The organism is Frankia sp. AgB1.9 (assembly GCF_016786355.1).
Taxonomy (GTDB): domain Bacteria; phylum Actinomycetota; class Actinomycetes; order Frankiales; family Frankiaceae; genus Pseudofrankia.
Window position 1 is genome coordinate 1 of sequence record NZ_JADWYX010000006.1, and the last position, 57,671, is coordinate 57,671.

At 70.2% G+C, this 57,671-nt stretch carries 43 protein-coding genes (1 of these 43 running past the window's edge); 17 read left to right on the forward strand and 26 right to left on the reverse strand.

Annotated features, from left to right (window positions below):
• Positions 1 to 233 precede the first annotated feature (233 nt).
• The 9 genes from I6A60_RS03425 to rfbF all read right to left on the reverse strand — a co-directional run bounded on the left by I6A60_RS03425 (position 234) and on the right by rfbF (position 9,024).
• Entirely contained in the window at positions 234 to 1,145 is a 912-nt protein-coding gene (locus tag I6A60_RS03425; protein ID WP_203025012.1) for a phosphoribosylaminoimidazolesuccinocarboxamide synthase, read from the reverse strand.
• Positions 1,146 to 1,352: 207 nt separating this feature from the next.
• Positions 1,353 to 2,300, reverse strand: a complete 948-nt coding sequence (locus tag I6A60_RS03430; protein ID WP_203025011.1) for a hypothetical protein — start codon at positions 2,298 to 2,300, stop codon at positions 1,353 to 1,355.
• Between the two features lie 676 nt (positions 2,301 to 2,976).
• A complete protein-coding gene (locus tag I6A60_RS03435; protein WP_203025010.1) occupies positions 2,977 to 3,321 on the reverse strand; it encodes a hypothetical protein in 345 nt (114 codons plus the stop codon).
• Between the two features lie 122 nt (positions 3,322 to 3,443).
• Positions 3,444 to 4,151 carry a YdcF family protein gene (locus I6A60_RS03440; RefSeq protein ID WP_203025009.1) on the reverse strand — a complete coding sequence of 236 codons (708 nt, stop codon included), beginning with the start codon at positions 4,149 to 4,151 and terminating at the stop codon, positions 3,444 to 3,446.
• A complete protein-coding gene (locus tag I6A60_RS03445; protein WP_203025008.1) occupies positions 4,148 to 4,642 on the reverse strand; it encodes an NUDIX domain-containing protein in 495 nt (164 codons plus the stop codon). The genes I6A60_RS03440 and I6A60_RS03445 overlap by 4 nt, the downstream gene beginning before the upstream one ends.
• A gap of 55 nt (positions 4,643 to 4,697) precedes the next feature.
• Positions 4,698 to 5,882, reverse strand: coding sequence for a class I SAM-dependent methyltransferase (locus I6A60_RS03450; RefSeq protein WP_203025007.1), 1,185 nt, complete (start codon positions 5,880 to 5,882; stop codon positions 4,698 to 4,700).
• A 94-nt stretch (positions 5,883 to 5,976) separates the two neighbouring features.
• The gene (locus I6A60_RS03455; protein ID WP_203025005.1) at positions 5,977 to 7,206 is read right to left on the reverse strand and encodes a class I SAM-dependent methyltransferase; all 1,230 of its coding nucleotides are present in this window, start codon (positions 7,204 to 7,206) and stop codon (positions 5,977 to 5,979) included.
• Entirely contained in the window at positions 7,203 to 8,240 is a 1,038-nt protein-coding gene (locus I6A60_RS03460) for an NAD(P)-dependent oxidoreductase (protein WP_203025003.1), read from the reverse strand. Before I6A60_RS03460 ends, I6A60_RS03455 begins: the two co-directional genes overlap by 4 nt.
• 4 nt (positions 8,241 to 8,244) lie before the next feature.
• Entirely contained in the window at positions 8,245 to 9,024 is a 780-nt protein-coding gene (gene rfbF / locus I6A60_RS03465; RefSeq protein WP_203025001.1) for a glucose-1-phosphate cytidylyltransferase, read from the reverse strand.
• A gap of 902 nt (positions 9,025 to 9,926) precedes the next feature.
• Between rfbF and I6A60_RS03470 the strand changes: the two genes are divergently transcribed.
• Both I6A60_RS03470 and I6A60_RS03475 read left to right on the forward strand, forming a co-directional pair.
• Positions 9,927 to 11,258 (forward strand): GNAT family N-acetyltransferase, encoded by a 1,332-nt coding sequence (locus tag I6A60_RS03470; RefSeq protein WP_203024999.1) that lies wholly within the window; start codon positions 9,927 to 9,929, stop codon positions 11,256 to 11,258.
• Positions 11,259 to 11,334: 76 nt separating this feature from the next.
• The gene (locus tag I6A60_RS03475; RefSeq protein WP_203024997.1) at positions 11,335 to 13,023 is read left to right on the forward strand and encodes a right-handed parallel beta-helix repeat-containing protein; all 1,689 of its coding nucleotides are present in this window, start codon (positions 11,335 to 11,337) and stop codon (positions 13,021 to 13,023) included.
• Between the two features lie 51 nt (positions 13,024 to 13,074).
• Here I6A60_RS03475 and I6A60_RS43305 read toward each other — a convergent pair whose 3' ends face one another.
• The 6 genes from I6A60_RS43305 to I6A60_RS43090 form a co-directional block, all read right to left on the reverse strand.
• Entirely contained in the window at positions 13,075 to 14,262 is a 1,188-nt protein-coding gene (locus tag I6A60_RS43305) for a glycosyltransferase family 4 protein (RefSeq protein WP_203024995.1), read from the reverse strand.
• 6 nt (positions 14,263 to 14,268) lie between these two features.
• A complete protein-coding gene (locus I6A60_RS03485) occupies positions 14,269 to 15,966 on the reverse strand; it encodes an O-antigen ligase (RefSeq protein WP_203042368.1) in 1,698 nt (565 codons plus the stop codon).
• Positions 15,963 to 17,540, reverse strand: coding sequence for a polysaccharide biosynthesis tyrosine autokinase (locus I6A60_RS03490; protein WP_203011950.1), 1,578 nt, complete (start codon positions 17,538 to 17,540; stop codon positions 15,963 to 15,965). The genes I6A60_RS03485 and I6A60_RS03490 overlap by 4 nt, the downstream gene beginning before the upstream one ends.
• A gap of 440 nt (positions 17,541 to 17,980) precedes the next feature.
• Entirely contained in the window at positions 17,981 to 19,249 is a 1,269-nt protein-coding gene (locus tag I6A60_RS43310; RefSeq protein WP_203011951.1) for a glycosyltransferase, read from the reverse strand.
• A gap of 118 nt (positions 19,250 to 19,367) precedes the next feature.
• Positions 19,368 to 20,345, reverse strand: coding sequence for a glycosyltransferase family 2 protein (locus I6A60_RS03500; protein ID WP_203011953.1), 978 nt, complete (start codon positions 20,343 to 20,345; stop codon positions 19,368 to 19,370).
• Between the two features lie 283 nt (positions 20,346 to 20,628).
• Complete coding sequence (locus tag I6A60_RS43090; protein ID WP_203042367.1) at positions 20,629 to 22,860, reverse strand: hypothetical protein; 2,232 nt, start codon at positions 22,858 to 22,860, stop codon at positions 20,629 to 20,631.
• 889 nt (positions 22,861 to 23,749) lie between these two features.
• Between I6A60_RS43090 and I6A60_RS03510 the strand changes: the two genes are divergently transcribed.
• The 9 genes from I6A60_RS03510 to I6A60_RS41220 all read left to right on the forward strand — a co-directional run bounded on the left by I6A60_RS03510 (position 23,750) and on the right by I6A60_RS41220 (position 37,585).
• Entirely contained in the window at positions 23,750 to 26,299 is a 2,550-nt protein-coding gene (locus tag I6A60_RS03510; RefSeq protein WP_203022452.1) for an MMPL family transporter, read from the forward strand.
• A 206-nt stretch (positions 26,300 to 26,505) separates the two neighbouring features.
• Positions 26,506 to 27,408, forward strand: a complete 903-nt coding sequence (panC, locus tag I6A60_RS03515) for a pantoate--beta-alanine ligase (protein WP_203022453.1) — start codon at positions 26,506 to 26,508, stop codon at positions 27,406 to 27,408.
• A 47-nt stretch (positions 27,409 to 27,455) separates the two neighbouring features.
• Positions 27,456 to 29,159 carry an L-aspartate oxidase gene (locus I6A60_RS03520; RefSeq protein ID WP_203022476.1) on the forward strand — a complete coding sequence of 568 codons (1,704 nt, stop codon included), beginning with the start codon at positions 27,456 to 27,458 and terminating at the stop codon, positions 29,157 to 29,159.
• Between the two features lie 8 nt (positions 29,160 to 29,167).
• On the forward strand, positions 29,168 to 30,160 hold the full coding sequence (gene nadC / locus I6A60_RS03525) for a carboxylating nicotinate-nucleotide diphosphorylase (RefSeq protein WP_203022477.1): 993 nt from the start codon (positions 29,168 to 29,170) through the stop codon (positions 30,158 to 30,160).
• Between the two features lie 21 nt (positions 30,161 to 30,181).
• Entirely contained in the window at positions 30,182 to 30,934 is a 753-nt protein-coding gene (locus tag I6A60_RS03530) for a type III pantothenate kinase (protein WP_013421380.1), read from the forward strand.
• A gap of 691 nt (positions 30,935 to 31,625) precedes the next feature.
• The gene (locus I6A60_RS03535) at positions 31,626 to 33,704 is read left to right on the forward strand and encodes a sugar transferase (protein WP_238439880.1); all 2,079 of its coding nucleotides are present in this window, start codon (positions 31,626 to 31,628) and stop codon (positions 33,702 to 33,704) included.
• 255 nt (positions 33,705 to 33,959) lie between these two features.
• Positions 33,960 to 35,642 (forward strand): sugar transferase, encoded by a 1,683-nt coding sequence (locus tag I6A60_RS03540; protein ID WP_203022454.1) that lies wholly within the window; start codon positions 33,960 to 33,962, stop codon positions 35,640 to 35,642.
• 222 nt (positions 35,643 to 35,864) lie between these two features.
• Positions 35,865 to 36,788: an SGNH/GDSL hydrolase family protein gene (locus I6A60_RS03545; RefSeq protein ID WP_203022455.1), complete on the forward strand. Its 924-nt coding sequence runs from the start codon at positions 35,865 to 35,867 to the stop codon at positions 36,786 to 36,788.
• A gap of 308 nt (positions 36,789 to 37,096) precedes the next feature.
• Positions 37,097 to 37,585, forward strand: coding sequence for a YdcF family protein (locus I6A60_RS41220; protein WP_307873505.1), 489 nt, complete (start codon positions 37,097 to 37,099; stop codon positions 37,583 to 37,585).
• A gap of 266 nt (positions 37,586 to 37,851) precedes the next feature.
• On the opposite strand, the gene I6A60_RS03555 is transcribed toward I6A60_RS41220, so the two are convergent.
• On the reverse strand, positions 37,852 to 39,237 hold the full coding sequence (locus I6A60_RS03555; RefSeq protein WP_203022457.1) for a hypothetical protein: 1,386 nt from the start codon (positions 39,235 to 39,237) through the stop codon (positions 37,852 to 37,854).
• A gap of 606 nt (positions 39,238 to 39,843) precedes the next feature.
• On the opposite strand from I6A60_RS03555, the gene I6A60_RS03560 reads away from it, so the two are divergent.
• Positions 39,844 to 40,269 (forward strand): excisionase family DNA-binding protein, encoded by a 426-nt coding sequence (locus I6A60_RS03560; protein WP_203022458.1) that lies wholly within the window; start codon positions 39,844 to 39,846, stop codon positions 40,267 to 40,269.
• A 49-nt stretch (positions 40,270 to 40,318) separates the two neighbouring features.
• On the forward strand, positions 40,319 to 40,945 hold the full coding sequence (locus I6A60_RS03565; protein ID WP_203022459.1) for a PIN domain-containing protein: 627 nt from the start codon (positions 40,319 to 40,321) through the stop codon (positions 40,943 to 40,945).
• A gap of 43 nt (positions 40,946 to 40,988) precedes the next feature.
• Here I6A60_RS03565 and I6A60_RS43315 read toward each other — a convergent pair whose 3' ends face one another.
• The 3 genes from I6A60_RS43315 to I6A60_RS03580 all read right to left on the reverse strand — a co-directional run bounded on the left by I6A60_RS43315 (position 40,989) and on the right by I6A60_RS03580 (position 44,134).
• On the reverse strand, positions 40,989 to 41,429 hold the full coding sequence (locus I6A60_RS43315; protein WP_203022460.1) for an effector-associated domain EAD1-containing protein: 441 nt from the start codon (positions 41,427 to 41,429) through the stop codon (positions 40,989 to 40,991).
• Positions 41,430 to 41,432: 3 nt separating this feature from the next.
• A complete protein-coding gene (locus I6A60_RS03575) occupies positions 41,433 to 43,265 on the reverse strand; it encodes a hypothetical protein (protein WP_203022461.1) in 1,833 nt (610 codons plus the stop codon).
• A gap of 329 nt (positions 43,266 to 43,594) precedes the next feature.
• The gene (locus I6A60_RS03580) at positions 43,595 to 44,134 is read right to left on the reverse strand and encodes a hypothetical protein (RefSeq protein ID WP_203022462.1); all 540 of its coding nucleotides are present in this window, start codon (positions 44,132 to 44,134) and stop codon (positions 43,595 to 43,597) included.
• Between the two features lie 833 nt (positions 44,135 to 44,967).
• On the opposite strand from I6A60_RS03580, the gene I6A60_RS03585 reads away from it, so the two are divergent.
• The 3 genes from I6A60_RS03585 (at position 44,968) to I6A60_RS03595 (ending at position 46,847) form a co-directional block, all read left to right on the forward strand.
• Positions 44,968 to 45,891 carry a helix-turn-helix transcriptional regulator gene (locus I6A60_RS03585; protein WP_203022463.1) on the forward strand — a complete coding sequence of 308 codons (924 nt, stop codon included), beginning with the start codon at positions 44,968 to 44,970 and terminating at the stop codon, positions 45,889 to 45,891.
• Positions 45,892 to 45,920: 29 nt separating this feature from the next.
• Positions 45,921 to 46,139 carry a DUF397 domain-containing protein gene (locus I6A60_RS03590; RefSeq protein ID WP_203022464.1) on the forward strand — a complete coding sequence of 73 codons (219 nt, stop codon included), beginning with the start codon at positions 45,921 to 45,923 and terminating at the stop codon, positions 46,137 to 46,139.
• A gap of 495 nt (positions 46,140 to 46,634) precedes the next feature.
• Positions 46,635 to 46,847: a DUF397 domain-containing protein gene (locus I6A60_RS03595; RefSeq protein WP_203022465.1), complete on the forward strand. Its 213-nt coding sequence runs from the start codon at positions 46,635 to 46,637 to the stop codon at positions 46,845 to 46,847.
• A 182-nt stretch (positions 46,848 to 47,029) separates the two neighbouring features.
• Here the strand turns inward: I6A60_RS03595 and I6A60_RS03600 are convergent, their stop codons facing one another.
• From I6A60_RS03600 to I6A60_RS03620, 5 genes are all read right to left on the reverse strand, one after another.
• Positions 47,030 to 47,992 (reverse strand): polysaccharide lyase, encoded by a 963-nt coding sequence (locus I6A60_RS03600; RefSeq protein WP_307873506.1) that lies wholly within the window; start codon positions 47,990 to 47,992, stop codon positions 47,030 to 47,032.
• 77 nt (positions 47,993 to 48,069) lie between these two features.
• Complete coding sequence (locus I6A60_RS03605; RefSeq protein ID WP_203022467.1) at positions 48,070 to 50,409, reverse strand: acyltransferase family protein; 2,340 nt, start codon at positions 50,407 to 50,409, stop codon at positions 48,070 to 48,072.
• Positions 50,402 to 51,940, reverse strand: a complete 1,539-nt coding sequence (locus I6A60_RS43320) for a right-handed parallel beta-helix repeat-containing protein (RefSeq protein ID WP_307873507.1) — start codon at positions 51,938 to 51,940, stop codon at positions 50,402 to 50,404. Before I6A60_RS43320 ends, I6A60_RS03605 begins: the two co-directional genes overlap by 8 nt.
• Complete coding sequence (locus I6A60_RS03615) at positions 51,937 to 53,202, reverse strand: glycosyltransferase family 2 protein (RefSeq protein WP_203022468.1); 1,266 nt, start codon at positions 53,200 to 53,202, stop codon at positions 51,937 to 51,939. Before I6A60_RS03615 ends, I6A60_RS43320 begins: the two co-directional genes overlap by 4 nt.
• A 64-nt stretch (positions 53,203 to 53,266) precedes the next feature.
• Positions 53,267 to 54,247, reverse strand: coding sequence for an NAD(P)-binding domain-containing protein (locus I6A60_RS03620; RefSeq protein WP_203022469.1), 981 nt, complete (start codon positions 54,245 to 54,247; stop codon positions 53,267 to 53,269).
• Positions 54,248 to 54,821: 574 nt separating this feature from the next.
• On the opposite strand from I6A60_RS03620, the gene I6A60_RS03625 reads away from it, so the two are divergent.
• Positions 54,822 to 55,724, forward strand: a complete 903-nt coding sequence (locus I6A60_RS03625) for a polysaccharide lyase family 7 protein (protein ID WP_203022470.1) — start codon at positions 54,822 to 54,824, stop codon at positions 55,722 to 55,724.
• Positions 55,725 to 55,905: 181 nt separating this feature from the next.
• Here the strand turns inward: I6A60_RS03625 and I6A60_RS42660 are convergent, their stop codons facing one another.
• Together I6A60_RS42660 and I6A60_RS03635 are read right to left on the reverse strand one after the other, a co-directional pair.
• Entirely contained in the window at positions 55,906 to 57,378 is a 1,473-nt protein-coding gene (locus I6A60_RS42660; protein WP_203022471.1) for a right-handed parallel beta-helix repeat-containing protein, read from the reverse strand.
• 94 nt (positions 57,379 to 57,472) lie between these two features.
• Positions 57,473 to 57,671, reverse strand: the 3' end of a protein-coding gene (locus tag I6A60_RS03635) for a right-handed parallel beta-helix repeat-containing protein (protein ID WP_203055555.1). Its footprint extends 1,607 nt past the window's final position; the window shows 199 of its 1,806 coding nt (coding positions 1,608-1,806); its start codon lies off the right edge, out of view — the gene reads right to left on this strand; the stop codon is at positions 57,473 to 57,475.

Here is a 57,671-nt window from a genome sequence, read left to right on the forward strand (position 1 = left end):
CCGGGCGGGGCCTGGGGTGCGCCCCCCCGGGGGGCGGATCCCCCCGGCGGGGTGCTCAACCGGCTTGGGCGCTGAGCGCCCTCGCCAACGTGGGACGGGGTAGCCGGAAAATGCGAGGCGGGCGCTTATCCAGGGCTGGCAGCTTGGTTGCGCCTCGCTGGTGGACTGGCCGTTGGACGATCACCGCGCTCCGCGGAACGCGGTGATCGTCTGCTTCGTCGCTGGTCCGCAGCCTAAGAGGTGGCCAGGTAGTCGGCGAAGGAGATGCCGGTGAGGCGTTCGTAGGCCTCGACGTAGCGGTCCCGGGTCGAGGTGACGATGTCGTCCGGCAGCTCGGGCGCCGGGGAGACCTTGTCCCAGCCCGTGTTGACCAGGTAGTCGCGGATGAACTGCTTGTCGTACGAGGGCTGCGCACCGCCAGGCGCCCAGGAGTCCGCCGGCCAGAAGCGGGACGAGTCAGGGGTGAGGACCTCGTCGCCGAGCCGCAGCAGGCCGGCCGGGTCGTGGCCGAACTCGAACTTCGTGTCGGCGAGCAGGATGCCGCGCTCGGCCGCCAGGTCGCTGGCCCGGCCGAAGATCTGAAGGGTGAGCTTCTCCAGCTCGGCGGCGAGGTCGTCGCCGATCCGGGTCGCGGCGTCGGCGCGGCTGATGTTCTCGTCGTGCTCGCCGATCGGAGCCTTCGTCGACGGGGTGTAGATCGGGTGCGGCAGCTTCGAGCCGTCGACCAGGCCCTCCGGCAGCGTGTGACCGCTGACGGCGCCGGTACGCACGTAGTCCTTGAGGCCGCTTCCGGTCAGGTAGCCGCGGGCGACGCACTCGACGAGAGCCATGTCGAGGCGGTGGCACAGCATCGAGCGGCCACGCAGCTGCTCGGTATACGGCTGGAGCTCGTCGGGGTACTCGTCGACGTTCGAGCTGATGACATGGGACGGCACGAGATCGGCGAGCTGGTCGAACCACCACAGCGACAGGCCGGTGAGCACCGCGCCCTTGTCGGGGATTTCGGTCGGAAGGATCACGTCGAACGCCGAGATCCGGTCGCTGGCGACCAGGAGCACGGCGTCGTCGCCGACCGCGAACAGCTCGCGGACCTTGCCCGAGCCAAGGTGGGTGAGTCCGGCGAACTCCACATGGGTGAGCGGCATGGTCCCGACCGTACCGGCTCGCGCGCCCCCTGAGCACGTCACAGAGACCAACGCCGCGTGGCCGACCTGGGCCCACCACGCGGAGATCGTCCGCTCCGCGGAACGCGGAGATCGCCCTTGATCGGCGGTTCGGCCCTGGGGTGGCTGCGATCTCGGTCCGACCACAACCACCAGAGGGCCAAAACCGCGATCACCCGCGGCCGAGGGTCAGGCCATCGAGTCGGCGGGGGCCTTGGCTGCGTTCGGGTCGAAGACCAGAACGGCGCCTTCGGGGATCTCGCCGCTGTCGTACTGGGCGACGACCTCCGCGGGCATCGCCGCGTGGTCACTGCCGCGCCGGAAGTCGCGCAGGCTGGTGCCCTCGCACTGGGTGTCGACGTTCGGCGCCGAGCGGCCGGCCCGCAGGTCGGCGACGTTCACCGTGCGGAAGTCGATGCTGAACCGGGTCCGGCCGGAGGTGTTCGGCACGGTCGAGTGCATCTGCGCGGCCGAGAAGCCGATGACGCTGCCGACCGGGCACACGACCCGGATCTGCGGGTCGACCTCGACTGGCTCGCGCGGGCCGGGCTGCTTGCGGGTGTCCTTGGCGACGTGCTGCGCGGCCTGGGCCCGGCCGGTCGCGTTGTAGACGTAGTAGTTGAACTCCTCGGACCCGTTGCTGATCCCGGAAGTCCAGTAGTGCGGGTGGAACGCCATCGACGACTCGGACTCGAAGTCGTAGATCGGCAGCCACCAGTTGATCTGCGCCAGCGGCGCGGACCACCAGACGTCCCGGTGCAGCGGGAACGCGTAGCCGACCCCGGCCGTCAGGTAACTGTCCGAGGTCGCCCCACGCAGCCGGGGAACGTCGATGTAGGTCTCGTCCAGGTCCGAGCCGAGCCCGCGGACCACGTCGGCGATCAGGCCCTTGGTCTTCGGGTGGTGGATGAACTTCGGCTTCAGCGGGCCGAAGATCTCCACGAACTTCTCGACGGGCAGCTCGTGCTGGGCCACCACCGGGTCGTACGGCGCGAACGCGTCCTCGATGAGCTCGCGGGCGAAGTCGACCAGCGCCTGAACAGCCGGAGACGGGGACGTCACGAACAGGTCGCCGCCGTACAGCCGCTGCCGCCGGCGCTCGTCGGGCATCTTCGAATCGGTGAAGACGGTCGTCATCGTTGTCCTTGGTAGTCGCGGTCCTTGGTAGTCGGGCGGTCGGCCGCCACCGGGACGGCACAGCCGACAAGGTTTTCGATCAAGTTCGCGTCGCCGATGAACGGTGAGGAAGCACGGCGGCGTGGAACAGCCAGAGTCAGGGACGTCCCTCGGCACCATCGCCACGAGTGACGGTGAGAATGCATTCAAGAATGTTGGAGCGCATCGGGCCCTTCTACACGCCCGTCCAGGCGCTCACCGCGTCGGCGCGGTGAGACCTGACCGGCCCGCCGCCCGGCCACAGATCATGGCCTGTCAGGCAGGTCGCGACGATGCTCCCATGCGTGCTCTGACCAAGGATGCCCCAGGGCGGGCGGTGGCGCAATAGGTATTGCCTTGACGGTTTGTCTACAAGTGTGTCATAGAGCCGACTGCCTCGATCGGGCGGGTCGTTCGGCATGAGCGCATCGTGCGACCCGGCGCAACGGACCTGTGACCAGCGGATCTTCCGGCCCCGGCCGGCCGGGGAAAGCAGGATTGACGATCAGCTAACCGGCACTGAAGGGCCGTGTGGAATCCGCGTCGTTGATGTTGCGGTCGACCTTGGTCAAGGCCTGGACAATGCGTCCGGCGTCACTCGAAAGGCTCTCGCTACGAGAGGGTTCGGGAGCCGGTAACGCCGAGAAAACGCTTGCCGCTAACGAACTCGTTCGCGGCTGAGAAGGATGCCAATCCGCTGCCGGGTCACCCCGAAGAACTGCCCGATGCGCTCGTGGGTCCAGCCCTCGGCGGCCAGCGCGGTGGCCTCCGCCCGGCGGAAGCGCCCGGCCGCCGACGACAGCCGGTCCAGGACGTCGCTGAGGCTCTCGACGATCAGCGGCCGTTCCTCGGCCTCGACGATGTCCCGGTAGAGGTCGCCGCCGACCCGGCGGTGCTCGATCTCGTCGGCCCGCCGACGGACCCGCTCCAGCTGGGCGATCGTGTCATCGATGACGGCGACCAGATGGCGCAGCTCGGCGATCGTCTCGTCGTTGGCGTCCACGATCCCCATTCTGGGGTACCGGTCGAGCCACGGGCGCGATTCGCCGATCACGCCGGCCTGCGGCGGGATCACGGGGCGGGTGGGGCCTTCCGCGCCCGTCGGATCGCTGGTCAGGTCGGTGGTCAGCAGGACCGCTGGAAGACGAGCGCCTTGATCAGCGCACCCCATTCGTACACGATCGTCTTCGCCCAGTTGTCCCGGCCGGGCGAGACGCCCTTGATCTCCAGCTGCCCCTGGTAGCAGCGCTCAACCCGGACCCGGGCCCGGGTCTCCTGGGGCCGGCCGGTGACCACGATCACCTTTTTCCAGCCGTGCTCGGTGGCCAGCCTCTCGGTCGCCTCGGCCTCGCCGCGGGTGGTCGCCGGGGTCGGCACGAAACAGAACACCTGGACGCCGGAGATCGTCGGGAGCGACTTCTCGCAGAACGTCAGGTCCTGCGTGGAGACGGCGACGACCGGCGCGTAGCCGTGGCTGGCCAGCCAGAAGGTCGTGTACTTCCGGCCGCCGATCCCGTCGAACATGACGATCGCGTCGGCCTTCGTCAGCGAGTCCGACTTCGGGAAGACGAACAGCCGCAGCGTCGCGGCCAGGAGGCCGACGACCAGGACGAGAACGAGCCCGACCACCGCGAGCCAACGGCGCCGTAGCGGGCGGCGGATCCGGCCGAAACCCCGGGGCCGCTCCACCACGGCCGGCGGCGTCGACTCCGCCGGGCCGTCCTCCCCCGCGGGGTTCGGCGGCCCGTCAGGTGCGCTGGGCTCGACCGGCTCGGTCGGCTCGACCGGCTCGGTCGGCTCCGAGCCGACGGCGGCTGTCGCCCGCTCCGTCACCGCAGCACCGGCGGGCCACCGGCCAGGTAGTCGGTGATGCGCTGCCGGCCGCTCTCGTGAATCTCGATGTCGTCGAGGGCGTCGAGGGCGACGAACGCCACATCGAGCGACTCCTCGCTGGCCCGCAGCTCGCCGCCGACGATCGTGCAGGCGCAGCAGATGGTGAACTCCTGGCGGCGCTCGCCGTCCGCATAGACCATCACGTGGCTCGGGTTCGAGTAGACGCCGACGATCCGGTCGACCGCGACGTCGAGACCGGTCTCTTCACGGATCTCGCGGACTACACAGTCCTCGAACCACTCGCCGATCTGCATCCCGCCGCCGGGGATTCCCCACTTGCCGTTGTCACGGCGGCGTTCGAGCAGGAACCGTCCCTGGTCGTCGACGACGATCGCGCTGCCGCCGACGACCAGGGAGTTCGCTAGCTTCGCCTCAGGCGCTCCGGAGGCCACCGCGTCCCGATGTTGCTGGGAGTACTCCCTCCACACCACCGGGATCGCGGCCTTTCCGTCTGAATGGACGACTCGACCCTCACGTTACAGGAGGTCAGACTTCCTTCAGCTCGGTGGTGACGCCGAGCTTCTTCAGCTCGTCCCCGATCTCGGTCAGATAGATCGGGTTCATGACGATCACGAGCTCGGGCTTGTCCTCGACGAGCCGCTCGGGCCCGACGATCAGGTGCCCGCTGCCGGCCATGTACTTCCCGTGCTTGTACGGGTTGATATCCACGGCGTAGTCGACCAGCTTGCTCGCCTCGCCGAGACCGGCGAAGAACGAGACGCCCTTGGAGCCGGAGCCCCAGATCGCGACGCGTCCGCCCCGGGCCCGGACCGCGCGGATCTCGTCCGCCCAGTTGTCCAGGCTCGAGGTGACCTTCTGCTCGAAGGGCGCCAGCGCCGCGGCGAGCCGGGCGATGTCGTCCTCGATCTCCAGCGGCTCGCCCGGGGCCGGCACGGTCGACGGCTTGGCCTCGATCACCAGGTACTGGTCGTCGTACTCCCGCGTGACCTCGAGCACCTCGAAGCCCGTCGCCCGGAACAGCCGGGCCAGCGAGCCGGCCGAGAAGTACGTGCAGTGCTCGTAGTAGACGTCCCAGTACGCCGCGTCCTCAAGGATCCGGAGCACGTCCGGAAGCTCGAAGAGCACGATCGTGTCGGGCTGGTCGCCGATGGCCTCGCGGATGTTGCGCATGAAGTCGCCGACCGGCGAGATGTGCTCGAGCGTGTGCCGGCAGACGACCGCGTCGGCCTTCAGGTAGTTGTAGCTCGGGCTGTAGTAGTCGGCGATCCAGGTGAGCTTGCCCTCAAGCTCGGGGGCGATCCGCTCGGGGTGCACGCCCGGGTCGATGCCGATCCCGGTGCCCGCGCCCTGCTCGATCATGTTGACCAGGAACTCGCCCTTGCCACAGCCGATCTCCAGGACCGACTTTCCGTGCAGGTCGTACTTGTCGACCCATCGCTTCGCCAGGTCACGGGCGAACTCACGGAAGAACGGCGAGAAGGCCTGGGTCTCCTCGTACTTCTCCGAGTAGGCGGCCAGGTGGCCGTCGTACTCGGTGTTGAAGACGAAAGCGCAGTCGTCGCAGAACGAGATCCGCAGATCGCCCTTGGGGAAGGCGAGGGCCTCGTCCTCGGAGTCCATCAGCAGGCAGCTGTGCGACGCGACCCGGTCCTTGGCGTAGAACGGAGTCAGGTTCGCCCCGCCGCACGCCGGGCAGGAGACAATACTCATTTGTTCCCGCCTTCCGGGCACGGACCTACGGCCCCGGCCTCCGCTGCGCTCCGGCCGAGACCTCCGGTCCGTGTCCTCAGCCGTGAACTGATACTCATGGCACGATCCTCGGGCTCGGGACGGGGAGGACGAACTTGCCGCCCCGCCGCAGGTACTCGTCCTGTTGCTTCAAGATCTCGTCGGCGAAGTTCCAGGCGAGCAGCAGCACGTAGTCCGGCTGCTCGTCGAGCAGCGCCGCCGGGTCCTTGATCGGCAGGTGCACGCCAGGCATGTAGCGGCCCTGCTTGTGGACGTTGCGGTCGACCACGAAGTCAACGAGGTCGGTGCCGATCCCGACGTAGTTGACCAGCGTGCTGCCCTTGGCCGCGGCACCGTAGGCGGCGATCTTCTTCCCGTCCGCCTTCAGCGAGCCGAGCAGGCCGAGCAGCTCGGTCCGGATTCCCTCGACCGCGACGCCGAAGTCGGCGTAGTAGTCGAAGGTCGTCATGCCCTTGGCCTGCTCGTCCGCCAGGTACTGCCTGACGGTGTCGCTGACGTTCTCCTTCGGACCGAGGTGCCAGCGCAGCGTGCCGCCGTGCAGGTCGGCGAAGTACTCGACGTCGTTGAGGAACAGCCCGTTGCGGCGGGCGAGCGCGTCCACCGCGGTGCACGAGTAGTAGCAGAAGTGCTCGTGGTAGATCGTGTCGAACTCGCGGTGCTCGATCAGGTCGCGCACGTACGGGTTCTCGACGGTGATCAGGCCGTCCTCGGCGACGAGCAGCGCCATGCCGGCGACGAAGTCGTTGAGCTCGGGCACGTGCGCCATCACGTTGTTCGCGATGATGACGTCCGCGTGGCCCTTCTCCTCGACGATCCGGCGGGCCAGCTCGGTCCCGAAGAACTCCGCCCAGGTCGGCACGCCGACCTCGGTGGCCGCGGCGGCCTGGTCGGGCGCCGGGTCGACGCCGAGCACCGGGACGCCGGCCTCGACGAAGTTGCGCAGCAGGTAGCCGTCGTTGCTCGCGATCTCGACGACCAGGCTCTCGGAACCCAGCCCGCGCTTGGCGATCAGGCCGAGCGCGTGGTCCCGGGAGTGCTGGAGCAGGTACGGCGAGAACGACGAGAAGTACAGGTAGTTGTCGACGAAGAGCGCCTCGGGCGGCACTTCCTCGGTGATCTGCACCAGCGAGCAGCTAGGGCAGAACGCGACGGGCAGGGGGAAGTGCCCCTCCGGCCCGGCGAGGTTCTCCTCGGTGACGAGAGCGTCCGCGAGCGGTGTCGCACCGAGGTCGAGGAACGGCTTCAGCCCGGCGGCCCCACAGGACCGACAGCCAAGATCACTCATGCGGAGGCCGCCGGAGTGAACTGCAGCGACGTGTCGATCGTGCCCGCGTCGATCAGCTCCTGGATGCGCCGGATCCGCTGGAAGCGGGCGCCCTCCAGGTCGGCCTTGGTGAGGGCCTCGGCGACGAACGTCGAATACAGCTCCTCGACGCCCTTGCGGACCGTCCAGACCGGCTGGAACGACGGGAACGTGTCGGCGAAGCGGTCACAGTTGACCCGGTAGTTGCGCAGGTCGGGGCCGGCGGAGTCGGCGAACGAGATCTTGCTGTTCGGCACGATCTCCTCGACGATCTCGGCGACCTCGCGGATGCGGTAGTTCTCGGCGGTGCGACCGACGTTGTAGGCCTCGAGGTGGATCTTCTCCACCGGGGCCTCGCAGACGGCGAGCATGGCGCGGGCGATGTCCTCGATGTGCACGAGCGGCCGCCACGGGGTGCCGTCGCTCTTCATCCGCACTTCGCCGGTGGTCAGCGCGTACCCGGTGAGGTTGTTGACGACCAGGTCGCCGCGCAGCCGGGGCGAGACGCCGTAGGCCGTCGCGTTGCGCAGGAACACCGGGTGGAAGTCGTCGCTGGCCAGCTCGGCGAGGCCCTGCTCGGCCATCACCTTCGACTCGCCGTACGGCGTCACCGGCAGGAACTCGGCCGACTCGTCGATCGGGGCGTCGCCGTGCGCGCCGTAGAGGCTGCAGGACGAGGAGAAGACGAACCGGCCGACGCCGGCCTGCTTCGCCGCCCGGCCGACGGCGACGGTGCCGTGCGCGTTGATGTCGTACGTCGTCTGGGGGTTCAGGTCGCCCAACGGGTCGTTGGACAGGGCCGCCAGGTGGACGACCGCGTCGAAGCCCTCGAAGTGCTCCGGCTTCGCGTCCCGGATGTCGGCCCGGACCGCGGGCACGGCCTCCGGCTCGGTCCCGAGCGTGCAGTCGGCGAACAGGCCGCTGTCCAGGCCGGCGACCTCGTGGCCGGCGGCGCGGAACAGGGGAATCAGCCGCGTGCCGATGTAACCGTCATGACCGGTGACGAGAATGCGCATCTCGTTACTCCCAGACCTTCCATGGAGCGCTGCCGGAGTCCCAGAGCGTCTGCAGCAGCTTTCGATCACGAATGGTGTCCATGCACTGCCAGAAGCCGCTGTGCTTGTACGCCATGAGCTGGCCGTCCTTGGCCAGCTCCTCCAACGGCTCCTTCTCGAACTGGGTCGAGTCGCCCTCGATGTAGTCGAAGATCTCGGGCTCGAGCACGAAGAAGGCGCCGTTGATCCAGCCCTCGCCGGTCTGCGGCTTCTCCGAGAACTCGGTGATCCGGTCACCGTCCATCTCGATGTGGCCGAACCGGGCCGGCGGGCGCACCGCGGTGAGCGTCGCGAGCTTCCCGTGTGACTTGTGGTACGCGAGCAGGGCGTCGAGGTCGACGTCCGCGACACCGTCACCCCAGGTGAGCATGAACGTGCCCTCGGTGCCGATCCACGGCTGCAGCCGCTTGATCCGGCCACCGGTGTTGGTCTCCAGGCCGGTCTCGACGAGGCTGACGTTCCAGTCCTCACGCTCGGTCTCCGGCTCGTGCCACTGCACCTTGCCGTCTCGCAGCGAGACCGAGACGTTCGCCGCCAGGGACGCGTAGTCGACCAGCCACCGCTTGATGTACTCGCCGCGGTAGCCGAGCGCGACCGTGAAGTCGGTCAGGTGGAAGTGGGCGTAGTACTTCATGATGTGCCACATGATCGGCTGGTTACCGATCTCCACCATCGGCTTCGGCTTGATGGCGGTCTCCTCCGCGAGCCGGGTACCGAGCCCACCCGCGAGGATGCCAATTTTCATGCTTCCCTCTCGTTCTCCTGGCGATGGGCCCGCGGTCAGCCGGAGGGCGTCCGACGCCGGTCCGCGCGACCGCCGCGTGGCGATGCCTGCCGACCGTCGTGCCGGCCGGGGACCAGCGGGTTACCTGGCAGCAGCGTCGTTGCCCGGCTAGCGGCGTCGCCACCCGGACCGGGCCGGCGGCCCCGCGCAGCCGCGGGAGCGACGGCCGTAGTGTGAACAGCAGGTGTCGTCCAGGGATCTACTGGCCGCGCCCGTAATCCTTGCGCACCGCACGGTCGAGGCGGGACCATTTCCTCGGATCACAGCTACTCATAGCCACTTATCCGATGCGCGGACCAACCCCCCTCGCGCCGCCTACCAGGCCATTTCTTCGAGGGATGCTACACAACGCATTCCAGTGGACATCGGGCACCCCAGGGCCCACAGGGGGCCCACAGATCACGCTCACGGCCCGCCGGGCAGGGCTAGCTGGGGCGTCCGGCGTCGGGATCCGATGTGTCAGAACGTGACGGATCTCTGACCGTTGGAGTGGCTGGAAGTGTCCGGCAAACGACAGGTCGCACGCGCCCGAGGCTCGTTAGTGATCAAAATGCTAGATTTGCCGGCATGGGGCCTCGCCTACGCGTGGTAGACGACGTTGAGGCGCCCCACCCGATCGTCGACACTGCCCTAACGGCAGGTCCGGACGGGACGCGACCTGCGCGCGTCCGTTTCCCGGGGGGCATCGGTGTCGACAAGGTCGAAATCACCTTTAACGCCACGAGCAGGGCCGTTCCCACCGTGGCACCCATCAGAGGCGGTGTCTCCAACCGTCGAGTCGTCGTTGCCTCAAACCTTCGGTATGGCGGGATCTGATGTCCGTTCTCCCTCGACGGCCGGTGTCGGCCGTCCTTCCTCCGGTCATGCTGACGCAGGCGCTGCCGACCAGCGCCTCGACCGCGCGTCCCCTCGCCGACGGCGCCGCCGGCCTGGCCCGGTCGCTGGCCGGCGCGCGGTCGGTCGGACGGGCCCTCGTCACCACCGCGCGCCAGCGGCTGGGCGCTCCGGCTGAGGTCGCCGAGCGGCCTGGCGACGAGCGCTACGAGGTCGGCCGGCTTGCCAGCCACGCCGAGATCGCCGCGCTTCGCCCCGAATGGGAGCGGCTGTACGAGGCCGGCCACCAGAACCCGTTCAACGACCCGGGCTGGCTGCTGGCGTGGGCCAGGACCTATGTTCCGGTCGACGACGACCTCTGGGTGGTCACGGTCCGTCGCGAGGGCCGGCTCGTCGGGGTGCTGCCCTGCTACCTGGCCACCATCGGCCGCCACGGACTGGCCTTCCGTTCGATCCAGCTGTTCGGCTGCCTGATCACGTCCGGGATCACCGAGCTTCCTTCCCCGCTCACGCACCCCGGCGAGGACCCCCGCGGCGTCACCCGCACGGCACTGCGCTACCTGATCGACCGGGCACCCGTCGACGCCCGCGCCCACTGGATCGAGATCACGCTCGACCGCGACGTGCCCTGGCTCGAAGCCCAGTGGTTCCGGCCGACGTCGGCCGCGGAGCACCCGCCGACGATCATGGGGAAGGCGCCGCGCGCCGTCGTCACCCTGCCGCTGCCGACCGCTCCCGAGCCCCTGGTACTCAAGCGGAATGTGAAGGAGTCGGTGCGGCGCGCCCGCAACCGGCTGACCAAGACGGGCAAGCCCTGGTCGGTGCGCGCGGTCACCGGCAAGGAGGAGATCGCCGCGGCCTTCGAGACGCTGCGCCAGCTGCACACCGCCCGGTCGGCTCTGACGGGCAAGGAATCACACATGAACTCGCTCACCGGCCTCGCGGAGCCGTTCCTGCGCGAGGCGGTGGTGGACCTCGCCGGTCGCGGCCGGGCTGCGATCTACCAGCTTGAGCTCGACGGCGAGGTGATCGCCACCCAGCTGGTGCTGACCAACACGCGGGCCAGCTACCTGTCGGTCTCCGGGCTCTCCGCCGAGGCGTGGAACTACTCGCCGATGGCTCTGATCATCCACACCGTCGCCACCGACGCGATCGCGCGGGGGGCCGACCGGCTACATCTGTCCGCCGGCCCGGACGAGGCGAAGCTGCGCTGGAGCGAGCAGGTCGACTACTACCCGCAGTTCCTCGTGGTGCCGCCGACGCCGGCGGCGCGGCTGGCCTTCGCGGCCTACTGGCCGCTGTCGGCGGCGCTGCGCTACCGACGCGAGTTCCACCTGCACACAATTCGCGGTGGCGACTAGCCCAACAGACAGAAAACAAGCAAAGTTCAGGGCAAGATAATCTTCATCGGTCTTCCGTTACGTAAGAATTGAGCCCATGGGGGCTCCCGCCGACACGACCACGACGACCTGGGGTTTTCCGGCGCGCCGACGGCCGAGAGCGCTCGCGGTGCTCACCGCCACGTTGACGGCTGCCGCCGTCCTGCTCGCCGCCTGCGGCGGCGGTCACGGGACGCCGGCCGCGCCGGGGACGCTCGAACAGGGCGTGCCGACGGCCGCGCCGACCGGGAACCTGGCCACGTACCCCGCACCGGACACGCCTTACGTCGTCGGCGCCGGCCAGCGGTACACCAGCATCCAGAAGGCGGTCGACGCGGCGCCCGAGGGCGCGACCATCTACATCAAGAACGGCACCTACCGCGAGAGCGTCATCCCCAAGAGTGGGCAGACGCTGCAGGGTGAGAGCCGGGACGGCACCCGGATCGACGGCGCGAACGCCGTCACCGCGTCGTCCTGGCACCGCGACGGCAAGCTCTGGTACTTCACCGACCCCTGGCCGCTGCGCGGGAAGGTCGCCGCCCTGTGGGACGGCGTCACCCCGGACATCGACGCCCTGGACACCGACCTGCTGCACCGCGACGACGTCCCGCTGCTGCACAAGGCGCAGCGTGGCCAGGTCGGCTCGGGCGACTTCTGGATCGACTACGACACACACCGGGTGTACATCGCGGACGACCCGGCCGGGCACCGCTTCGAGCTGGCCGTCCGCCGGGTCGGCGTCGGTGACACCAACAGCACCGCCACCAACGTCACGCTGCTGAACCTCACCGTCGAGAAGACCGCGACCGGCTTCAACGAGGCCGGGGTCGAGATGAAGACCGGCTGGACGATCAAGGACTGCCTGGTGCTCGGCCACCACGGTCGCGGCATCAACACCGAGATCGACAACACCATCGCCGGGACGATCGCGCCGACCACCGGGTCCTACTCGGGCAGCGGCGACCAGTCATCCGACCAGCAGGGCCGCGCCGGCTCGATGCAGGTACTGCTCAACGGCGACCTCGGCATCGGCGGCGACCCGCATCTCGATGCGGCGCCGAACGGCAACAACATCCAGATCGACAACACCGAGATCGGCTGGTCGAACGTCGAGCGCTACTCGTACTGGGACGAGGCCGGCGGGGTCAAGCTGTCCGGCCGGGCCAACGTCAGCCTGAGCGGGGACTGGATTCACGACTCATACGGCGCCGGTACCTGGTTCGACACCGGAAACAAGAACATCAAGGTCACGGGCAGCCTGTTCGAGGACAACCTCGCCGCCGGCGTCTGGTACGAGGCGAACGACGGCGGCATCGAGATCGCCAAGAACACGTTCCGCCGCAACGGCGACACCGACCTGGCGATGAACCGCCAGTTCGACACCCGGGGCCAGTACTCGGCGATCTTCCTGTCCGACTCGGCCAACGCCACTGTCGACCAGAACTTCATCCAGGTCGGCACGCACGGCGGCTTCGGCATCGCGTCCCACTACGGCGGCCGCATCCACCCGGCGCACTACGCCATCAACGGGAATGTGATCTCGATCGGCATCCCGACGGCGGCGTTCGCCTTCGGCTCCGACGGCGACAACATCGCCTTCACCGACAACAGCGTGCTCACCTGGGGCCAGGTCACCCCGAGCTCGAACCTGTTCAGCCTCGGCGCGGGCTCGTTCACCGCCTGGCAGGCGGCCGGCCGCGACACCCACGGCATCATCGCCGCGGTCGCCGTCCCACCCGCGAGCTGAGGCCTCGTCCGGCAACGCCGGGCCTCGGAGCCGGCCCCGGCCGGCCCGGTCTCAGGGCCGGGCTCGGCGCAGGGCCAGCACGTCCTCGTAGATGGCGACGAGCTGCTTGGTGACGACCTCGGGGCTGAACGACGTCTCGAAGCGGGTCCTCGCCGCGGCGCCACGGCGGGCGGCGGTCAGGGCGTCCACCTCGGCGAGCGCGGCGGCGAGGTCCTCCGGCTCGGTGCCGGCGGTGCGCCAGCCGACCTCGCCGTCAACGACGGTGCCGACCGAGCCGACCGAGGTGCCGACGACCGCGCGACCGCGGGCGTACGCCTCCAGCACCGTCATCGGGAAGCCCTCGAACCACAGCGACGGGACGGCCACGGCCGCCGACGCGCGCATCAGCTCGCCGACCTGCTCGCTCGGGACCGGCCCGAGATAGCGCACCCCGGGCAGCGCCCGCGCGGCTCGTTCCACCTCGGTACGCAGCGGCCCCTCGCCGACGATGGTCAGCTCGTCCAGCCAGCCGCCGCCGTGGCGGTGGAAGTGGTCCCAGGCGGCCAGCAGCAGCTGGATGCCCTTCTCCTCGACCAGGCGGCCCGCGAACAGCAGGCCCCGGCCCGGCGCGGTCGCCGGGCCCGGGTCGTGCACCGTGTTCGGCTTGGGCGTGATCTGCGCGGCCGGGATGCCGGCGTCGCGCAGGTGCTTCACCATGAACGACGTGACCGGCAGGAACCGGTCGACCAGCTGCCAGGTGGGCCGGTGGGCGGTCAGCGCCGCCGCCATGACCACACTCTGCGCCCGCGACTCGCGGTAGCAGGCGTGCTGGATCGCCGGAAGCGGCACCCGCTTCGTCGCGCACTTCGTGCAGATCTCGCCGTCCCGGAAGAACGCGCCGTTGACGCAGGCCATCCGGTAGTTGTGCACGGTCTGGACGACCGCCACGCCGGCCGCGTCCGCGACCCGGACGACCTGCGGCGAGATCAGTGGGTACGGGTTGTGCAGGTGCAGCACGTCAATCCGGTCGTCGCGCAGGATCTGGGCGACCTTCGCCGTGTCCTCACGGGAGTACACCGGGCGGACCAGCAGTTCGGCCTTGGCCGCGCCGGTCAGCCCCTGGATTTCGTCACTGGACCGGATGTAGGCCCGAACGTCGACGCCAGCCGTCCGCAGGTTCTCCAGGTCGTCGTTCACGACCCGGCGCTCCCCGGACGGGTTGGCGCTGACGTAGTCGTTGTGCACCACAAGTACGCGCACGACAGGTCACCTTCGCCCTGGCCGCGGGGCCCCCGCGGAGAGCGCTGCCGGCCGGCGTAGCGGCGGCCCCTCGCCCTCGGAGCCGGAGCTTCCCGGCTCCGGGATTAGGTCCACGCTCGTGACGGGCCCGCCCCGGGATGCGTAGCGGCGCTGCGCCGGGATCGGCGCCGGCTCCAGATCCAGGGTCGGCCGGTCGTGGGCCGTCCCGGCCAGCGCCCGCTCCAGCCGGGCCGGCAGCCTGCGCCCGTCCCCGCCGCCGAGCCGCATCAGCGGCGCGAGGCACATGCCGAGTGTCAGGTAGCAGGCCGCGGCACCGAACGGCGACTCGAGGAACGGCTCGAACTGGGACGCCGTCACCATCAGCGCCATCAGCGCGAGGCCGACCGGGTTCCCGGTCCGCTTGTAGACCGTCCAGAGCTGCCGGGCGATCGCGTAGAAGAGCAGTGCCATCAGCGCGACGCCGACGAAGCCGGTGTAGCCGATCGAGTAGAAGATAATGTTGTGCGGGCTGCGGACCGTCGTGTCCACGTTGCCTGGCGGCGCGAGCGTCTGCAGGTTGAACCCGTAGCCGTGACCGAAGAGGAGGAAGGTCGGGTCACCGGTCGCGCTGTGCCAGATGCCGTGCCACCATTCCTGGCGGAACTGGGCGGTGCCGTTCGCGCCCTGGACCCGCTCGGCGCTGGTGAACTGGCTGGCGAGCTCCGGGTCGACCGAGCCGACCGCGCGGCCGATGACGTCGGTGGGCCGAACGGCTCCACCGCGGTCACTCGGGCCGGGAATCTTGACGTTGATGATCGTGATGACCGTCGCGAAGACCAGGATGACGCCGAGGCCCGCCAGCAGCCGCCGGTACTGCCGGGTCAGCACGCAGTAGATCACCAGCGAGACGATCAGAGCCAGCCACTCGGCCCGGATCTGGTGGCCGAACAGGACCGCCACGTTCAGCAGGATCAGCGGGATCAGCCACTTGCTGCGGCGGTGGTAGACGATCAGCCCGAGGATCGCCATGGCCGCGTTCGTCAGGCCAAGGTCGAACAGCGGCACACCCGCGTTGCCGGGGACCGTGATCTGCAGCTTGTTGAGGATGATCGAGTAGACGATGCCGTACGTCGCGTTGCCCCAGGCCAGCGCCCAGACCAGCTTGCTGAAGATCTTCGGGTCCCGGGCGCCCATCCACATCCCGAAGGACAGCAGGATTGGGTAGTAGTACAGCTGCAGCGACTTGAGCAGGGTGAGCGCACTGCCCCCGTCGAACACGCCGCGGACGGTCTCGATGACGCCGTAGCTGAAGAACACCACCATCGCGACGGCGAGCAGGTGCAGCCGCCCCGCCCGGCCGGCCTGGCGCAGCAGGCCGGTGATGTACGCGCGGGTCGGGCTGTAGACGACCATCGTGATGATGGTGATCTCGCTGATGTACAGGTTGATCGGGGCGATACCCAGGTAGGCGAAGCCACGCCCGCCGAGCACCATGCCGAAGGTGACGATCAGGCCGAACATCGTCATCCGCCGGGCGGCCCGCTCGGCGGCGGGCGTCTCCAGCCGCCGTACCGCGGAGTTCACCGAGCCGCGCATGGCGGCCGGCCGTGGCGCCGAGCGCCACCGCCGGCCCAACCACATGCCGGGCCTGGCGTGCGGGCCGGTCTCGGCCCGCCCGCCCAAGCCGCCGGCCGGACGCGACAGCTCGGCGGCTGGAGCCGTCATACCCCGGTTCCGACAGAGGGCTTGTTGTACCGGTTGCCGCTCTGGCCGTTGGATCCGCCAGGTAGGCCAGCCTTCCTGGCGGCCGGCGGCGCGGCCCGCCGCTTGCCGGCACCAGCGCCGGCACGCCGCGGCGAGCGGGTGAAGAAGTAGCCGCGCACCGGCAGGTCCAGCAGGCTGATCCGCTTCGCGAACTCCTCGGTCACCCGGATGTCAGCGCCGAACGGGATGATCGCGACGGCCGCGTCGGCCTGCTTCGCGAGCGCCGTGCCGGCCGCCCGCTCCAGCACCGCCGGAGCATCGATGATCACGAGGTCGAACCGGCGGCGGACCTCCTTGAGCATGTCGCCGATCGCCTCGTGGTCGAACACGACCGGGCGACCGTCGTCCGCGAGGCCGGGCGGGAGGATGAACAGCTTGCCCGGCACCTGCTCGACGAGCCGGATGCCCTCTTCGGCGCTGATCGAACCGTGCAGCACCTCAGCCAGCCCGACGCGCTCGGACGGAACTCCGAGCAGCCAGGACAGGCCCTGGCCGTCGAAGTTGGCGTCAATGGCGAGGACCCGCTTGCCGGACCTCGCGGCGGTGACCGCGAGGTTGGCTACCGTCACGCTCTTGCCGTCGCCGGAGGTCGCCGAAATCACCGCGTACGTCTGGCCCGACTCCAGCGCGTCCGCGGCGAACCGAAAACCCTCGGCGGCTGCCGATCGTTCGCCGTCGAAGGCGGGGAGGTCACTCGGCAGGCGGTCCAGGGTGAAGTCAGGGATCTCGGCGAGGAACGGCCGCTCCAGCAGGAGTTCGGGCTCCAGGCGGTTCTCGATCCGGGGCCGCCGGTTGACGGTGAAGTAGGCGAGGGCCGCGCCGACCAGCAGGCCGAGCACGACGCCGAGCAGACCGAAGCGAATGGCGGCGGACTTGGAGGCGCTACTCGGCAGGTTCGCCGGCGAGTAGTCGACGACGCCTGTGAGGGCCACGGCACTCTGACCGGTCGCCGCCGCCCACTGCGAGTACAGGTTGCTCAGCACGGCGCGCTGCGGGGAGTTCTCCGCGGCGGCGGCCGGGTCGGTCTTGATCGTCGCGGTGACGCTGGCGATCGCCTTGTTGAGCCCGTCGATCTCGGTCTTGTTGGACTGCGTGGCGTTGGTCGTCACGATGTCCTGGTACGCGGCGACGACCGCGTTCGCGCCGGCCTGGGCGATCTGCGGGCTGGAGTCGCGGTAGGAGACCGTGATGAGGTCGCTGTTCTGGTCCAGCGAGACCGTCAGGTGCTTGCTCATCGTCTTGCCGGTCAGGTGCGCACTGGAGAACTGCTTGTTCACCTTCGCCGCGGCCGCGTCGGCCGTCTTCGGCATCTTCATGATCGATGCTTGGTTCGCCGCGTAATGCGAGTCGGCGTTGCTGGCCGAGGGGTCCTCCACCAGGATCGACGCCTTGGCGGTGGCCGCACCGGACGTCTTCACCCCGATGGCGATCCCGATGGCACCCAGCAGCACGACACACACCAGGACGAGCCCACGCCGGCGGCCCATTGCGCCGAAGACCGTCGGGGCGAACGGTGAGACCTCAAGTGCATCCATGATCTTCCCGGTGGTTAGGGCGGCCAGCGCGCAGGACAAGAATGATCGCGCCTCAAGCCTGGAGGGGGCCCGAAGGACACGCCGGTCGATATGAGGGTCTCAGGTTACATCGACCCCACATACGCCCCGCCGGGACGTAAGACGGCAGCGGCATCCGAGCCGTCTGCGCATTTGATTTTCCACAGAACGCGACCGACAACTGGAGGTTGGCGACACCGGACCGCCAACAGGTAACCGGGCCACCAACGAGATCACGCCGGAGCCACAGCCCTGTAGTCGCAGCGCATCGGTCGGCGTGGCGGCATTGCGAACCTTCTACGACCGTCCAGTAACGGTAGAGTCAAGACTATCTGGTAACGGCAGAGTCGGACGACCTGACTACCCGAGATCTGACCAACCCAGACTTGACCAACCCGAGACCTGGACTACCCGAGACCGGGCTACCGAGCAGCCTTGACGTAAAGCTCGTCAAGAAGATTCGGCAACCGCTCGACGTCGAACCGCCGGTCCGGCTCCAGCGGGCCGGGACAGTCACGCAGCGCGCGCGCGAGCGCGCCGACGACGTCGCCGTACGGGCGGACCCGGATACCCCGGGGACCCATCCCGAACCGGCTGACCTCGCCGACCTGCATGGCCGGGCCGCCGATGTCCAGGCAGATCACCGGTCGACCCAGCGCGAGCGTCTCGGCGACGATCCACCCGGCGCTGTCGTGCATCGACGGGAACAGCAGCGCGTCACAGGTCGCGAGGGCCTTGAGCACCTCGTCGCGCGGCCGCTGACCGTGCAGCGTCACCCGGTCGGCAACGCCGAGCTGCTCACAGGCCGCGCGGATCTGGTCCTCGTCGGGCCCGGATCCGTAGATGTCCAGGGTCCAGCCGTCCGCGTGCGGCCGCGCGAGCGCCGCCACGGCGAGTCGGACGCCCTTCCAGGCCAGCAGCCGGCCGGCGAAGACCGCGCGGCGTGGCGGCTTCGCCCCGTCCGTGCCCGTGATCTCGGAACCCGCGACCTGCGCGCCGACGGCCGCTGGGCGTGCCGCGGCCACGGCCGGCTGGGCGGCGCGGTCGGGAACGGGGGTGGCGAGGGGCAGCTCGTCCAGGTGCAGCGCGATGTTCGGTTCGACCCGCGGATGCGCCCGGCGGAACCGGCGCGCGACGTCCTCGTTCGCCGCGAGCATCACGCTCGCCCGTCGGGACAGCAGCTCGCCGCAGGCGACCCGCCCGGCGGCAGTGATCACCCCGCGGGCGACCTCGACGGCGAACTGCTTGTCACCAAGCTGCTCACGGAACTGGGACGGCAGCGGCGCCGTTCCGCCAACCGGGCCCCAGACGAACGGGACGCCGGGCAGCACGACGCCGGACGGCATCCAGTCGGCCGCGTACGTGATGTGATGGGTGATGTCGAAGCCGATCTCCGCGTGCTTGGCGCGGACCACCCGGCGCAGGAAGTACTGCCAGGCCACGTAGCGCATCCGCTCGCCGCGGCCGAAGTCTCCCGGGTAGTTGGCCCAGGCCGGCGCCGGGACCTCGACGGCCGTCAGGCGCAGTTCCGGCTCGGCGCGCACCGCCGCCCGGATCGGCTCGATCCACGAGGGGTCGGTGAAGACCCACACGTCGTGGCGCAGCGCCGCGGCCCGGGTCCACTCCCAGCCAGCGCCTGGCTCGGAGCCACCCCCGGGACCGCAGGCAAATGCCCCGATCGCGACCTTCACCCTCGGCCATCCTCCCTCGTGCCAACGCCACCGGCGCCGGTTCCCCCTCGGCGCGGGAGCGGGCAGCCGTCCACCATCCCGCCGTGCTGGCGGCTCCGGGAGGCGGCCGCCCCTTGAACTACAGCCGGTGCTCGGCGCTCGACTGCTTGTTGCCGATGCCGAAGTAGTTGTGCGGGCCGGGCACCAGCAGCTTGCGGAACTTGTCCGGCTGGACCGCGAGCACACCGACCGCGGCGTAGCACTGCGCCTTCTCGACCGGCGGGAAGGTGTGCCGGTCGATCGCGTCGATGTAGCCGCGGATCATGTTGGAGACCGGGGGCAGCACACTCTTCTTCGCGTCCGGGTTGCTCCACTTGGCCTTCTGCCAGACGCTCATGTTGTTCGATGCCCCGGAGTGCGAGCGGCGCTGCCACAGCGGCTCCTCGACCACCCGCCAGGTCCCCAGCAACGCCATCTCGGCGAGGATCACGCGGTCGGTGCCGTAGAACTTCTGCTGCATCGCGGTGCTCAGCAGGACCTCGCGGCGCATCAGCCCGAAGATCTCGAAACACCACTTCGTGTGCAGCAGCACGTCACGGAACCGGACATGCGGATACGGGGAGCGCAGCTGCCGGGTGGCGATGTTCGGGTCCGGTCCGTCGACGTAGGTGCCCTTGTCGTCGACGAAACCGACCCCGTCGCCGGCCGGACGCAGCTCCTTGCCGTCCTCGTCGATGTACGTGGTGAAGGAGTGACACAGGACCGCGTCGTCGTCCTTGCTCAACAGGCCGTAAGTCTTTTCCAGGTACTCGGGCGACAGGGTGTCGTCGTCGGCGGCCCACCGGTAGTAGGGAGCCCGAGCGAGCCGGACGACCTCGTTGAAGTTCGCGTTCGCGCCGATGTTCTCCGCCTGGCGCACGTAGCGAACCCGCGAGTCCTCCTTCGCGTACCCGCGGCAGAGCTCCTCGGTGCCATCGGTGGAGGCATTGTCCGAGATCACCAGCTCGAAGTCGCCGAACGTCTGCGCGAGGTGCGACTCGATGGCCGTGCCGAGGTAGTCAGCGCCGTTGTACACCGGAATCCCGATGCTGACCTCAGGTACCCGGGATTCCGTCATCGCAGCGTCTCCGTCTGTCGAACATCCGTCTGTCGAACATCAGGGCCGGGCCTGGGCGAGCCGGATCGCGCTCCACCTGCGGACACGGCTAGACCTTCTACACGGGAACCCCGTCGATCCCAGCCTAGAGCCTCCGGCTGTGAGCCAGTCATGAGGCCCGCGCATGCCGGTGACATCACGGTGTGAAATCGTTCATATGCAAAGGGTGATGGTTGTTGTTCTCTTGAGGCTGTCGTCGTGATGCGCACGGGCGACAGGGCTTGGGAAACATCGAAGGAGCCCGTCAGCGCTTTCGGTCGAAGACGTCGGGCCGGCGCAGGCCTGACCCACCGCCGGAATGCCGGCCTCGACCACCTCGCGGCGCCGGCGCGGGCTGCTCCGCGACCGGCTGCGGCTGTGGCTGCGGTGCCGGTGGGCGGGGCGAGGCGGGCATCGGGGGCGGGGGCGTCGGCCCCCGGCGGGTGGGAACGGCGTCCGGCCTGGTTCCGGTAGTCGGCACGCGGGCCGGCACCGGACCCGGCGCGGCGGGACGGCCCTGCCCCGGCATCGCCGGGCCGCCCGGCGCCGGACCGGGACGGGCGGGCGCCGGAACGGGACGGACTGGTGCCGGTACAGGACGAGCGGGGCCTGGACCTGGACGAGCCGGGCCCGGAACCGGCCGGGTCGGGCCTGCCACGGGACGACTGGGGACGGCCGGGGCCGGACGAGCCGGTTCCGCCACCGCGGGCGGCGAGTCGGCGGTAGGCCGCGCCGGACGCCGGAACTCGTTCAGGACGACGGCCCCGTTGACCGCGTACATCGCCACGACGGTGGCGCCGGCACCCCAGATCAGGGCGAACGGGCCGAAGTGCTTGGCGGTCACCGCGACGGCGAGCCCGGAGACCACGACGGCCACCAGGCTCGCGACCGACGCGGCCCGCGCGCGCCCGGCGGCGTTCGCGATCGTGATCAGTACCAGGACGCTGTAGCCCGCACCCTCAGTGATGATCGTCCACGGCAGCAGGCCGTGTACCGCGTAGGCGGGCTTCTGGAACCTGGGGAGCGGGTTGAACGGCCATTTGAAGCCGACGAGCAGCGCCCAGCCCAGGATGGCGACCGCGACCAGGCCCCAGAAAAGCAGGCAGATCTTGATCAGTTTCCGGACGGAGCGATTGGTCGCCGCCTCCATGATCTCCGGGTTGAGCACCGCGAGCAGCCCAATGACCAGCACGGTGACCGGCTGGGCCAGTACCCGGGCCCCTTCGCCGTTACCGACGGCGGCCGAGCTGGCCAGCGCGGTCAGGAGCGCGAAGTTGAGGAACGGGCCGCTGGCCGACAGTACGTTGCCCACCACGATCCAGCCGCCCAGGGAGACGAACAGGGACCGCAGCTTCAGCAGCATCGGCGCCCGATGGCCCGGCTTGGCCTTCCACAGCCCGAACGCCCCGGAGGTGAAGTTCGCGACCGCGAGCGCGCCGAACGGCACCCAGGCCGGCGGCACATGGGCGACCTTGGCCGTCACCAGCCCCACCGTGATGACGATCACCTGCACCAGGGAGGTCGCCGCGGCGGTCCAGGACATGCCGGCCTGGTGCAGCATCCGGCGGATGTGGTCCTGCATCGGGGAGGCCACCGCGACCAGGGCGGCCGTCACGGCGAACCCGACCCGGGACCCGACCGACTGCCCGTGTGACGGAATGATCAGCACCAGCGGCACCAGCAGCGCCGCCAGGACGGCCGGCGCCATGCCCAGCTGCAGCGACTGCGGCAGCAGCTGCACCCGCCTGCGCCGGGCCGCGACACCCGCCGACGTGTACTCGACCGGCGAGAACACGATGCCCGTCGGGATGACCGACACGGCGATGAAGGCCGTGTAGAAGAGCCCGTACGTGCCCAGCAACTCTGGCAGGAAGTACTGCGCGAACAGCCCCATCACGAAGCTGCCCAACGACGACAGGCTGGAGTCGACGAGGCCGGCTGGCACCCGACGCAGCAGCGACGGCCCCTGCGGCTCCCCGTCCTCGGGGGACGGCGTCGGCGCTGCCCCCGTCAGCTCCTCGCGAAGCGGGATCGGCACCGGGCCGGTCTGGAACAGCAGCGAGCCCGGCGGCATCGCCGAGCGCGACATGTGCATGGTCGTCTCGGCCATCGACGGGTCGGCGAGCAGGGCCATGCGCCCTGGCCTGCCGCCTGGGAGGTCCCGACGGGAGATCCGCATCGTCGTCTCGGCCGGGTTCGGCTCCGGCAGGGCACGGTGACCGACAGGCCTGGTGGCCTGGGTCACGGCCCGGTCAGCCGGGGCTCGACCAGCCGCGGCCCGGTCGGTCGCGGCTCGATCTGTCGCGGCTCGACCTGTCGAGGCCCGATCTGTCGAGGCCCGGCCGGTCACGGCTCCGGAAGGCCGGTCAATGGAAGCGGCTCCCACGATCTTGCGGCGGTCGAGCAGCTCCGTGCTGTCCGGCGGGGGCGTCTTCGGCGGCCCGGCGCCGCGGCTCGTCACGGCGGCCGGGTCATCGACGGTGTCTCGCCGCGTCACCCGCGACCGGTCGACCCTCGCGGTGTGTTCCGCTGAGGGCGCGATGGGCCCGGCGGCCGGTACGCCCGCGCCACGCCCAGGTGTCCGCGGCGCGGCCGGATCCGCGGTGTCCCGGCGCTCCACCCGCGACCGGTCAACCCTGGTCGTCCGCTCGCCAGTCGGCGATCCCCCGCTCGCCGGCGGCCCGGCCGGATCGACGGTGTCACGCCGCTCGGGCCGGGGCCGTTCCACCCGTGTGGTCCGCTCGCCGGGGGCCTCTGGCCGCCGGGACCCACGGGGCGGAGTGGGCGTATAGACCGACGGTGGGGATGGCGGTGCGGTGGGCTCGCGAACGCCACTGCTCGGGCGGGGCGTCGTCGTCGTCTCGTCGACTGCCACTCGGACCGCAGCCCGGGAGTAGACGGACGGAGGCGACGGCGCCGGGTTCTGCCCGGGGGGCAGTTTGATGGTCTGGCCACCTTCGTCGGCCCCGGCGGAGCCCTCGGCAGGTGCTTCGCCACGGCCTGGTTCCGGCCGCCGCCGCGTGGAGACCCCTCGCGACGCTTCCGGTTCGACTGGTGACGGGGAGTGTCCGCGCCCGCCCGGCGTTTCGCTGCTCCCCCTGGTGGCCGCCGTGGCCTCGTCCGTCTCCGGACCCGCCTTGGGACCACTCCCAGCGTCGCTCATCACCCTCACTCACCGAGTCGTCAGCGCATTATCCCAGCCCGCCGTTACGTCAGCGTTGACGTCGTCCGATAGCCGCTTCCCGACGATACGGAGTGCTACGGGGGTGGGGAATTCCCCACCGCTCACGGTGGTACTCACACGCACGGCCGGCTCCGCTGTCCCCACCCTGAATCCGCCGGCCCACTCCAGTGACCATGGGTTCGCGTTCCGGGACCGTCGAGGCATGCGCACACGACAGCCGGACGCCGCCTCGGCAGCCACCGACCCGGCTCCCGAATCCACCGACCTCGAGCCCATTTCGGGCGCAGGCGGCTCCGGCCGTCCCGCGTCCTCCGTCACTCCGAGCACCGTCACTCCGAGCGCCGGCACTCCGACAGCCGGCGGCCACCGGCGCCGCTCCCGCGGCGGGCACGTGGCCGCCCGCGCGGCCCGCTGGAGCGTCCGGCACCGCAAGCTCGCCGTCGCCGGCTGGCTGCTCGCCGTCATCGCCCTCGTGCTGGTCGGCAGCATGATCGGCACGAAGAACCTCAAGCAGCAGGACTGGAGCGTCGGCCAGGACGGCCAGGCCCAGCAGGCACTGCGCGACCACGGCTTCGTCGACCGGGACAGCGAGAACGTCCTGATCCAGCTGGCGACCCGGCCGGCCGGCGGCATGGCCGCGGATCAGCAGGTCCAGGCCGCCGTCACCGATGTCGTCCGGCGCATCGTCGCGACGCACGAGGTGACCTCAGTGCGTACGCCGATCGCCACGCCCGGCGCTACGGCCGACCCGGGGCTGATCTCGGCCGACGGCCGGTCCGTCCTCATCACCTTCGACCTGCTCGGAACGGTCGACGACGCGGACAGCCGCGTCGGGCCGGTGATGGACGCCGTCACCGCCGCGGGCGCCGCCCACCAGGGCGTGTCGATCGAGCAGTTCGGTTCGGCCAGCGCGGACAAGGCGCTGAACAAGACGATCGGCAAGGACTTCCAGCGGGCCGAGTACCTCTCCGTCCCGATCACCCTCGCGATCCTGCTGCTGGTCTTCGGCGCGGTCGTCGCCGCGCTGGTCCCGGTCGGCCTGGCGCTGACCGCGTTCGTCGGCGCCATCGGCGCCGTCGCCTTCAGCAGCCGTCTGATGGCGACCAACCAGACCGCCACCTCCGTGATGCTGCTGATCGGCCTGGCGGTCGGCGTCGACTACGCGCTGTTCTACATCCGCCGCGAGCGGGAGGAACGCGCCAAGGGGCACAGCGCGCGGCGGGCACTGGAGATCGCGGCTGAGACGTCGGGGCATGCCGTGTTCGTCTCCGGCCTGACGGTCGCGGTCTCACTGGCCGGCCTGATGATCACCGGGATGGCCGCGTTCACCGGGATCGCGGTGGGCACGATCATCGTCGTCCTGATCGCGCTGCTCGGGTCAATCACCGTGCTGCCTGCGCTGCTGTCGATGCTCGGCGACCGGATCGAGCTCGGCAAGCTGCCGTGGCACCGCGCCGCCGCGCCGGGCAACCGCCGGGAGCGCAAGGCCGCCCGGATGGCGGCCGGCGCGGCCCGGCGGTCCGGACTGCCTGCCGACGAGGAGGCCGAGGAGCAGCGCGCGCTGCGCGCCGCCGCTGCCGACCCGCGCCGGACCCGCCGCCGGCAGGGCCGTCCCGACCGGGTCCGGCTGCTCGACCGGCTGATGCGCAGGCCGGTGGCGGTGGCCGTCGTGTCCGGAGGCCTGCTGCTCGCGCTGGCCGCGCCGACCCTGCGGCTGCACACGTCCGACCTGGGCGTCTCGGACCTGCCGAAGGATCTGCCCATCGTTCACACCTACGACCGGCTGCTGGTCGCGTTCCCCGGCGGCCCGGTGCCCGCGATGATCGCCGTGACCGCGCCCGACGTCACCGCCGCTCCGGTGAGCGCCGCCATCCAGGAGCTGCGGACGCGGGCGGTCGCCGCGCACGTCGGCTACGAGCCGATGGTCGTCGACATCAGCGCGGACAAGAAGGTGGCGCGGGTGATCCTGCCGCTCGCCGGCACCGGTGACAACAGGGCGTCGATCGACGCGGCCCGCCAGCTGCGCGACAGCCTCGTGCCAGCCACGATCGACAAGGTCCCCGGTGCGCACGCCTACGTCGGTGGCGAGGCCAGCTCCTCGATCGACTTCAACGACCAGCTGTCCACCCGCACCCCGCTGGTCATCGGGTTCGTCCTGCTGCTGGCCTTTGCTCTGCTGTACCTGTCCTTCCGCAGCGCGGCCATCGCCGGCGTCGCCGTCGGGCTGAACCTGCTGTCGGTCGGCGCGGCCTACGGCGTGCTTGAGCTGGTCTTCCAGCACCACTGGGCCGACGGGCTGCTCGGCTTCACGGCCACCGGCAGCATCGTCAGCTGGCTCCCGTTGATGCTGTTCGTGATCCTGTTCGGGCTGTCGATGGACTACCAGGTCTTCCTGCTCTCCCGAATCCGGGAGGCCCGGCAGTCCGGCCTGGACATGCGGTCCGCGTCACTGGCCGGGCTGCGCAGCAGCGCCGGCGTGGTCACCAGCGCCGCGATCATCATGGTCGCCGTGTTCTCGATCTTCGCGACGCTCTCCCAGGTCAGCATGAAGCAGCTGGGCATCGGCCTGGGCACCGCGATCTTCGTGGACGCGACGGTGATCCGGGTGTTCCTGATGCCCGCCCTGCTCACCCTGCTCGGCGACCGCGTCTGGCGCCCCCGCCAGGGCAGCACCGGCGAGCTCCCGTCCGCCGGGGCCTCGGGGAGCGGCATCCCCGTCCAGGGCACCCGGTTCCCGAGCCACACCGGCTGACCCGTCCCGGCGCCCCCGTCCCGGCGCCCGCGATCGTGCCGGCTTCGCCAGTCCCCCGCTGGCGGAGCCGGCACTTCACGTTGACCGCCTGAGCGTCACGGAGCACGGGCGGCAGAGGTAGTTACAGTCACACTGACTCCATGGTCGTTGCGTTGGGGTTACAGTCGTCCGGACGTCCGGTACCGCCCCGAGGACTGGAACGGCCCATGCCTTACGCACCAACCGCGCAGCCGGTCACCGGCGCACGCCTGCGCCCCGTAGTCGCACGTACCAGGCCCGAGCTCGCGCGTCTGCTGGCCGAGCGCACCGGCACCCGGGCCGTGGTGATGACCATGGGTGCGCTACACGACGGCCACGCGGCCCTGATCCGCGAGGCGCGCCGCCGGGCCGACCAGGTCGTCGTCACGATCTACGTCAACCCGCTGCAGTTCGGGCCGACGGAAGACCTCGACCGCTACCCGCGCTCGTTCGACGCCGACCTCGAGGTGTGCGCCCGCGAGGGTGCGGACGTCGTCTTCGCGCCGGCCGTCATCCACGACCCGCGGCCGCTGGTGACACTGCACGCCGGGCCGCTCGGCGAGATCCTCGAGGGCGCGAGCCGGCCGGGGCACTTCGACGGCATGCTGACGGTCGTCGCGACGCTGCTGCACCTGATCCGCCCGGACCTGGCCTTCTTCGGCCGCAAGGACGCCCAACAGCTGGTCTGCATCCGCCGGATGGTCGCCGACCTGGCCTTCCCGGTCACCGTGGTCGGGGTGCCGACGGTGCGCGAGTCGGACGGCCTCGCGCTGTCCAGCCGCAACACCTACCTGACGACGCCGCAGCGCGCGGCGGCGCTGGCGCTGTCGCGGGCGCTGGCCGCCGGTGTCGCGGCGGCCGACGCCGGCGCGGACGCGACGCTGACGGCGGCGCGTGCCGTGCTGGCCGCGGCGGCAGGCATCGAGGTCGACTACCTCACCCTCGCGAGCCCCGACGATCTCGGTCCGGTCGGCCCGGCCGGCGGACCGGCGCTGCTGCTGGTGGCCGCGCGCGTCGGCTCCACCCGCCTGATCGACAACATCGAGCTCACCGTGGCGCCCGCCCCCGGGCCCGGAGCGGGGGAACCGTGACATCGACACGCCATGACACGCCCGGGGCGCCGGTCGGTTTGCCCTCGCTGCCCGTGCTGCCCGCGCGGCTCGGCGCGGCCCGCGCCGGCTGGACCAGGCACGCCGACGTCGTCGTGATCGGCTCCGGCGTCGCCGGGCTGACGGCCGCGCAGCGGGTCCGCGCCCAGCTGCCGACGAGCCGGGTGCTGCTGGTGACGAAGGCGCTGCTCGACATGGGCTCGACCCGCTGGGCGCAGGGCGGGATCGCGGCGGCGCTGGCCGCCGAGGACTCCCCTGACGACCATCTGCGCGACACCCTCGTCGCCGGTGTCGGGCTGTGCGACCCGGCGGCCGTGCGGGTGCTGGTCACGGAGGGCCCGGCGCGGGTCCGGGAGCTGGCCGCCCTCGGCGCCCGGTTCGACCTCACCGCGGCCGGCGAGCTGTCGCTCACCCGGGAGGGTGGCCACCTGCGCGACCGGATCGTGCACGCGGGCGGCGACGCCACCGGCCTGGAGGTGGAGCGGGCGCTGATCGCCGCGCTGCTCGCCGACGAGGGCATCGACGTGATCGAGCACGCCCTCGTGCTCGACCTGCTCGTCGACGCGGACGGCCAGGCGGCCGGCGTGACCCTGCACGTGCTCGGTGAGGGCACCCGCGACGGCGTCGGCGCGGTCCTGGCGCGGGCCGTGATCCTCGCGACGGGCGGGATGGGCCAGATCTATGCGTCGACGACGAACCCGTCGGTGTCCACCGGCGACGGCGTCGCACTCGCGCTGCGCGCCGGAGCGGTCATCGCCGACCTGGAGTTCGTCCAGTTCCACCCGACCGCGCTGCGGATCCCGGGCGTGGTGTCGGCCGGCCAGCAGCCGCTGATCAGCGAGGCCATGCGCGGCGAGGGCGCCCTCCTGGTGGACGCGGCCGGCGAGCGGGTGATGTCGGGCGTTCATCCCCTGGAGGACCTGGCGCCCCGCGACGTGGTCGCCAAGCAGATGTCCCGGGTGATGGCGGCCCAGGACGTCGACCATCTCTTTCTCGACGCGCGCCACCTCGGCGAAGCGACGATCCTGCGCCGCTTCCCGACGATCACCGCCCGGTGCCGGGAGCACGGCATCGACCCGGTCACCCAGCCCATTCCGGTGGCGCCGGCGGCGCACTACGCCAGCGGTGGGGTTCGCACCGACACCCAGGGCCGGACCAGCGTGCCGGGCCTGTACGCCTGCGGCGAGGCCGCCTGCACAGGGGTGCACGGCGCGAACCGGCTCGCGTCGAACAGCCTGCTCGAAGGCCTGGTGTTCGCGGCCCGGATCGCCGACGACCTGGCCGGCGGCCTGCCGTCGCCCGGAGCGCCGGTCGAGGCCGTCGTCGACCGCGGCTCGGCGGGTCTCGCCGATCCGGCCGAGCGGGTCGAGCTGGCGCGGGTGATGACCGAGGGCGCGGGCGTCCTGCGCAGCGCCCCGAGCCTGCTCGCGACGGCGAAGGCGCTCGCCGACGTCGGCGACGTCCGGCTGACCGGCGCGACGGTCGCCGCCGGCCCGGAGGCCTGGGAGATGACGAACCTGCGCACGGTCGCGACCGCGCTGGTCGCCGCCGCAGCAGCGCGGACGGAGACCCGCGGCTCGCACTGGCGCGAGGACTTCGCCGACGCCGACGACGCCTGGCGCGGCCATCTGCTGCTGCGGATGGACCCGGACGGCCTGCTCGACGTCACATACGCCCCCGCGCCACCGGACGGGGTCACCGCCGGCGGCGCCGCCGAAGGGAAGACAGCGTGAGCCCAAGGATGAAGGCGAACTACGGGTTCGGGTCGTCGCCATCGAGCGACCAGGCGACGCTCTCCCGGCGCCCCGGCTGGTCGGCCACGACCGAGAAGGCGCTGATGGCGGCCGGTCTCGACCCGTCGGCCGTCGGCGACGTGGTGGCCCGGGCGATCGCCGAGGACCTGCCGGCCGCGAGTGGGCTCGGGGTGGACGTCACGTCGGCCGCGACCGTGCCCGCCGACCTGGTGGCCGTCGGGCGGATCGTCTCCCGGGCCCGCGGCGTGGTCGCCGGGCTCCCGGTAGCGGCCGCGGTGTTCGACGCCATGGTCGGCCCGGACGCCGAGGTGACCCTGACCGCCGCCGACGGCGACCGGATCGGGCCAGGCACCGAGGTACTGCGGGTCCGCGGCCCAGTGCGCGGCCTGCTGACCGCCGAGCGCACCGCGCTCAACCTGCTCTGCCACCTGTCCGGCGTCGCGACCGCGACCCGAGCCTGGGCCGACGCGATCGCCGGGACGGGCGCCGCCGTCCGGGACACCCGCAAGACGACGCCGGGGCTGCGCGCGCTGGAGAAGTACGCGGTGCGGGCCGGCGGCGGCGTCAACCACCGGATGTCACTGGTGGACGCGGCGCTGGTGAAGGACAACCACGTGGTCGCCGCCGGCGGCGTGGCGGCCGCGTTCGCCGCCGTGCGCGCCGCGTTCCCCGATCTGCCGGTCGAGGTCGAGTGCGACACGGTCGAGCAGGTCCGCGAGGCCGTCACAGCCGGCGCCGACCTGATCCTGCTGGACAACATGACCCCGGACGAGCTGCGAGCCGCCGTCGCGCTGGCCCGGGCAGCGTCACCACGGGCCAAGAACGGGCCACCTGGGGTGCTGCTGGAAGCCAGCGGTGGGCTGACGATCGACGTCGCGGCCTCGGTCGCGGCCACCGGGGTCGACTACCTCTCGGTCGGCGGCATCACCCACTCGGTGACCGCGCTGGACCTCGGCCTCGACCTCACCCTGGACAAGTAGAACGACGATGGAAATGACCTCATGCTGCTGACGATCGACATCGGCAACACCAACACGGTCCTCGGCGTCTTCGAGGGCGAGACGCTGGCCGACTCATGGCGGGTACGCACCCAGGCCAACGCCACCTCCGACGAGCTGGCGTTCCTCTACCGCGGCCTGATCGGCGAGTACCGGATCGACGGGGTGTCGGTGTGCTCGACGGTGCCGGCGGCGCTGCGCGAGATCCGCCGGATGGCCGGCCGGCTGTTCAAGCACGTACCGGTGGTCGTCGTCGAGCCAGGCACCCGCACCGGCGTGCCGATCCTGATCGACAACCCGAAGGAAGCCGGCGCCGACCGGATCATGAACACGCTGGCCGCGCACCACCTGCACGGCGGACCGACGATCGTGGTCGACTTCGGCACGTCCACCAACATCGACGTGGTCTCCGCGCGTGGCGAGTTCCTCGGCGGGGCGCTCGCCCCGGGGATCGAGATCGCGCTGGACGCGCTGGCCTCCAGGGCCGCCCAGCTGCGCAAGGTCGAGCTGGTGCCGCCGCGGTCGGTGATCGGCAAGGGCACGGTCGAGGCGTTGCAGTCCGGGATGATCTATGGAGTGGCCGGGCAGGTCGACGGGCTGGTGCGCCGGATCCGGACCGAGCTCGGGACGGAGGCCACCACCGTCGCGACCGGCGGGCTCGCCCCGCTCGTCCTGAAGGAGAGCGAGACCCTCCAGGTGCACGAGCCGCACCTGACACTGATCGGCCTGCGGCTCGTCTTCGCCAAGAATGCCTGAACCGGCCGACCCGAGGACCCTCCCGACCACCGATCGCGTTCGCCTCGCCGCCAACCACGACTAACCAACCCAGCAAAACCGGAATGTCTACCAGCATGCAGAAACGCTCAACGGCGCGAGAACCTGGGCATCCGGGCAGCACGGGCAGCCCGGATTCCGGACCACGTCCAGACCATGGGCGATCGACGGGTGGGACAGTCCAAGATGCGGTGCAGTTACCCCTAAGAACTTCAGTGCGGCAATGAGCGGCAGTTAGACTCCCGAACGAGCTGTCGTTTCGACCATAGCCGGCTCCGAGGTCGCACGATCAGGCGCTTTCGGTCGGGCGCAGCCGAGGCTCGGACCTGGTACGGGACCAGGAGCAGCTAGGATTGGCGGCTCAAGTCCATCAATCCGGACGAAACGGCACAGTACAGGCGGGGCGGGGGCACCGTTGACGGAAACGGTCAACATCATCGGGACATATGCGCGAGATGTGGAAAACGACCCTCAGCGGGACCCGACAGACCTCCCGGTCGCTGCCGACCGACCGACCGGCGCCGGGCAGTCGGGGAATGATCGTCCTGACACGGAGCACCCCGACACAGAACGTCCCGGTGCCGCGCTCGCCGATGGCGCCGACCATGACACGGCCGTGGGGACGGCCCGTCCGGGCCGCGCCACGACGGCCGGTGCCGCCGACCGGAGTCCGATGGAGCTCAGCGCCATGGACGAGAACGCCGTAGATCATGACAAGACCGACGACACTGTCACCGATGGCGAGCCCACGGTACGAGTTCCGCGACAGCGGTTGTCGTTGAGCGCCACAGGTCAGGACGACGCGACCAGCCGCGACGACGCGGCGACCGTCAACGTGCCCGCGATCTCGGCCCGCGCGGGTGCCCGGCGGGCGCAGCCACGGGTCCCCGCCCAGCCAACCGGCGAGCCGACGGCCGACGAGACGGCCGGGGACGCCGTCACCGACCCTGGCGTGCTGACCGGGCCCATCCTGCTTCCGCTTCCCCAGGGCGGGCTGGAGAGCGTCGGCCTGCGCGAGCCCGCCCTTCCGAGCGACGGCCTCGTGGACGTCGTCCCGGTCGACCTGCCCCGCTTCGACGAGCCGCTGGACGACGGCCTGACCGACGACCTCGCCGACGACGAGGCGGACGACGTCTGGGCGACGACGGACGGCCCGGCGCCACCGGACGCGGCGACGGGCGCCGACGTCGGCGAGCTCGACGACGAGGCCGACCCGTCGCCCCGCCTTCGACCATCCCGGCCGGCCGGGACGCCACGGCGTCGCGAGGCCACCGGCCTCGACGGCTGGTCCCTCCGGGAGCCCTACCGGGCTCATGTCTCCTGGGAACGCAAGTACACCCGTCTGGTGATCGGCGCGGACCTCGCCGCCGGTGCGCTGGCGGCGGGGGTCGCCTACCTGCTGCGCTTCGGTGACGTCGGCGTCTTCGACCTGGCGCCGGCCCAGCTGCGGCCCTACCTGCTCGTCAGCGCCGTCTTCCCGGTCGTGTGGGTGCTGACGATGGCGCTGAACCGGACCTACGAGGGCCGGTTCCTCGGCGGCGGTTCCGAGGAATTCCGCCGGGTCGTCAACGCGGCCGTCCGCCTCATCGCGGTGGTCGCCGTGGGGTCGTACACCACGAAGTTCGAGGTCGCCCGCGCCTACGTGCTGATCGTCTTCCCACTGGCGACCCTCCTCACGCTGATCAGCCGTGTCGCGGCGCGCTGGCTGCTGCACCGGATGCGCAGGGTCGGCCGCTGCCAGCACCGGGTGCTGGTCGTCGGCGCCGGCGAGTCCGCCGCGTCGCTGGTCCGGCTCGCCCGCCGGGACCCGAGCGCCGGGTGGAACGTCGTCGGCGTCTGCCTGGACCGGGCGCCGGGTCGGCACAGCCACGACGGGCTCGCCCGCGCGGGATTCGACCTGCTCGGCATCCCGATCGTCGGGACGTCTGAGGCGCTGCCGGAGGCGATCCGGCTGACGGACGCGACGACGGTCGCGATCAGCCCACAGCTGGACGGGGAACGGCTGCGCCGGGCGCTGTGGGCGCTGGAGGGGTCCAACGTCGACGTACTGGTCTCCTCTGCCGTGACCGACGTGACCGGCCCGCGCATCCACCTGCGCCCGGTCGCCGGCCTGCCGCTGCTTCACATCGAGGAGCCGGAGCTCACCGGCGCGCGCCGGCTGATGAAGGGCCTGCTGGACCGTGGCGTCGCCCTCGTCGCCCTGACGTTGCTCGCTCCGCTGCTGCTGGGGCTCGCGCTCGCCGTCCGGCTGACCAGCCGCGGCCCGGCGATCTTCCGGCAGACCCGGGTCGGCCGGGGCGGCCGCGAGTTCACGATGTTCAAGTTCCGGTCGATGTTCATCGACGCGGAGGCAAGGCTGGCCGAGCTCACCGCGCACAACGAGCGCGAGGACGAGTTCATGTTCAAGATCCGGAACGACCCGCGGATCACCCGCGCCGGCGGGTTCCTGCGCAAGTGGTCGCTCGACGAGGTTCCGCAGCTGTTCAACGTGCTCAACGGCAGCATGTCGCTGGTCGGCCCGCGCCCGCCGCTGCCGCGGGAGGTCGCCAAGTACGCGGACGACGTGCACCGCCGGCTGATGGTCAAGCCCGGCCTGACCGGCCTGTGGCAGGTCAGCGGCCGCTCGGACCTGCCGACGGACGAGGCCGTCCGCCTCGACCTGCGCTACGTGGAGAACTGGTCCCTGGCCATGGATCTCATGATCCTCTGGAAGACCGTCTTCGCTGTCATCAAGCGCGAGGGCGCGTACTAGGGGAGGCGTCGGTTCGGGCCCCGCGCCCGCCTGCAAAGAGCGGTGTGGGCGGTGTTGGTACTTTCAGGGCAGACGTCGCGACACCGCGCACGGACAGATCAGTGCGGAACCCGCGGCGTTGGACGAGTCGGCGCCGAGCGGAGGATTACCCGTGGTTGTGTGGCTGCTCCCGCCAGGCGGCCACCCTCGCTGCCAGGACGCGCTCGCAGGCGCCCAAGCCGGAGACATCACGCGCGACGCGTGGGAGCAGCGGTCATGACGGAGATCACTTCGAAGGCGTCGAAGACGCCGACCGGGCCGCTTCCGATCATTCCGTCGCCGGCTGAGCCCCCGTTCGAGGACACCGAGACCACGCTGCGGGTCTCGATGCGGAACTTCCGCAACCGGCTCGCTGGTAAGCCGCCTGAGCCCCGCCACCCGCATGCCACGAAGCGGAGTGCCGCCGAACAGGCCCTGCTGACGTCACAGCCGCACGACGGGCCGCGCGAGCCCTACCGGGCGGAGCTGCGCTGGGAGCGGGACTACGCCCGGGCGGTGGTCTTCGCGGACATGGCCGCGTGCCTGGCGGGAACCGGGGTCGCGTACCTGATCCGCTTCGGCGGCATCGTCCACTTCGGCCAGACACCGGCGACCAACCGGCCCTACCTGATCACCTCGCTGCTGCTGCCGATCGCCTGGGTGATCACGATGGCCCTGAACCGGGCCTACGAGCACCGGTTCCTCGAAATCGGGTCCGAGGAGTTCCGCCGCGTCCTCAACGCCGCCGTCCGCCTGGTCGCGGTCGTGGCCCTCGTCTCCTATGCGACGAAGGCCGAGGTCGCCCGCGGCTATCTGGCGGTGCTCTTCCCCACCGCTCTCGTGCTGACTCTCATGGGCCGCGTCGTCGTGCGGGAGCGGCTGCACCGCCTGCGCAGATCCGGCCAGGCCCAGCACCGGGTGGTCGTCGTCGGCTCCGGCGAGACCGCGGCGCACCTGATCAGGACCGCGAAGCGCGACCCGGGCGCCGGTTGGAACGTCGTCGGCGTCGTCCTGGACCGGGCTCCCGGGATGCACAGCTCGGACCGGCCGGACCGGGCCGGCTTCGACCTCGCCGGCGTACCGATCATCGGCACCTCCGACAACCTGGAGAACGCGATCCGGTCCGCCCACGCGACGGCGGTGGCGATCGGCCCACAGCTTGGCGGCGAACAGCTGCAACGCGTGCTGTGGAAACTGGAGGGGTCCGACGTCGACGTGCTCGTCTCCTCGGCGATCACCGACGTGACCGGGCCACGTATCCACCTGCGGCCCGTCGCCGGCCTGCCACTGCTGCACATCGAGGAGCCCGAGCTCACCGGCTCCCGAAGGCTGATGAAGGCCGCCCTCGACCGCGGCCTCGCGCTCAGCGTCATCCTGCTCGCCTCGCCGCTGTTCCTGAGTCTGGCCCTCGCGGTCCGGCTCACCAGCCGCGGCCCGGCGATCTTCAAGCAGGTCCGGGTGGGCAAGGGCGGCACCGAGTTCACGATGTTCAAGTTCCGCTCGATGTACACCGACGCGGAAGCCAGGCTCGTCGAGCTCCAGGCCAGCAACGAGGGCGCCGGGCTCCTGTTCAAGATGAAGGAGGACCCCCGGGTCACTCCGGTGGGCCGGTTCCTGCGCAAGTGGTCGCTCGACGAGCTGCCCCAGCTGTTCAACGTGCTGATCGGCACCATGTCGCTGGTCGGACCACGGCCGCCGCTGCCGCGTGAGGTGGCCGCCTACGAGCGGGACGTGCACCGCCGGCTCATGGTCAGGCCCGGGCTCACCGGTCTATGGCAGGTCAGCGGGCGCTCGGACCTCGACTGGGACGAGGCCGTGCGGCTGGACCTGCGCTACGTCGAGAACTGGTCGCTGGCGCTGGACCTGATCATCCTGTGGCGGACCTTGTTCGCGGTTCTCAAGCGCGAAGGCGCGTACTGACCCGCCAGCTTGGACAGCGCTGCCCCAGAGCCGAACCACGGCCCTCCGCGGCCCGCCATGCGCGGCGCTGCTGGAGGTCCCGGCCAGCCAGCAGACCTCCCGCTCCCATGTCCGCTATGTCCGGGAGACACGCCGCGCGGTCCCGTACACGACACAGGACGTGCCTCCTCGTGACTGCGACGCGACGGCCGAGCGGGGGCTGGGCAGCTACGCTCCGACACCATGCAGCTGCGTGCGCCCGCTTCGGCGCGGGCTCGTCGCCTCGTCGTGCTGGGCGTCATCAGCCTCTTCGTGACTATCGCGACCTTGCTCACCGCCTGTCAGCCCCCGACGGTGGCGAACGCCGCCACCGGGTCGTCGACGCGGAAGCCGCTGACCCGCGACCAGCCGCTGACGATCGTCGCCCTCGGCGACTCGTACTCCTCGGGCGAGGGCAACGCGCCGTTCGACACTGACGCGGCGACCTGTCACCGCAGCGCCGGCGCGTGGCCCAGGTTGCTCGGCCAGCAGCTGACCGGCTCGACGGTCAAGCTGCTCGCCTGTTCCGGTGCCAAGACGTACTCGCTGACGAGCGCCTTCCACGGACAGGCGGCCCAGATCACCGCGCTGAAGTCGCTGCTGACCGCAGGGGTCCATCCGGACGTAGTGACGATCACGATCGGCGGCAACGACGCGGGCTTCGGGCCGACCATTGCCAGTTGCGTGGTGTGGCGCTGCTTCTGGACTGGCCATGACAACAACAGCGTGCAGTTCGTCGAGAACCAGCTACCCGGCCTGTTGCAGACCGCCTACCAGGGCGTGAAGGCCGCGGCCCCGAACGCGCGGATCCTCGTCGTCGGATATCCGGACATCTTCCCGAGCCGCAGCGACAACACCTGCAAGTGGATGGACAGCACCGAGCGAGTCCAGCTCGTCGGGCTGAACGACGACCTCGACCGAGTAGCCAAGCGGGCCGCAGGGAAGGCCGGCGTCGAGTTCGTCTCGACCGCCAACACGCTCAACGGCCATCGGCTGTGCACCACCGACTCCTGGCTCTACCCGGTGGAACTGCTCGGCGCGGGCACCACGGCCAGCGCTCACCCGAACGCCCAGGGCGAGCAGGCGATAGCGGACGCCGTCTACGGCTACCTCTTCAAGGGCAAGTAACCCAGGAGCTACGTGTAGTAGCTCCGCCGACGAACCTGCGTCGCACTGGTCTGTCGTCGTCGAGCCAAACCATGATCAACCCGTCCAACCTGCCGGGTTGTCGCCCGGATGTGACGTGGGTCCCGTTGTCTGTTCGGCCTCGTTGCGATTTCGGTTCGCGTCAACCGTGCGTGACATCGTGAGGTGTGTCCCGAAGCCTGGTCCGGCTCCCGCGGCAGCTCCGTCCGGTCGCACCCGAGCCGATCGGTCCCGCCATCGCCGACGGACCGGTGCGACGCGGGTTCCCAAGGCGCGCGCTCCTACGCACGGTGGCCGCGCTGGCAGTCCTCTTCTTGATGTTCATCGCCGCGACCCTGGCGATCATTGTCTTCCCGCCCACCGACCGTCCAGCACGCGCAAATGCGATCTTGATGTTGGGCGGAGACGGCGACCGCCGCGACCGCGCGCTGGAACTGGCCCGCGCGGGGTACGCGCCCGTACTGGCGCTCTCCACACCGAGCACGCACGACTGCCCAACCGTCCCGAACGTCAAGGTGATCTGTTTCCGACCGGACCCGTTCACGACCCAGGGCGAGGCTCGGGAGGCCGGCCGGCTCGCGGCGCAATACGGCTGGACGCGCATGATCTTCGTAACGGACCGTTCTCAGAACGTCCGAGCCAGGCTGCGCATCGCCCGCTGCTACGACGGCAAGAAGATCATGGTGAGCGTCGACCCGCCGGTCCGCGACTGGCCTTACCTCATCGCCTATCAGTGGAGTGCGATGTTCAAGGCCCTGGTCTGGCAACGAGGCTGCTGACCCGGACGTAGCCGAGTCTTCAACGAGCGGCCATTGAGCCGATACCCCCGCTAGTGTCCGCTCCGGCAAGGTTCGCCCGTCCTGGCATCCCCTGATCGCCGTTTCGGCCCTCTTGTGGTCGTTGCCGGGACTGTTTCGTAGCCACCAGAGGGCGAAAACGGCGATCAAGGCGACGGGCGCGGACCTCGGAGGTCACAGCACTAGCTATCGATGACGCACCTCGCCCGACCAGAACCCAGTCAGGCCGTGGTCGTGGTCCGGGCAGGTCAGCCAAGGGTCGGCACGTAGTGCTCGACGAACACCGCGACGACCGTCGGCCACTGGGTGAGGCCGAGCTTCTCCTGGGGCGGGATGTCCTTGTCCGCCATGAGGTCGCGGTGCTCGTACACGGCGAGCGGGGTGGCCGTCCTCTTGTCGACGTCGATGGGGAAGGAACCCATCCCGTAGAAGGTCGCCTTGTCCTCGATGGACGAGTCGGGGAACGTGGCGAGGTATTTCGGCTTCCGTCCCCGGAAGCCGGGCGGCGGCGAGGCGGCGTCCTTCGGGATGCCGGCCCGGCGCACGTCGCCCTTCTGTACCGACGTCCACCAGTCGCCGATGGTGGGGCCGTGGTCGACAAGCGTCCAGGTGACGGGCGCGCGCTCCAGCCTGGGCGCCTTCTCGTTGACCCATTCGGCCCTGGTCAGCGGTTCGAGGCCGCGGGCCCGAGTGTCCGTCGCCTCGGCTTCGATCCGGTACGGCAGCGGGAACACGAACGCCTCAGGGCCGCTCCAGTCCGACGGCCACAGCGCCTCGGCGACCGGGCGGTCCTGAATGATCGTCCGCTGTTTTTCCGGCACCGCGAGGTACATCGAGTGGAAGTCGGTGCGGTGTAGAAGCTGGAACATGTCCTTCGGCGAGTCTGAACCGACCTTCACCAGTGCGCGCTCGGGCGGCGCCTCCAGACCGCGTACCCGCGCCGACGCCGCCCGGACGTCGGGGCGGTCGCTGAAGTCGAAGATGCCCTTGCTCTCCGTCGGGTGGAACCCCGTCAGGTCATCGCCGGAGACGAACGACAGCGGTGCGCGGGTGGCCCGGACCAGGAACAGGTGGCACGCGGTCAGGAAACCGTAGAGTTCGGCGGCCCCCGCGTTCTCAGCCTCCTGACAGGCGGGAATCGCGGTGCTCAGGTACTCGAAGAACCCGCTCTCCTCCTGGGCGACCTGGGAATGCGATTCGCTGTGCCCGGCGGTCCGGTCCCACACGGTGGACAGCAGCTTGCCTATTCCGGTCAGCGGCACGCCGAGGGTGCCCTGCGCCTGCGCGCCGAAAGTCTCGTCGTAGATCAGGATGGCGCAGTCCGCCTGCCAGACGCCGCCGGCGAGCTCGCCGCCCTTCTTGAAGACCCGGACGCCGCCGGAGGCCGGCCTGGTATCCAGGATCGCCTGGGCGAGCCCGGTGAGGGCGCTCACGGCCGCATTCGCGCCCTTGACGTCCTCGACGGCCGGGGTGACGAACTCCAGGTCCGCGCTCGCGCCCGGCCGGCGGGACTCGTCGCCCTCCAGCGTCGCCTTGGTGAGCGTGTGTCGCCAGGCAACCTGACGCTCGGCCACTCCGACGACGAACGGCCCCTTCACGAACGCATTGGCCGTCTGATACTCGAACCCGAACATGGCCGCGATCCCCCGCCCCCGGACGCCCCCCGCCCGCCAGGCGAACACGATAGCGGCCCAGGCGACCACCATTCGTGACATCACCGCAATGAACCGAAACGTCCGACCGGTCCCTCAGCCGCACCACAGGCGAGGAGGCTCGAGACCCGACGGCCACAGCGGTGGCCCACACTGCTACATCGCTGCTCCAGCGCCCACTGGACCACGTATTGGAGGAGGAGCAGCCGCGATGACCAGCGAATCAGCACGCAAGCGGCGAGCGGCGATCCGGGCCGCCTGGAGGCGCCCGGGCCGACGGCGACCAGCCCGTCCACGATCTCGACGCCCGCGCACCGCTCCTCCGACCAGGATTCGCACTGCTCCGCCTTGACCTGCGCAGTACAACACTGGTCACCTCGACACTGTCTGGTCATGCAGTACAGTTACGAGACGTCGAGCGCTGGCTGGGCACGCGCGACGCGCGGGATGCGACATCGAGAGGGGTGCGACATGATGAAGGGAGCTGACGTGGGCGAGTTGGCAACCCGAGTCGTGGAGGAGGCATCCGTGGCGACCAGTGGAGAACCCGTCGTGCCTTCTCCCGAGGAGGCATCCGCCACTGTCCCGTTGGCCGACGTCCTGACGCCTGACGACAGCTCGGAGAGCCGGAGGCCCCTGCCGTACCGCCTGGTTGGCGGCCGGCACGAGGCGGAACTGCCCGAGCCGGTTGTCGAAGTTCTGCGACAGGTGGCCTCGGCGATGGCGGCGGGGCGAGCGGTATCCGTCGTCATTCTGGACGGCGAACTCACGGTCCGCGAGGCCGCCGAGTTGCTGGGCGTCCCACGCGCCGAAATGCTCAGACTTCTGGACATCGGCGAGATCCCGTTCACCCGACCGCGGTCGGGCCGCCGGGTTCGGCTGGACGGCCTGCTGGCCTACAAGGAAAGGCTCGGGCACCGCCGACGTGAACTGCTGGACGAGATGACGGCCGATGCCACAGCGGAAGGCACCTACGGCATCTCGTCCGAGGACTGGGCGAACGGCGCGGCATGAGAATCGGCCGTATAGCTCGCGAACGGGCGCGAACGACACATTCCTGGCCGTGATCGTCGCCGTACTGGACGCGAACGTCCTCATCCCCAACGCGTTATGTGATCTTCTTTTGCGCCTCGCCGAGGAGCAGGTGTTCGTCCCGCGCTGGTCGGCTCACATCCTCGACGAGGTCGCCAGGAACCTGCCCGCCCAGTCCAGATCGGCGGCGGAACGACGGATCAGGTACATGACCGAGGCGTTCCACGGTGCCGCGGTCAGCGGTTACGAGCACCTCATCCCGACGATGGCCAACGACGTGAAGGACCGGCATGTTCTGGCCGCCGCAGTCGCCGGAGACGCGGATTTGATCGTTACGTGTGACCTGAAGGACTTCCCCAGCGAGTCCTGCGAGAAGTACGCGGTGGAAATCGAACATCCCGACGCCTTCCTGTTGGGCGTACTCGACCGCGATCAGACCCTGGTACTCGGCGTCCTACATGACCAGGCCGCGAGCACGGGCCGCCGCGGTCCCCGCCTCTCCGTGCCGGACGTCCTCCAGTACGTCGCGCGTGCCGGGGCGCGTCGGTTCGCCGACGAGATTGGGGCGATGCTGCCAGCGAACCTCCGCGTCGAGGCGCTTGCCGGCTCGGTCCTGACAGCGCGGATTGAGGCGAGAGACCCGGCACAGGCTGGTTGATCGCCACCTCGTGCCGGCCGATCGGCGCGGCTGATCTCGGTCGTCAACCACCCGATCCGTAGGCCGCCCGGCGGAATATCAGGCTGGCAGGGTAGTCGCCCGCGGCGGCCCGGAAGAGTTTCCGCCTGCCGTCAATCGCGCGCCCGTTCCGCAGTTGCTCCCCGACCTCGCTCCACCAGTCCCGCGCGTTCCCGCCGGCTCCGAAGACGGGGAGGAGGGTCGAGGGGAGACTGGCCTGCCTCAGCAGTGCCCCGACCGCCGAAGCGGACTGGTACGCCTTGGCCAGTGCCTTGATCTCGTCGTCGGACAGTCCCTCGGCCTCGCCGTCCCGGGCCGGCGGATTCCCCGATGCAGGCCGACCGCCGGCCGGCGCGACACCTCCGTCCGCCGGCCGGGAATCACCCGCCCGCGCATTGTCGCCCACGGCGACGTTTCCCCCATTGGCACTGATGTTGCCAAACGAGTATTTCGACGCTTCAGACACCGTTCAGCTCCCTGTTGTCCCGTCTTTCGGCTTGTCCGGACCCGCGGGCCCGCCGGGCCGTCGCCCGCCCGACGGGCTGTTGTTGCCGCCGGCGCCGGGCGGCCGCTCCCGCCCGTCCCCGGCCCGGCTGTTCGTCCCGATCGCGACGTTGTCGCCGACGACATCGCCGAACAGGTAGCTGGTGATGTTGTTGACGACGGTCCGCCGGCGGTCGGTCAGGTCGGAGGTATCGACGCCGCGGGCGTCGAGGAACTCCTCCAGGGCGCGGAGCAGCTGGTCCTGCAGGCGGGCGACCTGGCCCTGCTCGTCGATGCGTGAGTTGTAATACCGGTGTTCCTCGCGGGCGACGATCTCCCGCAGCGAGTACGCGAGCCCATAGTCGAAGCGGCGCAGCCGGCGAATGGAGCGGGCGTCCCGCGCGGACTGCCGCTGGTGGCGCAGTTCCTTGACAAGCTCGCCCACGCATCGGCGCGGGCTGCCGAGAAGGCTGCCCAGGGTCTGCCGGGAGGCGGCGCGCACGATGTCCCAGGCTCTCTCGCGGGCACCGGCCAGACCGGCGACGTCACCGAGCCAGGACTCGTCGACCGGCAGCAGGCCGTGCGCGGACACCTCGATCATCAACAGGTTCGCGCTGAGCTCCGCCCGGACGAACATGGTGACGACCAGCTCGCCGTCCCAGCCGGTCAGCTGGAGGCAGAGGTACGCGCGTCTTTTGGGCTGCGGGTGGTAGAGCGCCGCGAGCAGCCGGTCGTGGGGCAGCTCGGTGACCGACGGGTGGGCCCGCTCGGGGACCAGATCGAGATATCCGCCGACGGCCATGCCATCGACGTAGAGCCGGTGGCCACACCAGAGGCCCGGAATCTTGACGCTCGCGGCCGACGTCCGTAGGAAACGGTGCAGCGCGGTGACGTCGATCGGCTCGGGGGTCGCGCGCTCGCCGTCGCCGCTTTCCTTGCCGCGAGTGACGTCCACGACGATGGGAAAGCCACCGAGCCGGTCCCCGGAACCAACGAATGGATCTTTCTTTCGCTTGTTTCCGTAAATGATGACATTCGCCGCCCCAGTGTCGCGGGCGCGGTCCAGGATCCACCCCGGCAGCGGCCGGGCCAGGTCGAACGGGTTTTTGGTCCGGTCGAGCAGGGCCGCCGCCTTTCCCGCGCCGATCGACAGGTCGGCGACGACGGTAAGCCAGGCGACGACGAGGCCGCCGGCGAGCACCAGCAGGTCCGCCCAGGGCATCGACGCGCCGCCCCGGACGAGAAGGACCGCGACACCCGCCACAACGGCGAGCAGTACGACCAGCGCCAACGCGCCCTTTTCCGAGCTGATCTGCCGCCACAGCAGCCCGAGCACCCGCCGGACAGTGACCGGCTTGTCGCCCCGCCAGCGCCGTAACGCCGCCCGCCCGACGACCACGGCGCCGACGACGAGAACGGCTGAGACGAGTGTGACGCCGGCGCCGAACCGCAGGTCCAGATCAACCAGCACGTCGGTGGGAGGTCCGACGAGCAGAAGCAGAAGGACGCCGTCCCGGGTACGGCGGCGTCGGCGAGAGGCCAGGGCGTGCTGCAGCACCGCGGGCAGGTTCACCGAGTAGCACGGCGCCCAGGCCCGGTGCCGTTCCCGAACGGTCCGCGAGAGCACCAGGTCGGTCAGCGGGTTCGAGAGGTGGACCGCGGCACACAGGGACCGGGTCGGCGGGCTGTCAATCGCGTCGCCGTAATCGTCTGCCGCGAGCAGGCCAGTGGCGGTCGGCTGATCGGCCTCCGGTTCACGGAATGGTGGGTCGACGGCCGTCGGACCGCCAGCTCGGCGAGATGGGTTCCAGAGCGCCATGGTTACCCCCGTATCCAGGTCGCGCAGGCCCAGAAGGCCGGCCTGACGATGGAAGACCCGGCGATGGCGCTTCTAGGCGCGCCGCCAGCGGTGCCGGGTGGGGGCCGGTCCATGAACCTGGCCGAAGTGTAGGGCCCGTCGTACGGCTGGATCCCACTCTTTTCCTATATTCAGTTGGATAGAAGTTGACACACCCGAGCGATCTGGTTGTCCGTTCAGATGGGCGGTGACGGACCGGGGGCCGCACAGATCGGTCGGTGAGGCGGCGTTTCGAGCTGCCGGCCCCCGGCGCACCTCGCCCTTGTGCACCGACGTCGCCTTCGGGCGGATCAGGGGCCGGGCTTTCCGCCGCGCACGACATGCAGGACGACGATGTGGGCGCGGACCGGGTCCGGCTCGACCACGACCTCCGTCGCCCAGCAGGCGACGGCGAGCAGGTGGCGCGCGTCTTCGAGGTCGTCGAAGCTGATGCCCGGCGGGCACCAGAGCACCACCCGCTCGCCGTAGGGGCGGGCCGAGGTCCACAACACGGCCGGCAGCTTGCCGTCGCGCGAGTGAACCCAGGCGTTCCTGCACCCGACGCGCACGCGATGCTGCACCATGACGACCCATGCCCGGTCGGCGGCCCATGCTCGAAGCCGCGGTGTCACCGCCGCGAACGCGGCCGTCCCGAGAATGATCGCGAGCGTCCACCAGGGCCCCACCGCGGTAAGCAGGCCCACTACGACGGCGCCGCACCCGATGATGGCGATGGTCTCGTAGCGCCAGCGCCACGCGATCGTCAGCAGGTTCGGCCGAGGCAGCGTGGTCAGGGCCCGTCGCAAGGTGTCAAGAACGTCCCGCTCGGCGGGACCGCTCGGCCGGGACATCAGCGCTCACCTCCCGTCCCACTCGCCGGGCGCGCCCGAGGGACTGGTGCGCGTCGCGCGTTCCCGTCGAGATGGCTTTCGGACCGGAGGAAGTCGTCGCCGATGGCGGTGTTGGTGCGCGGCGTACCACCGGTGGTGTCGCGGCTGGCTGGACGGGCGGCGGATCGGAGGGTGTCGAAGCGAGGGTCCCGGTACGTCCGGGACAGGCCGCCGCGGCCCGTGGTTACCTGCCACCCCCGCTCCTCGGCGATGCGCGCGTCCGAGGCGTGTAGGCGCTCCCCGGCGCGCGCAAGGACGCGCTGGAAATGGGCTCGAAGGGCTCGTCGGACGGTGGTAACGTTCCACATGGTGCATCCCTGGTTCACGTCACTTGGTTCATGTCAACGGTGTGAGCACAGTTGGAGTGAGCACAGTTGGACCAGCACCAAGCCGGCGGTGTTCGAGCACCAGTCGGCAAGGCGCATGAATCGGCCAATGACCGATTCACCTGCCGCGGGAGCGCTGCGTGGCCTGCCAGGGCGGCGCGGCGCTTTCGTCTCCGGGCAGACGCCCCGGACAGTGCGGTGCGTTTCCCGATAGGCCGCTCCTCCCATGCCTCAGGCGTCCTGAGGGGCGGTCGCGGCCGGCTCCGCCGCCGCCGGCCGCGTGGTCCCGATGTTGACCACACGGCGTCGGAACGTTGGACCCGCCTGCTTTCCTTCACCACCCCGTGGCTATAGAGTCGCCCATGCCTGTACCGTTGGCAAGTACCAATCGGTCGATACCAATCGATCCGTACCAACAGTCTGTGCCGATGCGCCGATGCCACTCGAGGGTTGCCAGGTGGGTGTTCCATGGTAGTTGAGCCTGATCCGCTGGAGCCACGAGGCGAGGCAGGGGAGCGGCGCGGCCGGGCCGTGGTCAGCTCGACCGTGCGGCGGCGTCAGCTCGGTCTGCGGCTGCGGGAACTCCGTCAGCAGCGCGGGATGACCGCCGAGGAGGTGGCCGGCGAGCTTCTCGTCTCCACCGCCAAGGTGACCCGGATGGAGACCGGCGCCCGCGGGGTGAACCTCCGCGACGTCCGCGACCTGTGCGCCCTGTACGGCGTGGAGGACAGCGAGCGGGAACACCTGATGGCACTGGCCCGCGACAGCAAGGAACGGTCCTGGTGGCAGCAGTACGACCTGCCGTTCTCGTCCTATAGCGGGCTGTGGAACCGGCTTTACGTCGGCCTGGAGGAGTCCGCGACGAACATCTCGGACTATCATTCGAGCGTCGTCCACGGACTGCTGCAGACCGAGGACTATGTTCGGGCAATCACCGAAGGCAGTCTTCCCGACGCGACTGAACAGCTCGTCGAGGAGCAGGTGAAAACCAGGCTCACCCGGCAGAAAATCCTCGACCGCGCGCGGCCGCCCAGACTGTGGGTGGTGATGGACGAGGCCGTTCTGCACCGAGTGGTCGGCGGCCCGGCCGTGATGAAGGCCCAGATCGAGTCTCTTGTCGAGCTGGCCAACAGGCCGAACATCACGATACAGCTGATTACTTTCGGCGCCGGCGCTCACCTGGGCATGGACAGCAACTTCACGATCCTCCAGGGCGACGACCCGCCCTGGGAGGTCATCTACGTGGAGGGCCTCGCCGGTCAGCAGTACCTGGAGAGTCCTTCTGATCTTGGTCGCTACAAGCAGATCTTCGATCATCTCCGCGCCATCGCGCTGGGCCCGAAGGACTCCGTCCGCAAGGCGGCAGAAATCGCCGCTTCGTACGCACCTTGACAAATAATCCTCCAGTAAAGAAGGAAGAAATGTCCGTCACTGATGCCGAGCGGTCTTCCCTGGTCTGGTTCAAGGCCGCGAGCAGTTCACACAACGGCGCGTGCGTACAGGTCGCCTCGCTGCCCGATGGTGTGGCTGTCCGGGACTCAAAGGACCCGGAGGGCCCTGTTCTCGTCTACACCCCCGCCGAATGGAGAGCTTTCCTCGACGGCGCGAAGCTGGGCGAGTTCGACCGTTTCGGGGCCTGATCCCGAACCAGCCTGATTCCGAGCTTGGATGCGCCGACCGAAGGGGCTTTCGGTCGCGGACTGTCCGAACGGTGCCAGCCAACCGACCTGCCCGATCGGTCACCGTCAGCCATGCCCATGGCAGATCTTCCGGGACGGTACCGGATTCGGTCGGCGCATCCAGGCCGTACAGCCCTCCCGGCACCCGTCACGCCGTCCGGCGCTCCGCCATCCAGAGGCCGGCGACGGCGACGCCTGGTGACGCCTCTCGATGCCTCGTCAGACGGTTGCGCGGCGGTCGCCGCGGTGAACGATGCCTCAACAGTTCTTCGCATTGGGCTCCAGCGCCCCTCCTCGGTAACTACAGTTAACATAGGGACCGGATGGCATGTGCCGAAAGGCCCTTGCCGACCACGGGTTGCCAGGCGGCCCCGGCCAGACCTTCCCGGTGTGCGCCCGTGCACCGGGGGATGGTTCCCCGGGCATCCCGCGGTCTTACCTGTCGAGGAGGAAGACATGCCCGGTGACGTTGACTATCACGCCCTCGGCTGGCGGAAGGCGACAGCCAGCGCGCACAACGGCGCCTGCGTCGAGGTCGCGCCCCTACCGGGAAACGTGGCTGTCCGGGACTCCAAGGACCCCGACGGGCCCGTCCTCGTCTTCACGCCCGCCGAGTGGCACGCCTTCCTCGATGGCGCCAAGTCCGGCGAGTTCGACGACCTCGCCTAGAGAACCGCTACGCGGTCGCTCCCGCGGCCGAGCCGGGCCCAGCTGAGTCTGCCCGTCGTCTTGATCGGCGATTTCGCCCTCGGGTGGCTACGAAACAGGCCCGAGCACGACCATCGCAGGGCCGAAACAGCGATCACGAGACTCCGGGCCAGGAGCCGGCGAGCTCCGGGGCAGGGCACTTGCTACTGCTCTGGCCCTGACCCGTCAGAAGTCACGCTGGACGGCCACAGGCTCGGTGTGATCGTCGGGCCGAGAGGCGCGCACCCAGCGGACATCGTGTCGTTGATGTAGTTCGGGGAGACCTGGAAGTCGGCGAAGTCGGCGTACTGGTTGGTGGGGCTTGCCCAGGTGGTATCGCCGCCGCCGAAGAAGGTCGAGAAGAACAGGCCGTCGATCTGGAGCGTCCTGCTGTCCCGGAACAGCAGGTTGTCGACCCGAAGGGCCTGCCGGCCGTCCATCCAGACCGTGATCGACCCGTCGGCCTGGCCCGGAGTGTTCAGATGAACCCGCTGCTGCATCGTCACCCACTGGCCCGGCGGAAAATTCCAGCTACCGGTGCCGATGTTGGTCCCGTGCACCTGCGAGGACGGTAGGTAGGCGTACACCTCGCCGGCTCCCCCAGCCCGCCACATGTAGCGGGTGGACAGGCCGTTCGAGCCGTCCGGGATGTTGCCGCCTGCCACGTGGTCGCCGCCGAACAGGCCGGGCAGTTTCCCGCCTTTGTTGAACTGGAAGCCGGCCGGGAACCGGACCCGGTAGCTCAGGTGCAGGATGTCGGTCGGTCCGGACTTCAGCAGCAGGTAGACCTGGGCCCCACCGGTCGGCGCGTCCTCGTTGCGGACCGAGAGCTGGCTGGCCGAGCCCGCCGGGTAACGGACCCGCAGGTACGTCGGCACGCACCGGTCGCCGCTGGAGACCAAATGCACCTTGTCCAGGTTGAACGAGCCACGGGAGCGCATGACCAGGTCGTCCCCGAAGAACCGGGACAGCGGCGAGGCCGGCGCGGTCGGCTCGTCGGCGCCGGAGGGCCCGGAGCGCGACGCCGTCGGCGCGGGCGTCGGCGCCGAGCCCCCATGGCTGCCTTGCGGCCGGCCGCCGGAGCAGGCGGCCAGCCCGGCGAGCGCGGGCAGCACGACCAGGGTCACGCCGCGGACCATCCGATCCCGAAGCGGACCGCGAGCCCGGGCCCTGGACCCGCGTCCCGCCGGCCGAGTCGCCTCGGTCATCGCAGGACGGCCCGCAGGGCTGGGCCGAGGAAGGGCGCCAGCAGCGTGGAGTACGTGCCGGTGAGATGGCTGTTGTCCGCGTAGACGACGGCGTTGCCGATGACCGGTGGGCACTGGTCGCGCACGCACAGCCAGGGCAGCGGGTCGATCAGCGTCGCGCCGCCGGCCAGTGCGCCGCTGTCCTCGATCTCGCGCTGCGGCTCGGCGATCTTCGACTTCTGGATGGTCACCATGCAGGACGTGACGTTCGACGGGTGGCTGGCCAGGCAGTCCGGCACCTGGAAGCCGGGGAACGGGGTGTCCTCCAGGAACGCGACCTTCGCGCCGGTCGCCCGCAGCGTGCGCACGAGGTCGGTCGTCGCGCCGGGCCCGGCGTCCTTCGCCTGGACCCGCGCCTCCGAGCCGATCACGACCAGGCTCGGGTGCAGAGCCGCGATTCGCGCGAACACGGCGTCCCGCCAGGCGTAGCACTCGGTGTAAACCCGCTTGAGCTCGTCCAGGTAGAAGTTCGGGTAGTACGGCGGCGGGCACCCGCCCTTGGTGTACGGGACGAGCCGCCAGTGCGACTCCTTCGCGATCGCGTCCAGCGCGTTGAACCACTGGTTGGCGTGCGAGTCGCCGAACAGCACGACCGTCGAGGACCCGTTCGGGTCACCGGCGACGCAGTCGATCGGCGTACTGGAGCTGATCGGCGTCCGGCACTTGTTCCCGCCGAGGTCGTCCCCGGCCTTCGCGAGGGACGGCTGCAGGCTTGTCGGCAGGGCGCGCAGCAGGGCCGACTGGGTGATCAGCGGCGTCAACGAGCTCGTGCCGACGCCCACGAACCGGGGCTGCGTCGTGATCCCGGCGGCCGTGGGCGCGATGGGGGCCGCGCCGGTCGCGTCCAGCGCCCGCAGTGGGCCATTGGAGCCCCCGCCGGGCACCGTGTCGACGGCGGAGACCAGCAACGCCAGGCCGGCGGCCGCCACGGCCAACGCCCCGCCGAGGCCCAGCCCGAGGGCCGGCCGGCGGACCAGCAGTGGCCGGGTCCTGACCGGGTTCTCCACCAGCAGGTAGGTGAGCCAGGCGAGCACCAGGGACAGCCCGAGCGCCGCCAGCTTCTCGCCGGTGTGGAACGGGCGGCCGGTGGCCTCGGGCCAAATCCGCAGCACCGGCCAGTGCCACAGGTACCAGGAGTAGCTGAGCCGGCCGACCAGCCGCATCGGCGCGCGCCCCAGCAGCAGCTCGGCCCCCTTCCGGGGCGCCGCGCAGCCACCCGCGACCACCAGCGCGGCCGCCCCGACGGGCAGCAGCGCGGCGATGCCCGGATAGGGCGTGCTGTCGCCGTAGGCGAAGGCGGCTGCGGCGATCCCGGCCAGGCCCAGCCAGGTGAGCTGGCTCGACAGCGCCCGTCCCATCCGCTCGAACGCGGGCGCCCACACGGCGACCAGCGCACCCAGCGCCAGTTCCCACGCACGGGTGTGACCGCCGAAATAGGCCCAGGGAGCCGACCGGGCCGTGACCACGACACTGAGCAGCAGAGAGCCGGCGACGATCGCGAGCAGCACGAGCCCCACCGGTCGGGTGCCGGGCGCGGGCCGGCCCGCGGCGACGTCGCCCTCGGGCGGGGCCGATCTGCGCCGCCGGGCCGTTACCGCGGTGGCGGCCAGCGTCACGAGCGTGAGCAGCAACGGCCAGACGAGGTAGAACTGCTCCTCCACCGCGAGCGACCAGTAGTGCTGCAGGGGCGACGGTGGCGCGGCGGACTGGAAGTAGTCGGTGCCGCCGTGGGCCAGCCTGAGGTTCACCGCCGAGAACGAGGAGTACACGGCGTCCCAGGCGATGTCCCGCACGCGCAGCGGCGAGAGCCACGCCCAGGACGCGAGCACCGTCGCCACGATCACCACCGCCGCCGCCGGCAGGATCCGGCGGGCCCGTCGGGCGTAGAAGCGGCGGAACGAGATCCGCCCCCGGGTCGCCCGCTCGCGCAGCAGCTGCTGAGTGATGAGGAACCCGGAGATCACGAAGAAGACGTCGACGCCGACGAAGCCGCCGGGGACGCCGAGATTCGAATGCCCCAGGACCACCAGCAGCACCGCGACGGCCCGCAGGCCCTCGATGTCCGGCCGGAACTCCCGGACCCGCCGGCCGGCGCCGGTACCAACCTCCGGCGCGACCTCGGCGCCGGCCATCTCGGCAGCAGCCGGCCCGCCGGCCGCCGCCGGGACTGGGCCGACGGCGACGTCCGGGGCGGGCTGGCTGGCCGCGCCGCGGCCAGCCCCCCGCTCCGTGACGTCCGCGCCGCGGGCCGGCGGGATGGATGGTGCGAACAGGCGGAGGTCCGCGGGCCTAGGCACCGATGGTCACCGCCGAGGGACGGCGCCCGCGGCCGACGGCGCGACCTCGGCGCCGGCGCAGCGTCCTGGTGAAACCGATCAGCAGCAGGATCGTCACCGGCGCCAGGGACCAGATCACGACGAGCACCCGTGGTCGCCAGGTGGTGCCGTTGCCGCTGACCTTGTTGCCCGCCAGCGAGATCCCCTGCGACGCGAGCTGGTTGCCGCGGATCTCGTTCCCGCGCAGGGTCACACCCTCATCCCCGTCGGCGCCGCGGACCATGACGCCGATCCGGTTGTCCGTGACCGTGTTGTTCGCCAGCACGTTGTTCGGCGACGAGGCGAGCACCAGCCCGTCGCCTCGGTTTCCGGTGACGGAGTTCCCGACGATGCGGTTACCGGTGCTCTGGGCGTCCATCATGATCCCGTTCAGGTGGTTGTCCCGAGCGACGTTGTTCTCGACGACGCTGTCGGTGACATTGTCCGAGAAGATGATCCCGTGCCGGCCGTTGTGCTCGCTGAGGTTCTGCCGGACCACTATCCGGGTCGAGTTGGAGTGCGGGTCGACGCCGTAGAGCGCGTTGTCGTGCAGCCAGTTGTTGGCGATCGTCACGTCGTGCGCGGCATCGGTGTAGGTCGCGATGAACGTGTGGTCGACCTCGCTGTTGGTGATGCTGCCGCTGGCACCGTCGGTCCAGGAGACGCCGTAGGAGCTGTTCCAGTCACGGCCGAGGGTGCTGAGGTGACTGTGGGAGATGATCAGCTGGGACCGGCTGGCGGCGACGATGAACGGCTGCCGCTGGTCGACCGCGCGCTGGCCGGGGTTCGGGCTCGGTGCGCTGGGTCGGATGCTCACCCCGTCGATCGCCAGCGTTCCGCTCTCGGCGCCGAGCAGGACACCGCGGCGGGACTCCAGCACCAGGCTCGTGACGGGCGCGTCGATCGTGAACATCGTCTGGCCGACGACGACCAGCGCGGCGTGCAGCACCGCATGGCCCTGCCCGTCGTACTCCAGCCAGTCCGGATCGTCGACGATCGACGCCAGCTGGGGTAGCCCGTTGACCGACGCCTGCTGGGGGAGGCTGCGGTGAACCTGGCCGCCGACCAGCAGGTCGACGCCGGCCGGGCTGATCGAGATCGCTCGGATCGACGGGTCCGGCCTGCTGGTCCTGGTGTCGATGGTGTTCGGCTGCAGGCCCCGCTCGACGTTGCTGATCGGGTCGTAGGACGGTGTGTAGGCATGCCGGTGGAAGAACTCGGACGTCGACGTGAGCGCCTGGTAGTGGCGCCCGACGGTCACACTCAGCACGGCAGCGGCGACCAGGGTCATCACCGTGACCAGCAGGTACACGCCGCGACCGCGGGTGCCGGCGGCGGTCGCCCTGGTGGCGCGCGTGGCCGCCCGACGGGCGCCGCCCGCGCTCGCAGCCCCACCGCCGACCTCGTCGGCCCGGCCTGACCGCTGGGTCGGGATCTCCGCCGTGTTCTCGTCGTCGCGGTCCTGGTCGTCACGGTCCTCGGCGTCGCGGGGCCGCCTGGTCGGCCCCGTCACGAGGCGGCCTCCCGGACGAGCGGCCGGCTGGACTCACGTTGCCCGCTGGTCGCTGCCGTCTTGGCGATCACCTCGAAGCTGCGCGGGTTGCCCATGTAGAGCGTCACGATCAGCGCGACGATGGTGAAGGTCGCGGTGACCGGGGACAGCACCACCGCCGCCGCCGTCTGTGTCACCCGGTTCCACCAGAACTGCGCGGTGGTCTGCTCAGCGGTGCGCAGACCGGCGTTCACCCAGCCGGACAGCGCGAAGTTCACCAGCCAGATCACCAGCGAGCACCAGAACAGGGAATGTGCCCAGCCGGGCAGGTCGATCGTGTGCGTGAGGATCAGCGCGACCGAGGTTCCGGAGGCGAAGAAGGTGAACAGGCTGAGGAAGTAGCGGATCGCGATCCGGATCGCGGCCCCCCTCGGCAGCACGTCCCGGTTGACGATCGCGTGGATGTTGCCCCACATCCACCGGCGGCGCTGCTTGAAGTAGGCCTGCCAGGTCCACGGCGAGGTCAGCTGGATGTACTCGTGGAAGAAGCCCCAGCGCAGCCCCTTCGCCGCCGCGTTGCAGCCGAAGGTGAGGTCCTCCGAGGCGAAGATCCGCCAGTTCCAGGTGACGGTCTCCTCGGTGTAGCCGGTGATCGTCAGGCCTTCGCCGTGCACGAACAGCGGCTTGCCGAAGATGCCCTGGAACGACGAGCAGTAAGTCATGCAGTTGTGGAACCGCAGGTCGTCGACGTGGCTGAGCAGGAAGTGGCTGAACGGCCGGACGCCGTAGCCGATCCGTGGCGCTGTCACGCCCTGGCAGATGTCGTAGTCGCCGGCGAAGGCGGTTTCCAGGTACTCCCAGGTCGGCGACGTGTCGTCGTCCAGGAATGTGATCTTCGTGTCACCCTGGTTGTAGCCGAGTTGCTGGCGGACCAGCCGGCTGTACTCGAGGGCCCGGGCCTTGTACTGGGCGACGCACTCGAACTCGACGGGCACCGTGACGACGCGGTCGGCGTCCGGGTAGACGTCGTCGTTGCCCGGCTCGTTCACCACCCAGATCTGGTAGTTCATCGTCATCGGGTAGTCGCGGATCTCGCGGATGATCTCGTTGACCCGGTCCTGCTCGCGGCCCACCGTCGTGATCTGGATGACGTAGCGGCTGAACAGGCCCGGGTTCTCCTTGAAACCGGCGTGGAACCACCACTCCCCGATCGCGAGGATGAACACCTCGATCAGCGGGCGAAGGAAGGCGACCAGGCCCAGCCACGGAAGCCAGTGCTTCATCGGCTGTCTCCCGGACGAGCCGGGCCGGCTGTCAGGCGGGTTGTCGGGCCGTAGGTGACGGGGGTCATCGCACCGGGCTTTCCGCTGCCCTGACGGCGACCCGGTCACCGTTCGGCTGCTCGGGAATCTCGATCCGCGGCGGACCGGCCGTCGCGGCGGGCACCAGCGCGGCGGGCACCGGGCCAGCCGAAGGGCTCCCGACGAGCCGGTCGTTCACCTCGACGACCGCGCGCAGCAGCGGCATCTCGATGTCGAGCGTGTCGGCGAACCCGAGGAAGGCCATGGTGTCCTTCGGCAGGCAGGCGCCGCCGTAGGGAGCGCCACCGCGGATCCCATAGGTGGGGTTGAACGACGCCTCGGCCGAGCGGGCCACCGTGTCGGCGATCTCGGCCAGGTCCAGGCCGGCCCGCTGCGCGACGGCGTGCATCTCGTTCCAGAACGAGATCTTGGTGGCGTTGAAGATGTTGTGCGCGCACTTGATGAACTCGGCGGTCATCGGCTCGGCAAAGACCCGAAGGTCGCCGCCGAAGGGGGTGAACAGCTCGACCAACCGCTCGCGGACGCGCCTGTTGCGGGCGCCGACGACGGTCATCCGGGGCCAGCGGAAGTCCGCGACGGCGGAGGCCGCGCGCAGGAACTCCGGGTTGCTCGCCAACAGGAAGCCCTCGTCCTGACGCAGCCCGGACTCACGTTCCAGAACCGGGCCGACGAGACCCTCCGTGGTCCCCGGCGTAACGGTCGAGCGGACGACGACGGTATGCACCGCGTCGGCCTCGCGCAGCGCCCGGCCGACCGACCTGGTGCCCTCCAGGAACGCGGTCAGGTCATAACGCGTGCCATCGTTCGGCGTCGGCAGCGTCAGAAAGATGTAAGCCGATTCCTCGGTGGCGAGGTCAATCCGGGCGCGAGCGTCCAGGCCCCGGGCGGTGAGGTCCTCGACGCGCTGGGGAGAGACGTCTACGAAGGTGACGCGGTGGCCGGCTTCTATGAATCCACGGCCGGTGGCCGTGCCGACGACACCGGACCCGATGATGAATATTCTCACTGGTTCACTCCTCGGACGCGCTTGTCCCGCGGCGCGCCGGTCGTCATGGGTGGCGCCAGGCCGGGCGGATGCTGCTGCTCGGGCAACGGCCAGCGGAGTGGTTTTGGCGGCCGAAGAACCGCGACCCCATCGCATGGCTGGTCGCCGGAATTTCCCGATTTGGCGCGCGCGGGTCACTCACTCGGATACGCCGCGCAGTCATGAGATTACATGGCTCGGAGCGGGATCGTCGGGATTCCGCTGGTAACAAGTCCGTGAATCACGAGGCAAAATCATCGCATTGTTCAGGTCGGCCGCCAAAAGACCATAAGGAAAAGATGGAACGCGGCGGGTAAATCTGATCCAAGTCGCCCGCCGATCACCTTCGCGGGCGAAAACATACGGAGTCCGGTTGCATCGGCGCACGCCGTCGCGAGAATTCGGCACTGTCAACAACGACATGCCAGCCCATCAGCATGGACACCGGTGGGACACGCCCTTCGGCGGGAGGCGGGGCTTGCGCTCTCGGTCGGCTCACAATCGGCGGGCCGCGCACGGACGACCGTGTGATCGCAGCATCCGGAGGTTGTGACAGATGAATCCGGCACGTGGCGTGCTCGGGGTCGCTCTCGGGATGGCGACGCTCACCGCCTGCCTACCGGCGCCGTTCCTGCCACCGAGCCACCAGGGCGAGGCGCCCCGCCCGGTCGCGCCCGTGGGCGGTCCGCTGCCGGCTGCTCTGGCGCCTCAGGCGACGGCACCGTCACCTGCGGGCGGCACCGGCGCGGCCGGCACCGCCGTGGCCGCGGGCGCCTCGGCCACGCCCGTGCCGGCCCAGATCCTGGACCTGTCGAAATGGAAGCTGACGCTGCCGGTCACCAGCGCACCCGGCGCCGACTCCAACGACGGCCGGGAAGCCGCCCAGATCAGCCGGCCGGCGCTGAGGACCTTCTCGATGCCGCCGTACTTCACGCCCACGGGCGACGACAAGGGGGTGCAGTTCCGCGCCCCCGTCAACGGCGCGACCACCCCCGGCTCCGCCTACCCGCGCTCCGAGCTGCGCGAGATGTCCGCGGACCGCGTCCCGGCCGCGTGGTCGAGCACCACGGGCACGAACACGATCAGCATCCGGGAGGCGATCACCCACCTGCCGAACGCGAAGCCCGAGATGGTCGCCGGCCAGATCCACGACGCGAACGGCTACGTCGCCATGATCCGCCTCGACGGCACCCGGCTGCACGTCGAACACGACGGCCGGAACGTCGGTGACCTGAACACCCACTACGTGCTCGGCACGGTCTTCAGGATCCGCATGGTCGCCGCCAACGGCCTGGTCAGCGTCTACTACAACGACAAGGCCCCGGTCACGTTCCCGCTACGCGAGGGCGGCCTGTACTTCAAGGCCGGCTGCTACACCCAGTCCAACCTGAGCAAGGGCGAGCCACCGGACGCCTACGGCGAGGTCACCCTCTACGACCTCCGCGTCTCCCACAGCTAGCACCGCGCCCGGCGAGGTTCGCCTCGTCCCGAGACCAGCAAGATCGCTGCTTTGGCCCTCGCGTGGCTGTAACCACCGCGGTTCTGTGACCATGCCAGGGCCAAAGCCGCGATCAAGCCAGCGGGCCTCGGCACCGGCATTCGCCCGGGCCGAGGTCGGGCCGCCGCCCGGGCCCGGGTCGTCAGCTGAAGGTGGTGCCGGTGCTGTCGCGGGTCTGGGTGGTTCCGGTGATGGTGTTTCCGGCGAAGGTCGTCCCGTCCGCGTCGTTGATCTGGAGGGCGACGCCGGAGCCACTGTTCAGCGTGTTGCCGGAGAAGTAGAGGTTCGTCGGCCGGCCGGAGGCCGTCGAGTAGGTGGGCACGTCGTTGCCCTTGTAGGTGTAGACCGCGTACTTGCCGCTGCTGGTCACCGAGTTGCCGAGCAGCTGTGTCCCGGTGGCACCGACGCTGAACCGCAGGCCGTACTTCGCCCGGGTGACGGTGTTGTTCCTGATCACGTTCCCGACGCTGTCGAAGACGGCGATGCCGGCGCCGTTCGGCTGGTCGTGGACGTAGTTGTCCGCGACGACCGAGTCAGTGATTCCGCGGTGCAGCATGATTCCGTGCACCTGGTTGTCGGAGACATCCTGGTCGTCGGGGAACGCGAACGGCGGGATCCCGTTGTGGTCGCTCTCGTTGTTCTCGATGGTCAGGTGGTCGCACCGCTGCGAGCAGATGACGCCGTGGTCGCCGTTGTCGTGGAAATGGTTGTGCGTGATCGTCAGATAGTCCGAATCGTCGTGCCCGTCGAGGCCGTACATGACGTTGTGGTCGTACTCGTTCCCGGTGAACGCCAGCTGGTAGCCGTCATACAGGTACGTGCCCATGTAGTTCTGGTGAAAATGGCTGTTCTTCTCGGATCCGTACACGTTCAGCGCCGCGCAGACCGAGAGGTGGCTCGCGTCGCAGCCACGGCCCTTGTACGAGACGCCGTAGCTTTCGGCGTCATACCAGCCGAGGTTGCTGACGTCGCTGTTCACGATGTCCAGCCGGGACTCGCGCGGCGTCGAGCCGTCCAGGTACGACACCGCCCGGATGAACGCGCGCCCGCGGGCGTCGGCCGGGGCGCCCGCCGGCAGCTTGGGGTTGGTGTCGGGCGCCGAAGCGGCCGGGTCCCATGACGTCACCGTCACCGAGCTCAGGTCGAGGTCGCCGTACTGCGCGGTGATCGTGCTGACGTGGGTCTTCAGCGCGTCGGCGGGGCTGCGCAGCCGCAGGACGTTCACGTCGCCGCCGGCCGCGGCGCCGTGGAGCAGCAGGCTCGCGCCGTTCTGGACGACCAGGTCCGCGTCCAGCTCCCAGGTCTGCGACGCCGGGCTGGTGAGGGTCAGCGGTGCCGCCGGGCATGCCGCCTTGATCGCCGTCGGCGTCGCGGTGCCGGAGGTGAGGTAGATCGTGTTGGTGGACGCCGCGTACCGGACCTGACCGGCGCAGGCGGCCGCCTGGGCCGCGCCCGGCACCCCGACAACCGTGCCGACCACCGTCAGCCCGAGCACGCCCAGCGCGAGCACCGCCGCGCCGCCCGAACCCGACCCGGCGCGGCGGGCCGGCCGTGACCCGGTCAGCGGCCTGATCGACGCGGGCACGACCGGTGTCATCCGTGATGTCACTGACACAGCTGTCCTCATCTCCGGTTTCTCCGGCGGTGGCGCCCGATGTCGCCCGGTGCCGTCCGAGCGGACGGCCGTCCAGACAGAGGCGGGCGGGGGTTCAGGTGACGTTCAGGACGTGGTCCGGCGCGCGCGGCGGTCCGGACCGGCCGGCCCGGAACCGGTGCACTGCCTCCAGGCCGAACGCGAGCAGCACGGCGACGAGCGCCGCGAGGCCGAACCACGGGAAGGGCGGCAGCGCGATGGTGTTCGCTCCGTGCCGGTCGATCTCGCCGACCAGCGCGCGGGCCGCCACCACC

What these genes read in the sequence shown, in the direction of transcription:
- nadC (WP_203022477.1), top strand. Translation starts at nt 29,168, where the DNA reads ATGAAGGCGAACTACGGGTTCGGGTCGTCGCCATCGAGCGACCAGGCG.
- I6A60_RS03535 (WP_238439880.1), top strand. Translation starts at nt 31,626, where the DNA reads ATGGAGCTCAGCGCCATGGACGAGAACGCCGTAGATCATGACAAGACC.
- I6A60_RS03455 (WP_203025005.1), bottom strand. Translation starts at nt 7,206, where the DNA reads ATGAGTGATCTTGGCTGTCGGTCCTGTGGGGCCGCCGGGCTGAAGCCG.
- I6A60_RS03615 (WP_203022468.1), bottom strand. Translation starts at nt 53,202, where the DNA reads ATGAAGCACTGGCTTCCGTGGCTGGGCCTGGTCGCCTTCCTTCGCCCG.
- I6A60_RS03530 (WP_013421380.1), top strand. Translation starts at nt 30,182, where the DNA reads ATGCTGCTGACGATCGACATCGGCAACACCAACACGGTCCTCGGCGTC.
- I6A60_RS03625 (WP_203022470.1), top strand. Translation starts at nt 54,822, where the DNA reads ATGAATCCGGCACGTGGCGTGCTCGGGGTCGCTCTCGGGATGGCGACG.
- I6A60_RS03555 (WP_203022457.1), bottom strand. Translation starts at nt 39,237, where the DNA reads ATGTTCGGGTTCGAGTATCAGACGGCCAATGCGTTCGTGAAGGGGCCG.
- I6A60_RS03490 (WP_203011950.1), bottom strand. Translation starts at nt 17,540, where the DNA reads ATGGATGCACTTGAGGTCTCACCGTTCGCCCCGACGGTCTTCGGCGCA.
- I6A60_RS03500 (WP_203011953.1), bottom strand. Translation starts at nt 20,345, where the DNA reads ATGACGGAATCCCGGGTACCTGAGGTCAGCATCGGGATTCCGGTGTAC.
- I6A60_RS03425 (WP_203025012.1), bottom strand. Translation starts at nt 1,145, where the DNA reads ATGCCGCTCACCCATGTGGAGTTCGCCGGACTCACCCACCTTGGCTCG.
- I6A60_RS03460 (WP_203025003.1), bottom strand. Translation starts at nt 8,240, where the DNA reads ATGCGCATTCTCGTCACCGGTCATGACGGTTACATCGGCACGCGGCTG.
- I6A60_RS03540 (WP_203022454.1), top strand. Translation starts at nt 33,960, where the DNA reads ATGACGGAGATCACTTCGAAGGCGTCGAAGACGCCGACCGGGCCGCTT.
- I6A60_RS03590 (WP_203022464.1), top strand. Translation starts at nt 45,921, where the DNA reads ATGTCCGTCACTGATGCCGAGCGGTCTTCCCTGGTCTGGTTCAAGGCC.
- I6A60_RS03485 (WP_203042368.1), bottom strand. Translation starts at nt 15,966, where the DNA reads ATGACGGCTCCAGCCGCCGAGCTGTCGCGTCCGGCCGGCGGCTTGGGC.
- I6A60_RS03575 (WP_203022461.1), bottom strand. Translation starts at nt 43,265, where the DNA reads ATGGCGCTCTGGAACCCATCTCGCCGAGCTGGCGGTCCGACGGCCGTC.
- panC (WP_203022453.1), top strand. Translation starts at nt 26,506, where the DNA reads ATGCCTTACGCACCAACCGCGCAGCCGGTCACCGGCGCACGCCTGCGC.
- I6A60_RS03580 (WP_203022462.1), bottom strand. Translation starts at nt 44,134, where the DNA reads ATGTCCCGGCCGAGCGGTCCCGCCGAGCGGGACGTTCTTGACACCTTG.
- I6A60_RS03545 (WP_203022455.1), top strand. Translation starts at nt 35,865, where the DNA reads ATGCAGCTGCGTGCGCCCGCTTCGGCGCGGGCTCGTCGCCTCGTCGTG.
- rfbF (WP_203025001.1), bottom strand. Translation starts at nt 9,024, where the DNA reads ATGAAAATTGGCATCCTCGCGGGTGGGCTCGGTACCCGGCTCGCGGAG.
- I6A60_RS03470 (WP_203024999.1), top strand. Translation starts at nt 9,927, where the DNA reads ATGCTGACGCAGGCGCTGCCGACCAGCGCCTCGACCGCGCGTCCCCTC.
- I6A60_RS03450 (WP_203025007.1), bottom strand. Translation starts at nt 5,882, where the DNA reads ATGAGTATTGTCTCCTGCCCGGCGTGCGGCGGGGCGAACCTGACTCCG.
- I6A60_RS03585 (WP_203022463.1), top strand. Translation starts at nt 44,968, where the DNA reads ATGGTAGTTGAGCCTGATCCGCTGGAGCCACGAGGCGAGGCAGGGGAG.
- I6A60_RS03510 (WP_203022452.1), top strand. Translation starts at nt 23,750, where the DNA reads ATGCGCACACGACAGCCGGACGCCGCCTCGGCAGCCACCGACCCGGCT.
- I6A60_RS03430 (WP_203025011.1), bottom strand. Translation starts at nt 2,300, where the DNA reads ATGACGACCGTCTTCACCGATTCGAAGATGCCCGACGAGCGCCGGCGG.
- I6A60_RS03475 (WP_203024997.1), top strand. Translation starts at nt 11,335, where the DNA reads ATGGGGGCTCCCGCCGACACGACCACGACGACCTGGGGTTTTCCGGCG.
- I6A60_RS03595 (WP_203022465.1), top strand. Translation starts at nt 46,635, where the DNA reads ATGCCCGGTGACGTTGACTATCACGCCCTCGGCTGGCGGAAGGCGACA.